The organism is Shewanella sp. Iso12 (assembly GCF_012030025.1).
Classification (GTDB): Bacteria; Pseudomonadota; Gammaproteobacteria; order Enterobacterales; family Shewanellaceae; genus Shewanella; species Shewanella algae.
Window position 1 is genome coordinate 57380 of the sequence record NZ_JAAUHW010000008.1, and the last position, 57671, is coordinate 115050.

At 53.6% G+C, this 57671-nt stretch carries 43 protein-coding genes and 1 riboswitch (2 of these 44 running past the window's edge); of the genes, 20 read left to right on the plus strand and 23 right to left on the minus strand.

Annotation, left to right across the window (positions count from 1 at the left end; translation table 11 throughout):
- A protein-coding gene (locus HCX89_RS14170) for a pitrilysin family protein (RefSeq protein WP_167716483.1) crosses the window boundary here: on the plus strand, nucleotides 1–2701 show its 3' portion. Its footprint begins 89 nt before the window's first position; the window shows 2701 of its 2790 coding nt (coding positions 90–2790); the start codon falls outside the window, past its left edge; it ends in the stop codon at nucleotides 2699–2701.
- 92 nt (nucleotides 2702–2793) lie between these two features.
- Here the strand turns inward: HCX89_RS14170 and HCX89_RS14175 are convergent, their stop codons facing one another.
- The 12 genes from HCX89_RS14175 to HCX89_RS14230 form a co-directional block, all read right to left on the minus strand.
- A complete protein-coding gene (locus HCX89_RS14175) occupies nucleotides 2794–5868 on the minus strand; it encodes an efflux RND transporter permease subunit (protein ID WP_167716485.1) in 3075 nt (1024 codons plus the stop codon).
- Nucleotides 5868–6929 carry an efflux RND transporter periplasmic adaptor subunit gene (locus HCX89_RS14180; RefSeq protein ID WP_167716487.1) on the minus strand — a complete coding sequence of 354 codons (1062 nt, stop codon included), beginning with the start codon at nucleotides 6927–6929 and terminating at the stop codon, nucleotides 5868–5870. The genes HCX89_RS14175 and HCX89_RS14180 overlap by 1 nt, the downstream gene beginning before the upstream one ends.
- Nucleotides 6930–7125: 196 nt before the next feature.
- Nucleotides 7126–8253 (minus strand): site-2 protease family protein, encoded by a 1128-nt coding sequence (locus HCX89_RS14185; RefSeq protein ID WP_174539790.1) that lies wholly within the window; start codon nucleotides 8251–8253, stop codon nucleotides 7126–7128.
- A 119-nt stretch (nucleotides 8254–8372) separates the two neighbouring features.
- Nucleotides 8373–8735, minus strand: a complete 363-nt coding sequence (locus HCX89_RS14190; protein ID WP_054743541.1) for a DUF4144 family protein — start codon at nucleotides 8733–8735, stop codon at nucleotides 8373–8375.
- 94 nt (nucleotides 8736–8829) lie between these two features.
- Entirely contained in the window at nucleotides 8830–10500 is a 1671-nt protein-coding gene (locus HCX89_RS14195) for a DUF342 domain-containing protein (protein ID WP_167716489.1), read from the minus strand.
- A 301-nt stretch (nucleotides 10501–10801) separates the two neighbouring features.
- Nucleotides 10802–11836 (minus strand): class I SAM-dependent methyltransferase, encoded by a 1035-nt coding sequence (locus HCX89_RS14200; protein ID WP_167716552.1) that lies wholly within the window; start codon nucleotides 11834–11836, stop codon nucleotides 10802–10804.
- A 124-nt stretch (nucleotides 11837–11960) separates the two neighbouring features.
- On the minus strand, nucleotides 11961–13277 hold the full coding sequence (locus HCX89_RS14205) for an alkaline phosphatase (protein ID WP_167716491.1): 1317 nt from the start codon (nucleotides 13275–13277) through the stop codon (nucleotides 11961–11963).
- 7 nt (nucleotides 13278–13284) lie between these two features.
- The gene (gene gshB / locus HCX89_RS14210) at nucleotides 13285–14244 is read right to left on the minus strand and encodes a glutathione synthase (RefSeq protein ID WP_025889743.1); all 960 of its coding nucleotides are present in this window, start codon (nucleotides 14242–14244) and stop codon (nucleotides 13285–13287) included.
- 43 nt (nucleotides 14245–14287) lie between these two features.
- Nucleotides 14288–15019 carry a 16S rRNA (uracil(1498)-N(3))-methyltransferase gene (gene rsmE, locus HCX89_RS14215; protein WP_167716493.1) on the minus strand — a complete coding sequence of 244 codons (732 nt, stop codon included), beginning with the start codon at nucleotides 15017–15019 and terminating at the stop codon, nucleotides 14288–14290.
- An 18-nt stretch (nucleotides 15020–15037) separates the two neighbouring features.
- Nucleotides 15038–15796: an endonuclease gene (locus tag HCX89_RS14220; protein ID WP_044735160.1), complete on the minus strand. Its 759-nt coding sequence runs from the start codon at nucleotides 15794–15796 to the stop codon at nucleotides 15038–15040.
- Between the two features lie 92 nt (nucleotides 15797–15888).
- A complete protein-coding gene (locus HCX89_RS14225) occupies nucleotides 15889–16458 on the minus strand; it encodes a SprT family zinc-dependent metalloprotease (RefSeq protein WP_044735159.1) in 570 nt (189 codons plus the stop codon).
- A 72-nt stretch (nucleotides 16459–16530) separates the two neighbouring features.
- The gene (locus tag HCX89_RS14230) at nucleotides 16531–17679 is read right to left on the minus strand and encodes a hypothetical protein (protein ID WP_167716495.1); all 1149 of its coding nucleotides are present in this window, start codon (nucleotides 17677–17679) and stop codon (nucleotides 16531–16533) included.
- A gap of 268 nt (nucleotides 17680–17947) precedes the next feature.
- On the opposite strand from HCX89_RS14230, the gene blaOXA reads away from it, so the two are divergent.
- Nucleotides 17948–18817: an OXA-55 family carbapenem-hydrolyzing class D beta-lactamase gene (gene blaOXA, locus HCX89_RS14235; RefSeq protein WP_167716497.1), complete on the plus strand. Its 870-nt coding sequence runs from the start codon at nucleotides 17948–17950 to the stop codon at nucleotides 18815–18817.
- Between the two features lie 131 nt (nucleotides 18818–18948).
- Here blaOXA and HCX89_RS14240 read toward each other — a convergent pair whose 3' ends face one another.
- Nucleotides 18949–19860, minus strand: a complete 912-nt coding sequence (locus HCX89_RS14240; protein WP_025008920.1) for a LysR family transcriptional regulator — start codon at nucleotides 19858–19860, stop codon at nucleotides 18949–18951.
- Nucleotides 19861–19981: 121 nt separating this feature from the next.
- Here HCX89_RS14240 and HCX89_RS14245 point away from each other — a divergent pair, with 121 nt between their 5' ends.
- The 3 genes from HCX89_RS14245 (at nucleotide 19982) to fusA (ending at nucleotide 28475) form a co-directional block, all read left to right on the plus strand.
- The gene (locus HCX89_RS14245) at nucleotides 19982–24535 is read left to right on the plus strand and encodes a biotin carboxylase N-terminal domain-containing protein (RefSeq protein ID WP_096140983.1); all 4554 of its coding nucleotides are present in this window, start codon (nucleotides 19982–19984) and stop codon (nucleotides 24533–24535) included.
- Between the two features lie 154 nt (nucleotides 24536–24689).
- Nucleotides 24690–26123 carry a diguanylate cyclase gene (locus HCX89_RS14250; RefSeq protein WP_167716499.1) on the plus strand — a complete coding sequence of 478 codons (1434 nt, stop codon included), beginning with the start codon at nucleotides 24690–24692 and terminating at the stop codon, nucleotides 26121–26123.
- A gap of 261 nt (nucleotides 26124–26384) precedes the next feature.
- A complete protein-coding gene (gene fusA, locus HCX89_RS14255; RefSeq protein ID WP_096140981.1) occupies nucleotides 26385–28475 on the plus strand; it encodes an elongation factor G in 2091 nt (696 codons plus the stop codon).
- Between the two features lie 333 nt (nucleotides 28476–28808).
- Here fusA and arcA read toward each other — a convergent pair whose 3' ends face one another.
- Entirely contained in the window at nucleotides 28809–29525 is a 717-nt protein-coding gene (arcA, locus tag HCX89_RS14260; protein WP_025008928.1) for a two-component system response regulator ArcA, read from the minus strand.
- 560 nt (nucleotides 29526–30085) lie between these two features.
- Here arcA and HCX89_RS14265 point away from each other — a divergent pair.
- The 4 genes from HCX89_RS14265 (at nucleotide 30086) to HCX89_RS23015 (ending at nucleotide 37441) form a co-directional block, all read left to right on the plus strand.
- Nucleotides 30086–30520 (plus strand): DUF3293 domain-containing protein, encoded by a 435-nt coding sequence (locus HCX89_RS14265; protein ID WP_025008929.1) that lies wholly within the window; start codon nucleotides 30086–30088, stop codon nucleotides 30518–30520.
- 82 nt (nucleotides 30521–30602) lie between these two features.
- Nucleotides 30603–30779, plus strand: a riboswitch (Lysine riboswitch).
- A 136-nt stretch (nucleotides 30780–30915) separates the two neighbouring features.
- Nucleotides 30916–32283, plus strand: a complete 1368-nt coding sequence (gene lysC, locus HCX89_RS14270) for a lysine-sensitive aspartokinase 3 (RefSeq protein WP_025008930.1) — start codon at nucleotides 30916–30918, stop codon at nucleotides 32281–32283.
- Nucleotides 32273–33379, plus strand: coding sequence for a succinylglutamate desuccinylase/aspartoacylase family protein (locus HCX89_RS14275; RefSeq protein ID WP_167716501.1), 1107 nt, complete (start codon nucleotides 32273–32275; stop codon nucleotides 33377–33379). The genes lysC and HCX89_RS14275 overlap by 11 nt, the downstream gene beginning before the upstream one ends.
- 192 nt (nucleotides 33380–33571) lie before the next feature.
- Nucleotides 33572–37441: a S8 family serine peptidase gene (locus HCX89_RS23015; protein ID WP_368039299.1), complete on the plus strand. Its 3870-nt coding sequence runs from the start codon at nucleotides 33572–33574 to the stop codon at nucleotides 37439–37441.
- 154 nt (nucleotides 37442–37595) lie between these two features.
- Here the strand turns inward: HCX89_RS23015 and asnC are convergent, their stop codons facing one another.
- Nucleotides 37596–38057, minus strand: a complete 462-nt coding sequence (gene asnC, locus HCX89_RS14285) for a transcriptional regulator AsnC (RefSeq protein ID WP_025888669.1) — start codon at nucleotides 38055–38057, stop codon at nucleotides 37596–37598.
- A 108-nt stretch (nucleotides 38058–38165) separates the two neighbouring features.
- A complete protein-coding gene (gene rluA / locus HCX89_RS14290; protein WP_025008931.1) occupies nucleotides 38166–38843 on the minus strand; it encodes a bifunctional tRNA pseudouridine(32) synthase/23S rRNA pseudouridine(746) synthase RluA in 678 nt (225 codons plus the stop codon).
- 197 nt (nucleotides 38844–39040) lie between these two features.
- Here rluA and HCX89_RS14295 point away from each other — a divergent pair, with 197 nt between their 5' ends.
- Both HCX89_RS14295 and HCX89_RS14300 read left to right on the plus strand, forming a co-directional pair.
- Nucleotides 39041–41149, plus strand: a complete 2109-nt coding sequence (locus HCX89_RS14295) for a winged helix-turn-helix domain-containing protein (protein WP_167716503.1) — start codon at nucleotides 39041–39043, stop codon at nucleotides 41147–41149.
- A 188-nt stretch (nucleotides 41150–41337) separates the two neighbouring features.
- Entirely contained in the window at nucleotides 41338–41526 is a 189-nt protein-coding gene (locus HCX89_RS14300) for a hypothetical protein (protein ID WP_025008933.1), read from the plus strand.
- Between the two features lie 204 nt (nucleotides 41527–41730).
- Here HCX89_RS14300 and HCX89_RS14305 read toward each other — a convergent pair whose 3' ends face one another.
- Genes HCX89_RS14305 through HCX89_RS14315 form a run of 3 tightly spaced genes read right to left on the minus strand, consistent with a single transcriptional unit; the run spans nucleotide 41731 to nucleotide 42980 of the window.
- A complete protein-coding gene (locus tag HCX89_RS14305; protein WP_028779462.1) occupies nucleotides 41731–42021 on the minus strand; it encodes a hypothetical protein in 291 nt (96 codons plus the stop codon).
- Nucleotides 42022–42054: 33 nt separating this feature from the next.
- Nucleotides 42055–42573, minus strand: a complete 519-nt coding sequence (locus HCX89_RS14310) for a bifunctional 2-polyprenyl-6-hydroxyphenol methylase/3-demethylubiquinol 3-O-methyltransferase UbiG (protein ID WP_144134139.1) — start codon at nucleotides 42571–42573, stop codon at nucleotides 42055–42057.
- Entirely contained in the window at nucleotides 42570–42980 is a 411-nt protein-coding gene (locus HCX89_RS14315) for a hypothetical protein (RefSeq protein WP_025008935.1), read from the minus strand. Before HCX89_RS14315 ends, HCX89_RS14310 begins: the two co-directional genes overlap by 4 nt.
- A gap of 390 nt (nucleotides 42981–43370) precedes the next feature.
- Here HCX89_RS14315 and fccA point away from each other — a divergent pair, with 390 nt between their 5' ends.
- From fccA to HCX89_RS14330, 3 genes are all read left to right on the plus strand, one after another.
- On the plus strand, nucleotides 43371–45155 hold the full coding sequence (gene fccA / locus HCX89_RS14320) for a fumarate reductase flavoprotein subunit FccA (RefSeq protein WP_096140978.1): 1785 nt from the start codon (nucleotides 43371–43373) through the stop codon (nucleotides 45153–45155).
- 198 nt (nucleotides 45156–45353) lie between these two features.
- Nucleotides 45354–46343, plus strand: coding sequence for a 2-hydroxyacid dehydrogenase (locus HCX89_RS14325; RefSeq protein ID WP_167716505.1), 990 nt, complete (start codon nucleotides 45354–45356; stop codon nucleotides 46341–46343).
- Between the two features lie 345 nt (nucleotides 46344–46688).
- Nucleotides 46689–47426 (plus strand): dienelactone hydrolase family protein, encoded by a 738-nt coding sequence (locus HCX89_RS14330; protein WP_167716507.1) that lies wholly within the window; start codon nucleotides 46689–46691, stop codon nucleotides 47424–47426.
- Here the strand turns inward: HCX89_RS14330 and HCX89_RS14335 are convergent.
- Complete coding sequence (locus HCX89_RS14335) at nucleotides 47423–47968, minus strand: mechanosensitive ion channel family protein (protein WP_025008938.1); 546 nt, start codon at nucleotides 47966–47968, stop codon at nucleotides 47423–47425. The two genes, HCX89_RS14330 and HCX89_RS14335, sit on opposite strands and share 4 nt — an antisense overlap.
- 93 nt (nucleotides 47969–48061) lie before the next feature.
- On the opposite strand from HCX89_RS14335, the gene HCX89_RS14340 reads away from it, so the two are divergent.
- From HCX89_RS14340 to HCX89_RS14360, 5 genes are all read left to right on the plus strand, one after another.
- Nucleotides 48062–48805, plus strand: a complete 744-nt coding sequence (locus tag HCX89_RS14340) for a spermidine synthase (RefSeq protein WP_107005075.1) — start codon at nucleotides 48062–48064, stop codon at nucleotides 48803–48805.
- Between the two features lie 89 nt (nucleotides 48806–48894).
- Nucleotides 48895–50433, plus strand: a complete 1539-nt coding sequence (locus tag HCX89_RS14345) for a leucyl aminopeptidase (protein ID WP_167716509.1) — start codon at nucleotides 48895–48897, stop codon at nucleotides 50431–50433.
- Between the two features lie 189 nt (nucleotides 50434–50622).
- A complete protein-coding gene (gene ahpC / locus HCX89_RS14350; RefSeq protein ID WP_028779456.1) occupies nucleotides 50623–51192 on the plus strand; it encodes an alkyl hydroperoxide reductase subunit C in 570 nt (189 codons plus the stop codon).
- A 104-nt stretch (nucleotides 51193–51296) separates the two neighbouring features.
- Nucleotides 51297–52856: an alkyl hydroperoxide reductase subunit F gene (gene ahpF / locus HCX89_RS14355; protein WP_167716511.1), complete on the plus strand. Its 1560-nt coding sequence runs from the start codon at nucleotides 51297–51299 to the stop codon at nucleotides 52854–52856.
- A 197-nt stretch (nucleotides 52857–53053) separates the two neighbouring features.
- A complete protein-coding gene (locus tag HCX89_RS14360; protein WP_167716512.1) occupies nucleotides 53054–53302 on the plus strand; it encodes a hypothetical protein in 249 nt (82 codons plus the stop codon).
- A gap of 78 nt (nucleotides 53303–53380) precedes the next feature.
- On the opposite strand, the gene HCX89_RS14365 is transcribed toward HCX89_RS14360, so the two are convergent.
- Nucleotides 53381–53581, minus strand: coding sequence for a hypothetical protein (locus tag HCX89_RS14365; protein ID WP_025008941.1), 201 nt, complete (start codon nucleotides 53579–53581; stop codon nucleotides 53381–53383).
- Nucleotides 53582–53746: 165 nt separating this feature from the next.
- Complete coding sequence (locus HCX89_RS14370) at nucleotides 53747–55147, minus strand: cytochrome c biosynthesis protein (protein ID WP_025008942.1); 1401 nt, start codon at nucleotides 55145–55147, stop codon at nucleotides 53747–53749.
- Between the two features lie 288 nt (nucleotides 55148–55435).
- Between HCX89_RS14370 and HCX89_RS14375 the strand changes: the two genes are divergently transcribed.
- Entirely contained in the window at nucleotides 55436–57328 is a 1893-nt protein-coding gene (locus tag HCX89_RS14375; RefSeq protein WP_167716514.1) for a methyl-accepting chemotaxis protein, read from the plus strand.
- 119 nt (nucleotides 57329–57447) lie between these two features.
- On the opposite strand, the gene HCX89_RS14380 is transcribed toward HCX89_RS14375, so the two are convergent.
- Nucleotides 57448–57671, minus strand: the 3' portion of a protein-coding gene (locus HCX89_RS14380; RefSeq protein WP_044735148.1) for a hypothetical protein. The gene runs 196 nt beyond the window's last position; only the last 224 of its 420 coding nucleotides appear in the window; the start codon falls outside the window, past its right edge; its stop codon occupies nucleotides 57448–57450.

Below are 57671 nucleotides of genomic sequence, written 5' to 3' on the forward strand. Positions count from 1 at the left end.
GAACAGCGATCCTGACTTGGTTCAGGGCCGGCTGGACAATGGCTTTCGCTATTATCTGGCCCCCAACGATGCCCCGGCCAAACGCGTGTATCTGCGTTTGGTAGTCAACGCCGGTTCCATGCATGAAGATGACGACCAAAGGGGCGTGGCCCATATGGTCGAGCATATGGCCTTTAACGGCAGCAAGCACTTTCAGGGCAACAGCGTCATCAGCGCGCTGGAGGATGCCGGGCTGAAGTTTGGCATAGATGTCAATGCCTTCACTGACTTTGAAAATACCGTCTATCTGCTCAATCTGCCGGATAACCGGCCGCAGACTCTGGAGCTGGCGCTTAGAATTATTGCCGACTGGGCGGCAGAGGTGAGCATTGCCCGCGACGATCTCGATGCCGAGCGTGGCATAGTGCTGGAGGAGTGGCGGGCAAGGCTTGGGCCTATGCTGCGTTTGGGGGACAAAAAGTCCGCCATCGAAATGGCCGGTTCCCGTTATGCGACGCGCGATCCTATAGGCGATCCCGAAACCATACGCCAGGTATCCGGCAAGCGGGTGGCCGACTTTTATCGCCGCTGGTATCGGCCGGATAATATGGCGCTGGTGGCGAGCGGTGATATAGATGTCGCCAAGTTCAAGTCCATGGTCGAGCAATATCTGGGAGCCATGCCAGCGGCCACAACACCGCTGGAAACCGTGGACTTTGGCATACCGCTGCAAGAGGGTCTGAGGGCCGCCAAGGTGCATGAAGTTGGCGCCGAAGAGCCGACGCTGGAACTGAGCTTTTTCTCGCCGCTTGAGCCGGATTACTCGCGGGCCGGTTATCGCCGCGAGTTGGCCGAGCAGATAGCCGGGCGTATGCTGAATCTGCGTCTGCAACAGTGGGAGAAGCAACATCAAGACTGGCTGTTGTCGGGAGCTTTCTTCTCCTCGGCCATCGGCCGTGAGACCAGGCAAAGCATTTTCACCTTGCAGCTCAAGAAGGGTGAGTACCATAGCGCCGCCAGTGCACTGTTTGATCTTCTGGCCACCCTCAAGCAGCATGGTTTCAGCGATAAGGCCGTGGCCTCCCAGCTGAAACGCCAACTGAAATTGGAACAGCGCCGCGCCGACAAGGCGGTTTTCAGCATAGATATTGCCGGTGACCTGGTCACTACCGCCGCCAATCTCGACCCATGGCTGAGCTATAAAGACAGAGCCAGGCTCAACCTGGAGCTGATTGGCTCGCTGACGACCGAGGATATCAATCAGGCGCTGGCGCGTTTAACGGCGCCAAGTTCCCGCTTATTGCTGCAGACTCTTGGGGCCGGGGAGATATCGGCACTGACGAGTGCTGAAGCCAATGCATTATGGCAGCAGAGTATGAGCAGGCAGCACAGCGACTTTGACGCCGGGCAACAGACCTCTGAGATGCCTGAGTTCAAGGCCGAGGCCGGCAGCAGTCGCTTTATCGGTGAAGCCGCCGATGGACGCCTGAAGGAGTATCGACTCAGCAACGGGTTGCGTCTGGTATTCAGCCAATCTGATCTCAATCCGGGTGAAGTGCACTTCAAGGCCTTGACTGTCGGGGGGATGGGCAGCCTGGCGCCTTCGGAGGCGCAAAAGCTGCGTCTTGCGGTGAACCTGGCGGATGAGTTCGGTGCCGGCGAGGTGCCGCAGCAGGCGATCGACCACTATGACAGCGACTATCCTCTGGTGCTTTCCAGTTTGCTGGACGGCCAGACGCAAGGCTTTTCCGGCTGGGCCCATAGGGATGATCTGGCGGCGCTGCTGCAGCTGTTTCGCTTCAAGTTGCAGCAGGTACAGTTTGCATCGAATGCCTTGAAGCACTGGCGCGAAGAATATCAGGCGACCCGGGCACAATATGCCAATGATCCAGGGGAACAGTTTGCCCGCACCATAGATGCCAGGCGCTATCCCGGAGTGCCGACGGTTTACAACCCGGATCCCGAGTTGCTGACGACCCTGACCGAGGATGAGCTGCTGGCCGATTATCGCCGTCACATGCTGGGTAATACCGACTTTATTCTGTTCTTTGTCGGCGATATCGACGAGGCGCGCCTTATTCACTTGGCCGAGCAGTATCTGGCCGGGATTGAGGTAAAAAGCGAGGCGCGCAAGCAATACCAAATTCGGCCGGCGACCCCAAAGGAGCGTCTGCAGATGCCTGTCTCCGGTGAGCCCAGAGCCGAAACAGAGGTCTATCTAACCTCCTATCCGCAGCCTTGGTCAGCAAAGCAAGCTTATCAGTTGTCGCTCATGGGGGAGCTTATTCAGGAGCAGCTCAGGCTCAAACTCAGGGAGGAGGCCAGCGGCGTTTATGGGGTAACCGCTTGGTTCTGGCAGGAGCCGGGGGAAGATTTCAGCTCGGGCCGTATCAGCTTCAGCAGCGATCCGGAGCGGGTCGATGAACTGATCCAGCAACTGCATCTGGTGCTCAAGCGGATGACTGATGAGGGCGTATCGCCCCATTCGCTGGAAAATAAGCGCCGTCAGCGTCAGGACAGGCTGCAGCGGGAGCTTAAATCCAATCTCGGTTGGTTGGAGGCGGTCAGCCAAAGCTATATGACAGTGGGCGGGCCGCAGCAGATAGGACAAAACATTCGCTTCAATGAGGAGGTCACTGCCGCTGAGCTGAATAGCCTGCTTAAGCAGTTTATCCTGCAAAGCCGGGTCTTTGAGGCCGTGATGCTGCCGGCAAGCGAGTAAAATACAGGCAAAAAAGCGCCACCCCCGGGGTGGCGCTTTTTTTGAGAGTTGGAAAGTGGGTGAGTAAGAAGTGATAGAGCGTTGGCGAAAACTTAGATCTTGCCTCTGAGCTTGGCCAGCACATCTTTTTGTTTTAACTGGCTCATAGCCAAGTAGGCCACAGGCACCACAAACAGCGAGAAGAAGGTGCCCATCAACAAGCCACCCACCAAGACCAGGCCTATGTTTATCCGTCCAAGAGAGCCGGGGCCAGAGGCTATGGCCAATGGGATGGCGCTGAGGATCATTGCCAGCGAGGTCATCAAAATAGGACGCAGCCTTGAGCGGGCGCTGGCCATGGCGGCATCGAGGGCACTTTTGCCGGCCTGACGCTGCTTATTGGCGAACTCGACCAGCAAGATCCCGTGTTTGGTTACCAGGCCTACCAGAGTCAACAAACCTATCTGGGAATAGATATTCATACTCTGGCCAAAGAGGTTGAGAGTCAGCAAGGCTCCCACCAGACACAGGGGCACAGTGAGGAGAATGATCAAGGGATCGACAAAGCTCTCAAACTGCGCCGCCAGGATCAGATAGATAAACACCAAAGCCAGCAAAAACAGTGACTGAGTGCCTGCCTGGGAGTCCATCAGTTCTTTGATTATGCCGTTGTAGGCATAGCCCTGTGATGGAGCCAGCAGCGACGGCAGTTGCTCATCCAGCCAGAGTTTGATCTCTCCCGGGGAGTAACCCGGCATAAGATCGGCGCTGATCAGGGCGGCGTCGCGACCCATAAAGGTCTTGATATTCGACTCAGCGGTTGCCTGCTTTATGGTGACAAATTGCGACAGCGGCAGCGCCTCACCCGATTCAGAGGTGACATACAGCTTACTGAGCACATTGAAGTCGCCCAGCATCTCCAGGTTAACCTGAACCTGGATAGGGTAGGTGAAGCCGTCGTCCGAGTGCAGATCGGCGGCTTTGACCGAGCCTAAAAAGGTCGACAGCGCATTGGTCACATCGCTGTAGCTGGCGCCGGAAAGGATCACCGCATTGCGATCTATGCTGAGATCGAAGCGTGGCAAGTCCCTGAGGGTCGAGTTGTTGATATTGGTCAGCCCGGGATAGTCCTCCAGCAGCTTAACCACCTTCTCGGCGGTGTGGGCCAAGGCATCTTTGTCTCTGTCCAGCGTCATCAACTGCAGTTGCAGATTGGTGGGGATATTCAAACCGTCGGCGGAGCGAACACTGAACGACATGTTGTAGGCCGACACCTGCTGTTTGGCTTTGGCTATCAGTTGATCTATCACTTCGGCGGCGGTGTCGCTGCGTTCTCCCCAAGGTTTCAGCAGCACATGGTTGACCGGGCCGCCTTCGATATAAGCCAGATTGGCGGCTACATTGGGGTTGTCATCCATAACGCTGTTGAGCTCGGCGTTGTGATTCAGGTGATATTGGCGGCCAACACCTGTGGGGCCCTTGGCGCTGGCGTCAATAAAGCCGCTGTCTTCTGTGGGCAGCAGTACCTTGGGCATGTACCAATAGAGTACGCCACCCGAAACGACCAGCAGCAAGGCGATTGCGGCCAACAGACGCTTACGGTTGAACCAGAGCTCCAGTTCCTGGCTGTAGCGCTCAATCAAACGCTCCAGCCCCAACTCGACCCGCTGAAACCAGGCCGGGTGTTTGTGGCTTTGCTGAATCAAATAGGCACTCATCATGGGCGAGAGGGTCAAGGCCACCACCCCTGAGATGATCACCGCCGCCGCCAGAGTGAAGGAAAACTGGCGGAACAGATCGGCCGTCAGTCCGGACATCAAACCTATCGGCAGATAAACGGCAGCCAGTGTCAATGTCATGGCTATGATGGGAAAGATGATCTCCTGGCTGCCCTTGATTGCAGCATTAAAAGGCGTTTCACCTTTTTCTATATGGCGGTAGCAGTTTTCCACCACCACTATGGCGTCGTCCACCACCAGACCTATGGCGAGGATGATTGCCAATATGGTCAGTACATTGATACTGAACCCCAGCCAGGCCATAACGGCAAATACCCCTATGACACAGACGGGAATGGTGATAATCGGAATTGAAGCGGCTCTGAGTGAGCCGAGAAACAGCACCACAATCAGGGACACCAGCACTATGGCTTCCAGTAAGGTAGAGAAGCCCTCTTCGATAGAGGCTTGAATGAAGTCGGCTTGGTTATAGACCAACTGCATCTTGAGACCGGCCGGCAACTGGTGTTGCATCCTGTCGATTTCGGCACGTATGGTTTGTGCCACTGTCACAGGGTTGGCGTTGGCCAGCGGCAGTATTTGCAGCGACATCGCCTGATGTCCGCCAATGCTCAAAAGGCTGGGCCGCAGGTTCTCTTCGCCCATCACGACATTGGCGATATCCTTCACCCGGATTATTTTGCCGTTATCGACCCGGATCACCAGATCGCGAATATCTTCTATGTTTTCAACCTGGCTGAGTGGGTTGATGGAGAAGTCGCGGGACTTGCCCACTATGGTGCCCGAGGTAAAAGTGGCGTTGTAGGTGCTCAGGGTGGCCACCACATCGGCGGTCTTGATATTGAGCGCCTTCATCTGATCCGGGTTAAGCCAAACCCTGGCGGCGCGCTGTGAGCCTCCATAGGGGCCCCATACGGCGCCTACACCGGACAGATGTTTGAATTGAGGTACAAGTTGCTGGCTGATGTAATCATACATCTGCTGCTTGGTCATACCGCCCTCGTTGACAAAGCTGATGATATTGCTGGCGGAATGGGTCGCCGACACGTCATCTGTCACTCTGGGCTTGTCTATCATGCTTTGGGGAAAGTCGTTGATGGCTTCAACGCTGGAGCGCAGCTTGTTCATCAAATTGGTGTATTCGATGTCATCTATCTCTTTGCTGAAGTTGATGGACAGAGTGCAGCTGCCTTCCTGACAGTCGGTGGTCATGGTATCGACCTTATCCAGCCCGGAGGCGGCGTCGATAAGCTTATCGGCGACATTCTCGGACATGAATTCGGCGCTGGCGCCATTGATGGATGCGCTGACCGAAGCCGAGTGAGTGTTGTAGTCAGGGAAGTATTGAATCGGCAGTTTGCCGAAAGACACCAGGCCGATCAGCACTATCATTATGCTGATCACCGAGGCGAAAATTGGGTGGCGAATACAGATTTCCGGCAGGCGCATCAGAGTTGGTCCTCTTCGGTGGCCAATAAGGCGTTGGTCAGGACTCTGACTTCACCTCCCTCTTGCAGGTTCTGCATGCCTGTTCGCACCACAGTATCTGAGTTTTGCAGCCCCGACTTGATGATGACATAACCGTCATTGGTGTTGCGCCCAAGTGACACAGGGCGCTTGCTGACTTTGTCGCCTTGCAGTACCCAGACAAAGCGTTCTTCATTATTGGCAATGACGGAATTTTGTGGCACCAACAAGTGCTTGATCCCCTTGCTGAATATCTGCTTTACGTTGGCAAACATTCCGGGAGCCAAGGCATGATCCGGGTTGCTCAGTTGCGCATGAACCTCCACCCGGCCCGAACTCTCATCGACTGCCGGCGCCACATAGCTGACCAGCCCTTTGAACTCGCGTCCCTTGTAGGCCTCCACTGTGAGATGCACCTCCTGACCGCGCTGCGCCTTGCCGAACTCGATTTGGCTGATGGCAAAATGCACTTCAACCGGATCCAAGCGGTACAGGGTTACCAGAGGTGTCTCTGCGGTTATTTGGGCACCGATAGAGGGAGTAAAGGAAGTTAATTGGCCATCGAAGGGGGCGATGAGGCTGTAATCGGCGAGGGTGGCCTGTTTCTGTTTGAAATCGGCGGCGGCCAGTTGCACATTTTCTTCCAGCTCATCCACATCTTGTTTTGACAGTGAATCCGGCTCTTTGGCCAGCAGGCCTCTGACTCGCTCCAGTTTGGTTTTCGCCAGAGCCAGCGTGCTGCGGGCCTTGTCGACATCGGCTTGCGCCTTGACACTGTCGAGCTCGGCAATCAAGTCACCCTGCTTGACCATGTCTCCGTTTTTGAAGTGGATCGCCGTGAGTTTGGCGCTGGCGTTGAAACTGAGGGCCACAGAGTCGATAGCCCGAATTTTACCGACTTCGTTGGCGACATCTCTAAAGGATGCCTGTTTCACCGCTTCTACGGTTACCGGAGGGGGTTGAACCTCCTGCGCCGAGAGTGATAGGGAAATTGGCAGACAAAAGATCAGTAACCAAAGACTGGAGCCTGAAAGTGTTTTCATAAACGCCCTGTATCATGGATTAAGCGGTAAGCAATTCAGTTTACCTTAATCAGGATCCAGGGCATTCCGACAATTTAAGGCATTGGTGATCTATCTTTGTGATTTTTGATCCCAATAGAGATTTTCAGGCACTAATTTGCCTGAATGTAGCACCCAGGACGCGCATCTGTGGCAGCCTTGCAACCTGAGTGTTAAATCAGCTTTGCAATATCTTGAGTGGCAGTCCCAGCATGTCATCACCGCTGCCGGCCAGATGCCAGATAACGGCCACCAGGGCCGCCACTGTCAGTAGATACCAGACAATGGAAAACACTTGCCCATACCTGTCCAGCGGTAACAGATGACTGTGATGACGCTGTTTCCACTCAAACAGAATCTCGGCGCTGCCTATCAACAACAGGAACCCCAGCAGTGCCAGCCCCAGACTGTAGCTGATAAATACCCCTATGGCAGCACCCAGAATACAGGCGATAAGGCCGATGGCGCTGTTCATCGAAAAGCTGATGCTCTTGAGAATATGCCCGCCATCGAGCGGCAAAATAGGCAGCAGGTTGAACAGGTTGAGCAAGGCGTTGAAGGCCGCCAGACCGGCAAAGAAGGGATTGCCTGTGATCCAGTAGGCCACGAGTGCCGCCAGGGACATCAACAGGCCAAAGGTTGGCCCCATGATGGAGATCACCACGTCTTGCCAGCGGGTGTTGATCTTCTCATCGGACAAGGCCAGGCCGCCCATGAAGGGGATGAGGTAGATACCCTTGGTCTTCATGCCAAAATATTTCATCGCTCGGATATGGCCGTACTCGTGAAACACCAGGCAGGCTATCAGAGCCAGGGCAAACTGCAGGGAAAACAGCCAGGAGTAGGCGGCAATACTGGCTCCTGCCAGGACTACCTTGATCACCTTGGCGCTCTTGAGCAGTTTGAAGCCCAGAGACACCAGCCCCACTAGACTCAGTTTCTGCTGTTTTACCGGCGCTATGTCCGGTGTTTGCCGCTCAATATCTTTGCTATTGCGGCTGCCTTCAATCGTGACTTGCTCATCGATGAGCAAGCGATAGCTCAGCTCAAAGGGTTGCCAGTTGAGCTGGGTTTCCAGGCATACCTTGATGCTGCTGCCATCGGCGCGACTGAGGCTGAACTCATGGCTGCCAATGCCTTGGTCATCGGCGCTGGCGGCTTGTTGTGAGACTAATTGGTTATCCCAAAAAAGTTGCTGCCAACCCGCCATGGAACCTTCCAGCCTCAGGGGCTTCCCTAAGCAATCTATTTTCAGAAGTTGCAAATCTATGACTCCGGTGAGAGAAAACGCGCCGATTATACCCATGGGCACCGGGCTTTGTCAGGGAAGGTGCGAACATGTCCGTGGGGGCTCTGCATCGGCTTACAGGTTTGGATACAAGGCGCAGTTCGCAGTAAATGGCCCAAGCCCTTTGCCAGAACGCCTTAGAGACTGTCCAGATAACGCACCATCTCCAGTCCTTGGGGAAAAGTGATAAAGGCTAACTTGGCGACGCAGCAACTGCCGAGCGCGGCGGCGTGCTTTTGCACCAACAGCTTGAGATCTGTGAGTTCGAGCTGTGCATGGCTCGGGCCTATTTGTGGCAATGAGGCCAGTACAGGTTCGTCACAGCGAATGGCCGGAAGTATGGGATAACATAAGCCGCCGGAATCTATCAGTTGATCGCCCTGGCAACTCAGGTGTTGATTCAGGCAGATATATTCCAGCCAGTCTCTTTCATTCTCGAGATACACCAGTTCGTCCGAATCTGCCGGTTTCAGAATGGCTGGCCAGGCTGGCTGTGTCATAGGGGCTCCAGGAATAAGCTGTCCCCAACACCATATCACAACGGCCTGGCGTTGCGATTAATTATCCCGCGTAGAACCGAGGCCCGGTTTAATATCAGCCGCGACTGCTGTAGTCGAAATGGACTTCTCCGTTTTGGTTTTGAACCACACAGGGGCCATGTTCCCTCTGGGTGCGCTGTTGCGCCGGGCCTATGTGAATTTCCACATTGGAGTAGATATGCTTCAGGGCTTCGACAAAGTAATGGCGATAGTAGCCTTCGGTTTCCGCCTTCAGCAGCTCGAGTTCGGTTTCTTCCCGCACTCGCTCATCATCGACACGGTGTTTCTCTTCCAGCATCATTTTGACCTGCTCGACCATGGCCGGATCTGCCTGCCATTCGCTCTTGGGTGGCAGTTTTCTCAGTCTGGCTTCCATATCCAAACCGGCTACCACCAAAACCCGGACACTTTCTTCCAGATCTTTGAGGTTTTGGCGGTACTCCCCCAAACGCATGGCGCAGAAGAGATCTGTCTTGGTATCGGCTGTGGCACCTATGGCGACGGCCTTGATGCCTTTTTCCGCCTTGGCAATTCCTCCCACCAGATCTCCGCGGCGGCCGTTGGCGTCGCTGACTGTGAGTTTACTGTCGGTACGACTATTGCTGTGCAGCAGCTGCTTGGTCACCAGGATATCGCCCTGGCATTGGAGATCGGAATATTGCACAAACTGGGCCGATATCTGCCCCTTGGCTCTGATTTGGGTCGACAACTCATTGGCGCGGATCTGCCTGCCTATGATGCCCTTGCTGACGGTTACATCCCCTTCGGCCATCAAGGATGCCGAGTCGACAAAACCCATTACAGTGATATCGCCACTGCTCTTGACCTGCATCCCCTCGTGGACGTCACCACTGATAAGAATACTGCCCTTGAAGTCGACATTGCCGTAGCCCACGTCCACATCTTTTATCTGCAATACATCATCTACTTGCATGCCGTTGCGGACTTCCACCGGCTGACCGGCAACCGTGGCGATAAGCTTATTGCTGTCTTTGGCGTTGAACTCTGTACCTTTGCCGGCCACCATCTCCAGATCTTTCCCCGGCTTGGCCGGCAATACTTCGCCGAAGACATTGTATCCTGGGGTGCCCTGAGTGGCGGGGATCCTTTCCATCAAGAGATCACCGGCATTGACCATGATGACTGCGCCCAGGTTACGCATGTCCACTGTGCCATCCTCCCGCTCCTGTGGGTGCAGCAGGCGCTCACGGGCCAGGGGCACTTTGCGATCCAATCTGGCATGGTTGCCGTTCACCGCCGCCTTGCCACAGGCAATAGTGCCTTCTATGGTTTCGCCCGGTTTACTCTGCTTCAGGCGTTTGAGCATGGTTTCTATCTTGATTTTCGACAGTCCCATGCAGATCTTCTCTTCTTTCAGGCGGCGAAGAATGTCCGGCAAGGTGATCTCTTTACCGCCCCAGGCGGCAGCGAGAGTCATACCGGCTTGCATCTTATCTTTACTGGGCTGGAGTGATATCTGGCCGTCACGGCGCTCGGCTATCTGAAAGAACTGCTCGAACTGACCATCTTCTTCGGCGTAAAGCTTATTGACGTCCTTGACGGCTTTGGCGATTTGACTGTCCAGCGGACAGAGATTGGCGAAGTCTGGTAGGGCCAATAGATGACGAATGGCTTCCTCGGTTACGGGGCCATGGGTTTTGGGGATGAGCCTCAGCTCGGCAAATTGCTTATTGCTGCTGAGTTCAACGAGATCCGGCGCCAGCATATTAAAGTTATCCAGGTTAGTTATACCCTTCCTTTTCGAAGTTTAAACATCGAGTACCAAGCTGTTTGTTGACGCCATAACTATGCTATGGCGAGACAACAGGCGCGTATCGACTGAATCAACTCCTGTACGGAATGGTACTATTATTATTTTCCCGACTGCTGTTGAGTATAGCAACATAAGCTCGCCAAAACGAAGCCTGTTGTTAACATATTATTAGCAGTTGCTCAAAAGATAATAGCCTTGAATACTTATAAAAATCTTTGATCTCTTAGCGAAAAGTTACCAAAATTGCCCGACGTTACTTTTTGTTACTGATATTCCGGTAAAGCTTGTATTTGTTGTTTTCGGCAACCACGTTCACGTTCCCGAAATGGGCCGCGATTGTGTCGCTGTAGGGCAGGTGACGATTGGCCACTATCTGCCATACTCCTCTGTCCTTTAACCTGTTGGCGCTGTCGGCGATAAAGCTTTCGGCAATCTGGGTGGTGGCTGCCAAGCCATCGTGAAACGGCGGGTTGGAGATGATGGCGTCGAACTCGCCCTGAGTGGCGCTCAAGCCATCGGATGGATAGACTTTGGCGCTCAGGCCGTTGGCCTTCAGTGTCAGCTCACAGGACAGCAGTGCCATGGCGTTGATGTCGACACAATCCAGATTAAGCTCAGGTTGGACCTTGAGCAGGGCGGCGGCAATCACTCCGGCGCCGCAGCCAAAGTCCAGTACCCGGCCCTCGAGCTTGGGCAGATGAGACAGCAACAGCTCAGTGCCCAGATCCAGGCGTTTTTCACTGAATACCCCGGCCATATTGCAGATTTGTATGTCCCCTTGGGGAGTGGGCAAGCTGTAATGGCTGACAAAGGCGTCAATATCCAGCGCCGTTGGGCTGGCGATGGCCTCGGCGGCAAACAGCAGGCAGTGACGGGCGTTGTCCAGTTTGGCCGCATTGCTGAACCAGCGGCTTTGCTGTTTGGCAAACGACTTTATCCCGCCTTTGTTTTCCCCTATGACCAGTAGTTGACCTCCCGGTTGCAGGTGCAGCGCCGCCAGTTCCAGCAGATAAGCGAGCAGCGGCTTGGCCTTGGGGTAGTAGACCACAACCGTCTCGAACCTGTCAGTATGGGGCAACTGGTGGCCAAAGTAACAATGAAGCTCGGCCTTGGCTTGCGACTTAAGCTGTTGGAAGTGATTGAAATCCAGCGCCAGGGCATCGACTCTCGGGCACAGGTTCAAAAGCTCTCTGGCGCAGCTGTCGCTCTCATGGTTGAGCAGCAGCAGGCTTTGGCCTTCAAATAGCGCACTGTTGCGCAGCAGTAATTGCGATGGCGGTGTCAGCAACATTGGGGACTTCCAAGGATAAAATCTGCCGCGCATTATAGCCAATCAGTGGCGGCAGCGGGCAAGAGTTATGGCCGGCAAACATAAAAAAAGCGGCCAAGGCCGCTTTTTGCAAGGTTAAGCATTACTGAGCAGCCCTTTGCCCTTTGGGCAGTAAGCTTATCAGTTTGGAGGCGATATCCGTGTTGTCCTGGTTGCCGATAAACAGCTCGGCGCCCGGGCCTGTGGCAAACACCTGCACATCTGTACCCGTATGGCCGCCGGTGGTCCAGCCGGTGTTGGAGCGGCGATCCACTTCCTGTTTGATAGCGCTGGCCAGCGTCTCTTTGCCTTGCATTCTGGCCTTGGTCAATTGTTCAAGCAACGCGGGTTCCAGCTCAAAACCCAGGCCTTGAGCCAGCGGCGCTTGCCAGTCTTCTGCGGTCAACGCAGCGGCGGCCAGGGTATCAATACTGGCAGACAGCCCCTTGAGCACCTCTGGGTTCCAGGCATATTTGCCCTTGCTGCCGATGGAGAGACCACCGGTATTGTGATCTGCGGTGGCCACCATCAGGGTATTGGGGTTTTGGCGCACGAACTGTTCGACCACTTCCATGGTATGGGCAAATTCATCCATCTCCGCCATGGCGGCGGCGATGTCGTTGTTGTGACCGGCCCAGTCGATCAGGCTGCCTTCAACCAGCAACACAAAGCCGTTGGGGTTTTGTGACAAGAGCTCCAGTGCCTTGCCTGTCATGGTGCTGAGGCGATGGCCGTTCTTGTCGTCCAGCACCCAGGGCAGTTGCACTTCGGCAAACAGGCCCATTACCTTGGGCTGTTTGATGCTTTCAAGCGCGCTGAACTCATGCAAAATTTGATAGCCCTTGGCATCAAACTTGGCCAGCAGCTCCTGATCGAAGTATTTCTGGCCGCCCCCCAGCATCACATCGGCATCCGTCTCCAGATACTTGTTGGCCAGCTCAGCATAGTTTTTGCGACTTTCGCTGTGAGACAGAAAGGCCGCCGGTGTGGCGTGATTTATCTGGGAAGTGACCGCCACTCCCGTGCTCATGCCCCGCTGCTTGGCCTTTTCCATTATGGTTGGGATCGGCTGCTTCTGGGTGTCGACCGAGATGGCGCCGTTATAGCTTTTTACTCCGGTTGCCAGCGCAGTTGCCGCGGCGGCGGAGTCGGTGACATAGCCACTGACTCTGGCGGGGTAGGTACTGGCCATACCGACCAACAGGCGATCAAATACCGTCTGTTCTATCTCTTCGGTATCCGGGTTGTCATTGAAATACCGGTAGGCGCTGGTATAAGCCGGCCCCATGCCATCACCGACCATGATCACGATATTTTGGGGTCTGGAAGGGGCGGGATTGGGCAACTGATTGGCATCGGCTGTCAGTGGCAGCAGCAATGACAGCCCCAGCAATGCGCCCGTGAGTTGGCTCAGTTTCATCAGAGTCTCATCCTTGTTGTTTTTGTTGCAGTCTTTGCTCAATGGCATTCATCAGCATGCCGGTGATATTGACATCGAAAGCCGCTTCAATCTCTTTGATGCAAGTTGGGCTGGTGACATTGATTTCGGTGAGCTTATCCCCAATCACATCCAGACCGACGAAGATCAGGCCGCGCTTTTTAAGCTCAGGGCCCAGGGCTCTGGCAATGGCCCAGTCACTTTCTGACAGAGGCTGGGCAACACCGCTGCCACCGGCCGCCAGGTTACCGCGGGTTTCGCCCTTCTTGGGGATACGCGCCAAACAGTAGGGTACAGGCTCGCCGTCGATGACCAGAATACGCTTGTCACCCTTGGTGATCTCGGGAATAAACACCTGCGCCATGGCATAGTTTTGGCCGTAATCTGTCAGGGTTTCTATGATAACCCCCAGGTTGGGGTCGTCCTGCTTGACCCTGAATATGGATGTGCCGCCCATGCCGTCCAATGGCTTGAGGATCACATCGCCATGCTGGGCATGGAAAGCGCGTAACCGCTGCGGATCGCGGCTGACGAGTGTCGTGGGGGTAAACTGGCTGAACCAGGCGGTAAACAGCTTTTCATTGGCATCACGCAGGCTCTGTGGCTTGTTGACTATTAATACCCCGGCCTCTTCGGCGCGCTCCAGCATGTAAGTGGCGTAGATATATTCGGTATCGAACGGTGGGTCCTTACGCATCAGAATCACATCCAGCTCCTTGAGCGGCGTGTCGGTCGCTTCACCCAACTGGTACCAATCAGTGGGATCTTCCTGAACCTTGAGCGGCCGCATCTTGGCCCAGGCTTCACCCTGCAGCAGTGCCAGATCCTGCATCTCCATATAGAAGAGCTCATAGCCGCGGGACTGCGCCGCCAACAACATGGCGAAGCTGGAGTCTTTCTTGATGTTGATATCCTTGATGGGGTCCATCACTATGCCGAGCTTGATCATGATGCCTTTCCTTTATTCGTTGCGCCCTCAGGGCGGAAAATGGTTAGCCCAGATCGCCGAATCTGAGCTGCAATGCGGTAATGGCGGTTAGCGCCGCGGTTTCGGTGCGCAGTACTCTGGGGCCGAGCAGGACTTCGGTAAATGCCTGGGTTTCTGTCATGGCAATTTCCTGCTCCGACAGGCCGCCTTCCGGACCTATCAAGAGCCGCACCTTGTTGTTTGGCAGTTCAAGGCCATTGATGCCGTGAGCGGCTCTGGGATGCAGATTGAGTTTCAGTGCCGTTGTCGGCTCGGCGCACCATGCTGCCAGCTCCATTACCGGTCTCACTTCAGGGACCCGGCTACGGCCGGATTGCTCACAGGCGCTGATAACAATTTTTTGCCACTGCTGCAGTTTCTTTTCCAACCTGTCGCCGCTGAGTTTAACGCCGCAACGCTCTGAAAACAGTGGCGTGATGGTGTTAACCCCCAACTCTACCGATTTTTGTAAGGTGAAGTCCATGCGATCGCCGCGGGAGATCACTTGCCCAAGGTGCAGATCCAGGGGGGACTCAGAGGGATTGTCCATGGCAGACAGCACGTGTACATCCACGGCTTTCTTTCCGGCGCTGACGATAGTGGCCAGATAGTCTTTGCCGTCACCATTGAACAGGCTTATCTGCTCGCCGCTGCTCATGCGCAGCACTCGGCCGACATGGGCGCTGGCATCATCATCCAATGACAGAACTTGGCCTGGGGTTATCGGGCCTGTGTGATAAATTCTCGGCACTCTCATGCTCTGTATTCCTTAGGCTTATTCTGCGCTGCCGCTGAGGCCGCTTTGGTTGCAGGCTTTCTGCACCAATGGGTTGTGATTGCCCTGAGAGGCGGCTATTACCTGATCTCGCCGGCACTCAATAGTATCAACTGGATAGCTTTTGTCCCACGCCTTGAACAACTTTAATTGGCTGGAGGCTATCTTGAGCCCATAGGTCTGCTGCATATAAAGGTAGGTACGGGCGATGCGTCCTCTTGCCTGCGCTGGCGGTTCTGCCTTACGGCCCTTGAAGTCGACTGTCATCTGACACTGGCCATATTGGCTTGGCTTGGCGTTCCACTGACTGAACCTGAAGTTGGATCTGTCGCCATTGACCTCACCCACTGCAGGCACCAGATTGTGCAGGTCGGCCTCCATGCGCTTAAAGGTCTTATCTTTGCTGCTGCAGTTCTTACGGCCGCCGTTTTGCCAGCACTGCAACTGATGGCCAAACTCCCAGGCAGGTACTATGTGCTCCCATTCGATGCGGTTGGCACGGGTCTCTTGTTTGCGAATCTGATAACCGCAACTTGCCAAATCCGGCTGCCATTTCTTGCCTTCCATTTTGATGGCACAGCCACAGTAGAAACTGACTGCCGGCAGCGTTTGACTGTAAATCACCTTGGCGCGTTTCTTGGCTTCGGAAAAACTGCTTGGATGGCTGGGCGATGCCAGCACAGAAGAGGCCGCCAAAAGCAGCGGCAGGGCCACGAGTGGCCGCAGGTGCAATGAAATCACGCTATTCCCTAAAATCATAACTTCGGGTGCCGACAGCCGATACCTCAGGTGCCAGACTTGGAATTGTTGCAGCAGATAGTAAAAGAAGCCGCCAGGCTTGGCAACTTGGCTCAGGATGGCTGAGGGCTAAGCAGTTGGCCGCAGCGGCGGCATTGATATTTAGCCTGGCCCCGCACGACCTTGTTATGACGGCGAATGCTCAGCTCTACTACACCGCAGCCACATTGATAGGGCAGGGTTCTGGGTTTGACCGAGCTGATATCCATCGAGTGAGTGGTACGCGGCGCCAGGCCATAAATCCGCCGCATCAGGCTTTGCCACTCCTTGCCATGAGGTCGGGTCTTGCCATGCAGTTGGAAACAGAGCAGGTGGCAAATCTCGTGTGGAACCACCTCATGGGTGAAGGTGTGCAGGTTTTGCTCCAGTAGCACCGGATTGAAGCGCAAGCGGTTCTCGGTTGGATGAGCGGTACCGGCGCTGCGGCCTCGCAGGGCAAAGCTGACCGAAGGGCGCTTTAGCGCTCGGCCCAGGGCGGCCTCAGCCTTGAGATAGCAAAGTTCTATTGCATCGAGCACTGCCTGCTGCGCCTCACTAGCGGCAGCTTGAGGCTGTGGCTCAGGTGCTTGGTTGTATTCAGAAGTGCCGGCGTTTTTAAGGGATCTGAACAACTGACTCAGCATGGGAAAACTCGAATTAGCATTAATTGACGGCGAATAAACAGAGGCGCAACTGCGCCTCTGTTGAGTCAGGGATTATAAACTTTTGGCCGCCGCTGTCAGCATGGCTTTGACCTGCTCGACTATCGCTTCTTCGGTAGCGGGTTCGAAACCGGCAATTCTCGGGGTATGAATATGCCCGGTGGGAATGCGGCTGCCGAGTTGGTTTTGCAGCAGGATAGCCCGGTAGGAGATCTCATTGGACAGGTAACCGCCGCCAGACCCCTCCACCGAAGTGCTGTTTTGCAATTCGCTCAGGCTGCTTGCCTGAAACTCGCCACGGGAAAGGGTGCTGACAGTATGGTTGTCGTTGGTTTTCCAGCGGCCGTCTACGCTCTGCATGGCTGCTACCGGCAGGGAGAACTCGACAAACTCAGGGCCATTGAGGGTGTCGTTTTCCAGTTTGGGTGGCAGAGGTCGCTGTTTACTGGCGCCGGTAAAAACATTGCGGTTGTCCGGGGCTTCGGCGCTGCGGTTGCGGCCCGGAAAGCGTTCCAGATCGAAGTCGCTGCGCCCCATACTGACAGTGACCACCATGTCGACACTCTTGTCGCGATAAACCGGGGTTAACAGCGACTCTATGATGCCCTCATCAAAGTCAGCGAAACGTACCGGGATCATCACTGTCTCTATCTGTGCCTGGCGGCCGTTAACCGAGAAGCGGTAACCATCCAATGCCAGGGCAACCAGACCTGAAGGGTTGCTCTGCTCTATATTGCGATCGAGAAAGAAGGGGTCGAATCCGGTCAGCAGTATCTTGATGCTGGCATCATCCTTAAAGTCAATATCGCTGAAGCCTCGGGATGACTTTTCCACCGCCTTGGTCAGTATTTCTCTTTGCCAGGAGGCGATATTGAACTTGGGCGACTGTTTGCCCAGCTCTGCTCGCATCTGCAACCGGCTCCAGTAAAGGGAGCGGTCGTCGCTGTGACCTGACTGCACATCTCTGACCGCCTGTTGCCACAGGCGTTGCCCCTGGTGCGCCACCATCTGGGTAACCTTGAGCTCATCGGTATGTTGGCGGTATTTCGTTACCAGATCATCTGTCAATGCCTGATAGCGCTGGACGACTTGAGGCATTTTTTCGTTGGCGGCAGGCAGGCGATCCTCTTCGACACCGGCCTGAGCCGACAGAGAAACCAGAGTACCCGACAGCAGGGCTATGGCCAGGCTGGGCTTAAACATGGCAGTTCCTTTCGCTTATAGAGTTTAAAGTTAGGGAAGGTGCGAATAAGTCCTCGTGGCATTCTCTTTTGTAGAGAGTGGCTTGCACAGTCATTGGCTCTCTGCGTTATCCGACCTTCCTCAAGTATGCAACACTCGTCAGCAACTGGAAAGCTATCTGTTACCTTGCCAGATTGTTGCCACAATTGAGCAGGGCTTTGCCAGACCATTATTCACTCCAGGGCTGTATGCTTGTTGCTTTGGCCGCCGGGAATAAAAGGGGAATGAGATGAATAAAGGTTTGCACAGAAAGCGCCTGAGTAAGCGTTTGCTGCTGCCCATGTTGCTGTGTTTATTGGCTCAACAAACGCAGGCTGTGGCAGCTGAGCAGACCAAGGTCAGTGACGTCGGCTCTGAGGTCACGGCCGAGGGGTGGCAAGAGGTACGCCGCTGGGACAAACGGTTCGAATCCGCAGGTGTTAAAGGCAGTTTACTGCTTTGGGATCAAAAGCGTTCTTTGGGGCTCTCCAACAATCTAAGTCGCGCCGCCGAAGGCTTTATTCCGGCTTCCACCTTCAAGATCCCTTCCAGCCTTATTGCGTTGGAAACCGGGGCGGTGCGCGATGAAACCAGTCGTTTTAGCTGGGACGGAAAGGTTCGTGAAATTGCCGCCTGGAACAGGGACCAGAGTTTTCGCACCGCAATGAAGTACTCTGTGGTGCCTGTGTATCAGCAGTTGGCCAGGGAGATAGGCCCCAAAGTGATGGCGGCTATGGTGCGGCAGCTGGAATATGGCAATCAGGATATCGGTGGCCAAGCGGACAGCTTCTGGCTCGACGGCCAACTGAGAATTACAGCATTTCAACAAGTGGATTTTCTAAGGCAACTGCATGACAACAAGTTACCTGTGTCCGAGCGCAGCCAGCGAATTGTCAAACAGATGATGCTGACCGAAGCGAGTACTGACTATATTATTCGCGCCAAGACAGGCTATGGTGTGCGGCGTACGCCGGCCATAGGTTGGTGGGTCGGTTGGTTGGAGTTGGACGACAACACTGTCTATTTCGCCGTTAACCTGGATCTGGCCTCGGCCAGCCAGTTACCGTTGCGCCAACAACTGGTGAAACAGGTGCTCAAGCAGGAACTGCTGCTGCCTTGAGTCTGGCTGGCACGGAATAGAGAGCCAAGACATAAGTCAGAGAAGGCCAACTTGTGTGCTGTGTTATTGATTCATATATAAGACCCCGGCCAAGGCTGGGGTCTTTAGCCTTCTTCATCTGCAAAGATTGGCTACATCATCAAAGATTGCAGCGACTCCTGACTGTTGAAGCGCTTGGTAAAGAAGTCCAGAAACACACTGATATTGGTCGCCAGTTGTCGACGGGAGGAATAGACGCCATAGACCTTGAAGGGTTCTATGGGCCACTCCTGCAGCAGCGGCACCAGGGCGCCGCTGGCCAGCTCGTTCTTGCATACCGAATGGGACAACATGGCGATGCCAAAGTCATCCAGTGCCAGTTGCTTGACCATGATGGCACTGTTCACTCGAGTGCGGCGCCTGAAGCTGGCCATGGTTTTGCGGCTCCCCTTGCCCAGCGGCCAGATGGGGGCCGAGCGTGAGGTACCCAGCAAGATACCATCGTGACGGGCCAGATCTCTCGGGGTTGCCGGCGTTCCTTTGGACTTGAGATAGCCTGGGCCAGCCACCAGAATCGGCTGACGTTCAAACAGGAGCCGGGCGACGAGATCCGAAGGCTGCAGCGGGCCATACTTGATGGCGATATCATAGCCTTCGCCCACCAAGCCCACATCGGCATCGGTAAACTGAACATCCAGTTCGACCCCGGGATAAAGCCGCATAAAGCCGCTGCAGAGATTGGCGATTAACTCTTGGCTGAATGAAACCGGGATTGCAATCCGCAATGAACCGGAAACATCGTTATGGGTATTCTCGATTGTGGCCTTTGCCGCTTCCACTTCGTTGCAGATGCTGTCACAGTGTTGATAAAAGAGCGCGCCCACCTGAGTGAGGCTTATTGAGCGGGTATTTCGTTGCAGCAGACGGACCCCAAGCTGTTGTTCCAGTTGGGCGATTTTTCGGCTAATGGTAGACTTTGGCAGGCCGGTTTCACGAGCCGCCTGAGAGAAGCCTTCTGCTCTGACCACTGCTGCAAATAGGAGCATCCCATTCAAATCTGGCATGTTTTTATTACTGTCTCAAAAATGGAACATAGCGTCTAAGGCAGTTTAATGGCATTTGACGGGATAACAAAGGTATATTTATTGGCTAAAAAATTTCAGAGGCTTAGCAGAGGATCGATAGATGACCAGCAAGAAGCAGCCCGCAAACACGACTCAAGCCCAGACTCCGGATCCCCTGTTTCTGCAGGCGGAGCATTTGGCTAAGGATTTTTCGCTGTTCCCAGAGCACAGCAAACAGAGCCTTTCTGAAGAGATAAAGGGTCTGTTGGATGACGATGCCATCCAGAGTAACTTAAAGTCATTGGCGCAGTTGGATGTGGATGGCTATGTTGCCAAAGTTATCCAGCCTACCCAGGACAAGAACCGCCCAGGTGCCAAGCGAATCATTGCCGATCTGAAAGGCAAGATGATCGCCGAGAGCCACAACGGCCCATTCTACAGCGCCGAAATAGAGCTTAACTTTGGTGGTCGTAACCGCCGCATCGGCTTTATTGCCCAGGAGCGCACCACGGCCAACGGTGCCTGGATGCCGGAACATCACCTGCAGGCCTGTGAGGCGATTCGTCATTTCGCCGAATTGTCCATGCCCATAGTTTACCTGATTGATACCCCCGGAGCCGATGCCGGTGAGGTGGCCAACAGCCATAACCAGGCACATTCTATTTCCAAGGCGATTGCCGAGAGTGCCAACGTCGATGTGCCGACTCTGGGTATAGTGATTGGCGCCGGCTACTCGGGTGGTGCTATCCCACTGGCGGCGGCCAATATACTGTTGTCGCTGCGTGATGGTATTTTCAACACCATTCAGCCTCAGGGCCTGCAGAGCATCGCCCGCAAGTACAACCTTTCATGGCAGGAGTGTGCCAAGTCTGTGGGTGTGTCCCCGGAAGAGCTCTATACCTCAGGTTGTATCGACGGCATTGTGGATTTCTCTCCTTATGATCGCGACGAGCGTCAGCACAACCTGCGCCGCGCCATCATCAGCGCCATCGAAGCCATTGAACGCGCCGCAGTGCAGTTTGTAAAAGAATCCGATGACCTGCGCGAACACTATGATCGCAGCCTCAAGCGTTTCCTCGAACCTTCCAAGAGCCTCAAGGCATTGGAGTCCAACGCGGAAATGTCGGTTGCCATCAGCCCGACCATGCACCTTAACCTGTTCGGCAGCGCCTACCGTTATCTGCGTTATTTGACTCTGCGCAGCCGTATTCACTCCATCTCCATGGATCAGTATGGTCGCCTGTCCAAGGTGAGTGTGCCCGAAGGGGATCTGTTGGCCCGGATCCAGAAGGAGCAGGAGAAGGTGTTCCAGGCTTGGCTGTCCAGCCCGGATAAGCTGGTTTACGACGAAGAACTCAACAAGCTGTGGAGTAACTTCATCTCCAAGCGTGATGATGTTTCCACCGAGCGTAACATGCTGACCCGTCTGATCCTGGGTGAGCCGAAAGAGAACTACAAGAAGGCCCGTAAGGCGCTGCTGTTCAACATTGGTTGGTCTTTGTATCACCGTTGGAAGAGTAATGCCGCCAACAACTTCAAGGGGCTTATCCACTATCTGGAAACTCTGCCGGCAGAAGTGACTCAGGCGCCTTGGCCTGAACTGAACCAGCTGACAGTACTGGATGTAGTGGTCAATGAAGAGCTGCGTGAAGACTTCATTTGGCAGTGTTACAACATCCTGATCTTTAACGCGCTGTACGACAATGTCGTGGGTAACCTGGCCTCTATCGCCAAGGAAGCCATGATGGCCAAGAGCCTGTCGCGTCAGTCTGTTGATGGCCTGCTGCACAAGTCTATCGACCGGGCGATTTCCACTCAGGATACCGCCAACGACAAGAGCAAGTTCTACAAGTGGCTGAAGTACTTCATGTCACAGTCCAACCGCGCCGAACTGCTGACCAAGACAGAGCAGTGGAAGAGTGTAGGTTTCCCACAACTGAACGATTCGCTGTTCGTTATCCTGACTTACTTCTTTGAGCGTCTGCTGCCGGAATACTTCGACAGCGAAGAGGACAAGGGCAAGTACACAGGTGCCATCAACCCGGTGCGTATCGGTCGTCGTAAGGACTTCTGGAACCGTTTGACCATGGGTTACCAGGATCTGCTGATCCAGAAGGTGCTGCGTGACGAGAAGAAAGCCGGCAATATGACCTGGGAAAATATCATCGCCAAGTTCTTCAAGAACTTCGATGAGATCAATGGCGACAAGATGTCGGCCAACCTGCTCAACTTCCCGGGCTTCCGTCTCTCTATTGAAGATGCACTCGACAAGGGCATTCGCCCCTGTGGTTTGATCACGGGTCTGGCGGACTTTGAACATGGCGGCAAGGCGCTGCGTGTCGGGGTTGCTGTATCCAACACCGCCTTCCAGGCCGGTGCCTTCGATATGGCCAGTGCCGAGAAGTTCTCTGCGCTGCTTATTGAGTGTGCCAAGCGCAGGCTGCCGGTGATCTGCTTTATCAGCTCCGGCGGTATGCAGACCAAAGAGGGGGCTGCTGCGCTGTTCTCCATGGCCGTGGTGAACGACCGTATTACCCGTTTCGTGCGTGACAACGAATTGCCTGTGCTGATGTTCGGTTTCGGTGACTGTACCGGTGGAGCCCAGGCATCCTTCGTGACTCACCCTCTGGTGCAGACTTATTATCTGTCCGGTACCAATATGCCGTTTGCCGGTCAGATGGTGGTACCTGCTTACCTGCCATCCACTTCGACTCTGTCCAACTACCTGTCCAAGGTGCCCGGAGCGATGAATGGCCTGGTCAACAACCCATTCAGCACTCAGCTCGATGAACAGCTCAAGAGCATAGATCCTCTGATGCCTATGCCTAACGCCGAGATAAGTGATGTGTTGACCAATGCTCTGTCGACCCTGGTGGTTGAAGTTGAAGAGGTCAGCGAAGAGATAGTACAGGACGATCCTCGTGCCCTGATGAAGCCTATCGACAAGGTGCTGGTACATGCCCGAGGCTGTACTGCGGTGAAACTGATCCGTAAGGCCCACGACAATGGCATTAATGTGGTACTGGTGGCGTCCGATCCTGATATGACTTCGGTTCCTGCCGACATGCTCAAGGAAAACGACAAACTGGTTTGTCTCGGCGGTAACACTTCCGACGAGTCCTACCTGAACGCTTATTCAGTGTTGAAAGTGGCCGAGTATGAGCAGGTAGACGCACTGCACCCAGGTATCGGCTTCCTGTCGGAAAGCCCACAGTTCGCCGCCCTGTGTGTGAACAACGGCGTGAACTTTGTTGGCCCAAGTGTGCACTCGATGACAACCATGGGTAACAAGTCCAACGCCATCAAGACCTCTCAGGCGCAGAATGTGCCCGTGGTACCAGGCTCTCACGGTATTCTGACCAACGCCGAGCAAGCGGTTAACGTGGCCAACGAAATCGGCTACCCAGTGCTGCTCAAAGCGGTACAAGGTGGTGGCGGTAAGGGTATCCAAGTGGTTAAGCGCCCCGAGGATATGATTGGCCTGTTCCAGAAAACCTCCACCGAAGCGGCTGCCGCCTTTGGTAATGGTGACCTGTACCTGGAAAAATATGTGACTTCACTGCGTCACATCGAAGTCCAGTTGCTGCGTGACAAGTTCGGCAACACCAAGGTACTGGGTCTGCGTGACTGCTCGGTACAGCGTAACAACCAGAAGGTGATTGAAGAGTCCGGTTCCACCATGCTGCCTGAAGAACTCAAGCAGAGAGTGATGGAATACACCCGTGCTTTGGGTGATGCCACCGACTATATGGGCGCAGGTACCGTTGAGTTCATCTATAACCTGGATGCCAACGAAGTCTACTTCATGGAGATGAATACCCGTCTGCAGGTAGAGCACCCGGTAACCGAAGCGACTTCCGGTATTGATATCGTCAGCGCGCAATTCGATGTGGCAGCCGGTCGCTCCATTGAAGATCTGCAGCCGCAGGAAATTGGCTATGCGATGGAAGTGCGGGTGACAGCCGAGAAGGCTGCTCTGGATAGCCAGGGCATACTGCAGCTGGTGCCAAACCCGGGGCTTATCACTGAGTGCGTGATGCCCGAGCGCGATGATGTGGAAATCATCTCTATCGCGGCCGATGGCAAAGAAGTGTCGCCATACTACGACAGCCTGATTGCCCAGATCATCATCCGCGGTGAAAGCCGGGACGATGTGATTGCCAAGATGTATGACTATCTGGATCAGGTGGTCATCAAGGGAATCGCCACCAACATCCCGCTGCTGAAGCGGATCCTGGCCGACGAGACCTTCCGTGAAGGCGTGTATGACACCAACTATCTGCCGCGCCTGATGGCCGAGCTGGATATCCCAGCCCTGATCGCCGAAATGGAAGCCGCCGCCGAAACTCAAGGTGTGGATACCGAATCGCTGCGTGTGGGTGAGTCCAACGAGCTCAAGGTGTTGGCTCAGGGCGCGGGTATCTTCTATACCTCTCCGGCGCCGGGCGAAGCCGACTTCGTCAAGGAAGGCGACATAGTGACTGTCGATCAAACGCTGGCACTGACCGAAGCGATGAAGATGTTCTCTCAGGTGACACTGGCAGGCTTCAACCGCAAGGGCGCCGAGCTGTATCCAGAGGATAAGAAATACCGCATTGAGCGGATCCTCAACAGCAATGGCCAACAGGTCTCTCAAGGCGATCTGCTGTTTGTGGTCTCCCCTGTGGAAGACTGAGGCTGCTGATTGTCAGTAACCCGAAAAGGCCCGCCATGTGCGGGTCTTTTGTTTCTTAACGGTTGGATTCAATTTCAGATGGCGCAGCATATGACCAGAAGCTGATGTTTTTGAACTAATATTGAATGTATCCTGAATCGCCGGAGCTTACAGATTGCTGAGATATTTGCGGCCCATATTGTTTGGCAGCCTTTTACTGGCAACGGCCGCAGTCAATGCAGTCACAATTCCCTATTGTGTCGACCCCGACTGGATGCCCTATGAAGGCATAGACCAAGGCAAGCACGTGGGGATCTCTTCCGGCTTTCTTGAGCTTATCGATCAGCAGACAGATTGGCAGTTTCAGCTGGTGCCCACCGAGAGCTGGCAACAGACATTAGCCTACTTGAAGCAGCAACGCTGTGTATTCACCCCCATGCTCAACTACACTCCCAGGCGCGCTGAGTTCTTATATTTCAGCGATATCTATAGCCGTTCTCCCAATGTGTTGGTTTCCCGCCGCGAGCAACCCTTTCTGCAAAGTATGGAACAGGTCGGTGATAGAAGCTTGGCAATCCCCAAAGGTTACCGCTTGCTGGATTATGTGCGCCAGAACTATCCCAAGATCCGCATTATTCTGGCCGAGACAGAGCAGCAGGGATTGGAGATGGTCTCCAGCGGTGAGGCGGATCTATTTATCGGCTCTATGTATTCCATCAATGCCCGCATTCAGCAGAGCGGGTTGTTCAATCTCAAAATCGCTGGTTGGGCCGGGCCAGAGGATCAGTTCCGGATGGCGGTAACAGAGAATGCCAAATGGATGTTACCCGAGCTCAATCATTTACTGGCGCAGATTTCCGATGAACACAGGGCCAGGCTGTACCGGCAGTGGAGCAATATGGCGGTGCTGGAACAGACAGATTACCGAATGTTCTGGCAGTTGTTGGCGGTGGCAACATTGATCTTCGGTGCCTTGCTGGCACGTAACCGCTGGATCAGTAAATACAACCGCGAGTTGACAGCCAAGAATCAACAACTGGAACAATTGCGCAATCAGTTGCTGGAAACCAACAGAGAACTTGAGTTTATTTCGACCCACGACCCTTTGACCAAGTTATATAACCGTCACTATTTCCACCGACACTTCGCCGCCGAACACCGCAGTAACTCGGCACAAGGGCACACGTCACTGATAGTAATAGACATAGATTTTTTTAAAGAGATCAATGATCGTCATGGCCACAGTGTGGGAGATTCGATTCTCCGCGAACTGGCGGCTCTGCTCAAAGATGGTGCCCGTGAACAGGATCTGGTGGCACGCTGGGGGGGGGAGGAGTTTATGATCATCTGCCCGGATACCGACTGTGTGCAGGCGGGGTGTTTATGTGAGCGTCTGGCACTGGCGATGAAGGTTTATCCCTTTTCAGCCGGTGTTAGCCTGAGTTGCAGTTTTGGACTGACAGAACTTAAAGCCGGTGAATCGATCTGGAGTGCATTTGATCGGGCAGATTTGGCCTTGTACCGGGCCAAGTCGGAAGGTCGCAATAGGATCTGCTGCGATCCCGAATCCGATCGAGCCGATAAAATCAGCTCAAATTCGTCAGCTTAGCGCTGTAGCGGCGCTTTTATACAATCAATTTCTGCATTAATCGCTCGAATATAGAAAATATTGAATTTCAAGATGTTGAATTTAATGAATTTTATTTTTGTTGCCCGTCTGTGATGACAAACTGGTGAAAATTGAAACTGCTGATTGCAGCCTATAGGGGTTTCGGTGTTATAATACGCGCCTTATTTATGGGGTTCCGTCTGTCGCAGCTTTGAAGTGGCATACTCCGTCTCCTATTAACTAATCATTTGAAGTTGAATCATGACTGACTTATCAAAATACAGAAACATTGGTATTTTTGCTCACGTTGACGCGGGTAAAACCACTACCACAGAACGTATCCTGAAACTGACCGGCAAAATCCACAAGATGGGTGACAGCCATGACGGTACCACCACTACTGACTTCATGGAGCAGGAAGCTGAGCGCGGTATTACCATTCAGTCTGCTGCGGTAAGTTGCTTCTGGAAAGATCACCGCTTCAACATCATCGATACCCCCGGACACGTTGACTTCACCGTTGAAGTATATCGTTCTCTGAAAGTTCTGGACGGCGGTGTTGGTGTATTCTGTGGTTCCGGCGGTGTTGAGCCTCAGTCCGAAACCAACTGGCGCTATGCTAACGAATCTGAAGTTGCCCGTATCATCTTCGTAAACAAGCTGGACCGTATGGGTGCCGACTTCCTGCGTGTTGTTGGTCAAATCAAGCGCGTTCTGGCTGCGACACCACTGGTTATGACTCTGCCTATCGGTATCGAAGACGAGTTCAAGGGTGTTGTTGACGTACTGAACCGCAAAGCCTATGTATGGGATGAGTCTGGTCTGCCAGAAAACTACTCTGTAGAAGAAGTTCCAGAAGACATGGTTGATCTGGTTGAAGAATACCGTGAGCAACTGATCGAGACTGCCGTTGAGCAGGACGACGACCTGATGGAAGCCTACATGGAAGGTGAAGAGCCTTCTATCGAAGACCTGAAGCGTTGTATCCGTAAAGGTACCATCAACCTGTCATTCTTCCCCACATACTGTGGTTCTGCTTACCGTAACAAGGGTATGCAGCTGGTTCTGGATGCAGTTGTTGACTACCTGCCATCTCCAACAGAAGTTGAGCCTCAGCCTCTGACTGACCCAGAAACTGGTGAAGAAACCGGTGAAGTCGCTACTGTATCTGCCGATGAGCCACTGCGCGCACTGGCGTTCAAGATCATGGATGACCGTTTCGGCGCCCTGACCTTTATCCGTATCTACTCTGGTAAGCTGAAGAAAGGTGACACTATCCTGAACTCTGCTACCGGTAAGACCGAGCGTATTGGCCGTATGGTTGAGATGCACGCTAACGATCGTAAAGAGATCGATTCTGCTCAAGCCGGTGACATCATCGCTGTTGTAGGTATGAAGAACGTTCAGACTGGTCACACTCTGTGTGATCCTAAGCACGAATGTACTCTGGAGCCTATGATCTTCCCTGAGCCAGTGATCTCTATCGCTGTAACTCCTAAGGACAAAGGCGCTTCTGAGAAGCTGGGTGTTGCTCTGGGTAAGATGGTTGCAGAAGATCCATCATTCCAGGTTGAAACCGACCAAGAAACTGGTGAAACCATCCTTAAGGGTATGGGTGAATTGCACCTGGACATCAAAGTAGACATCCTGAAGCGTACTCACGGTGTTGAACTGACTGTTGGTGCTCCACAGGTAGCTTACCGTGAAACCATCACTCAAGCCGTTGAAGACAGCTACACTCACAAGAAGCAGTCTGGTGGTTCTGGCCAGTTCGGTAAGATCGACTACCGCATCCGTCCAGGCGAAGCTGGTAGTGGCTTCAAGTTCACCTCCAGCGTTGTTGGTGGTAACGTACCTCGTGAATTCTGGCCAGCAGTTGAAAGCGGCTTCGAAGACATGATGAACGAAGGTCCTCTGGCTGGCTTCCCAGTACTGGACGTTGAAGTTGAACTGTTCGACGGTGGTTACCACGCAGTTGACTCCTCAGCAATCGCGTTTGAAATCGCTGCCAAGGGTGCATTCCGTCAGTCTATGCCTAAGGCCAAGCCTCAGTTGCTGGAGCCTGTGATGAAGGTTGACGTGTTCACTCCAGACGATCACGTTGGTGACGTTATCGGTGACCTGAACCGTCGTCGCGGTATGATCAAGGATCAGGAAGCTGGTCTGACTGGCGTACGTGTTAAGGCTGACGTGCCACTGGCAGAAATGTTCGGTTACATCGGTCACCTGCGTACAATGACTTCTGGTCGTGGTCAGTTCTCTATGGAGTTCTCTCACTATGCTCCATGTCCTGCCAACGTGGCTGAGACTGTTATCGCAGAAACCAAGGCTCGTAACGCAGCCAAGAAATAAGGATTAATTATCCTGATAAAAACCCGCCTTGATGGCGGGTTTTTTTATGGGCGAATATCTAGTGCCGCGAAGCCAGCAGAATCAAACTTGCATTCAGCTCGGCGGATGCCGATGAATATCAATGGGCAATCGTATGGCAACTGTTTCCGAAAGTGGCATATGTGGCAAAGGAGCTACCTAAGATAAAGGAGATAAAGGAGCTGGGATTGGCAGAGAATTGCCGTGAGGAAGCCACTGCGAATATCAGTAGCTGGGGGAACCGAAATAGGTGAGCAGATAAACAAAAGCCAGCTCGATAAGCTGGCTTTGTGCAGGGCCGATAACGCGTGTTTATCAGTCTTCCAGGTTACCGCAGAAACGGTAGCCCTCGCCGTGGATGGTGGCGATGATTTCCGGTGTATCAGGCACACTTTCGAAGTGCTTACGAATACGACGGATAGTCACGTCAACAGTACGGTCGTGTGGCTTGAGCTCACGGCCGGTCATTTTCATCAGCAGCTCAGCGCGGCTGAGAATCTTGCCTGGGTTTTCCACAAAGTGCAGCATAGCGCGGAATTCGCTACGTGGCAGCTTGTAAGATTCACCCTGTGGGCTCACCAGAGAACGGCTGTTGATTTCCAGGCTCCAACCATTGAAACGATAGTATTCAACGGCAGCCTTTTCTTCAATTTCAGCGCCAGAGCTGTTGACACGAGTCAGCAGGTTACGGGCACGAATGGTCAGTTCACGAGGGTTGAACGGCTTGGTGATGTAATCATCGGCACCGATCTCCAATCCAAGGATCTTGTCCACTTCGTTGTCACGGCCAGTAAGGAAGATGAGACCGATATTGTTGATTTCGCGCAATTCCCGCGCCAACAGCAAACCATTCTTACCTGGCAGGTTGATATCCATAACCACCAGGTTCACCTTGTTTTCCTGCAAGGCTTTGTGCATCTCTGCGCCATCATTGGCTTCGGTTACCACATAACCTTCTGCCTCGAAAATACTTCTCAGCGTGTTACGGGTAACGGCTTCATCTTCAACGATCAGAATGTGCGGGTTTTGCATGTTATTTACCTAATTAAATCAGTTTATCTAACCATGAGCGCGGGTGACGCTCCGCTATACTCTCTAAAACGCCAACATTCACAGGGTTCACGTAAGTGCTGTTCAAAACTGAAATGAAACGGCAACACACTTCATGATTAGCAAAAAGTATGCTCTCCACCCGGAGAGGCGCGAACTGTACTGTCTAGGATTCCCAGTGGCGGGATTTAGTTCCTGAAAGACATGGAAAATCCAGAAAATGTCATCTTAAAACCAGATTACATTTGGTACAGAGTCGTTATCGATAGAGACTTATGCTGTAGCGTAATGGCGCTAGCCGGGTCACACACTTAACTCTAAGCCTCTGTCGATACAATCCATTGTACTAGGATTGGGCATTTGTTAACAAATGAAATGTTAACAAATTAATGTTTAACTATGATCTATATCACAAGTTTTTGCGTTACCTATTGAAAGATAAGCATTTTGTATTTTGTCTTACTGTGAGCTTGCTCACGGGGCTAGGGGAATGCAAAAGCCTTTGCTAGAATAAATCCGGTTCATTAGAGACAGATACTACAATGGATGCTGCATTTGAAAGTCTCTGGCAGTACTACCAGAGCGCATGCTTTTTATTGACTCAGTCGTTTTCTTCCGCTGTTCCTTTCGCTATTGTCACCGCCCATAATCCCCTTGGGCAAAAACTCACTTCTTGCCAAAACCGCCTTCTCGATCGGCAGCTACAACACGATATTGATAAGCTGGGCATTCCTTACCGGGCGATCATAGGCGCTGCCGATGATCTCAGTCATATGGAAAAAAGCTGGGCTCTGTTTCTGGATAAGGCCGCGGCAATAGAACTGGCATCAAAGTATCGCCAAAATGCCCTTTACTACGTTGATAGTGGGCTCTTGACCTTGGTGCCTTGCCTGAAAGGGGAGCGAGAGGTGGCGCTTGGACAGTTTGCTGCCAGGGCGCGCCTGGTCAGCGAGTTACCCGAGCTCAGTGACGGATGAGTTGAGGAAATTTCATCCTGCGCAAATTAGCATTGACTTCATAAGGACTTTATTGCTAATTTTTTCATCCCTTTCGCGAGAAAGGAACAGAAGAGGTGCGTTAACTAGGTAGTGAGTCAGAGGAGGCCAATTCTCCAATGACGGCTCATGAGGGAGATTAACGCCGAGGTCGGGATGCGTATTGGCTACGCTTCCGGCCGGTTGGTCAGGCTGAATCCTGGCGACTGTCACCTGGTTTTGGTGGAGAGCTTCTGGTGACGATCGCTGTTTCCCTGCTATGGGGTGCGTTATCTCTGCACCAGGCTCTTCGAACGTTATCTGTTCGGAGCTTAACTCATGAAATCTATTCTCGTTATCGACCTTTCCCTGTTACCTGCCTGTGGGGGAATGCGCTGATGTCTCTTGTTGTTGCCAAGTTTGGTGGTACCTCAGTTGCCGATTATCAGGCGATGAATCGCTGTGCCGATATAGTGCTTGGAAACCCGGCCACCCGTCTGGTTGTGGTCAGTGCATCCAGTGGCGTAACCAATCTGTTGGTGGAGCTGTCCCAGGCAGACATGGGGGATGAGCGCCGTCTCAAGCTATTGAAAGAGATAGCCACCATTCAATACGCAATTCTGGATAAACTTGGCAGACCGGCAGATGTTGCCGCGGCGCTGGATGCTTTGCTCAGCCGCATGGCAACGCTCAGTGCCAGGTTATTGCAGGCGCCGAGTCATGCTATGGTCGATGAGATCCTATCTTTGGGCGAACAGTGTTCTTCAGCGCTGTTTGCCGCGGTATTGAGAGAACGTGGTGCCAAGGCCAGCGCCTTTGATGTGCGCCAGGTGATGCGTACCGATAGCCATTTCGGTAAGGCCGAGCCACAAATCGCCGAGTTGAAGCGACTGGCGACAGAGAAATTGCAACCTTTGCTTGAGCAGCAACTGCTGGTGACCCAGGGCTTTATCGGCGCCGATGCCGATGGCCGAACCACTACGCTTGGGCGTGGTGGCAGCGATTATTCTGCGGCCCTTTTGGCTGAGGCGCTGGAAGCCGATGCGGTCGAGATCTGGACCGATGTAGAAGGGATTTACACCACGGATCCCCGACTGGCTCCCAACGCCAGGCCTATCGCAGAAATCAGTTTTAATGAGGCGGCAGAGATGGCCACTTTCGGTGCCAAGGTGTTGCACCCTGCCACTATCTTGCCGGCGGTGCGTCAACAGATCCAGGTATTTGTCGGCTCCAGTCGGGCACCGGAAAAAGGTGGCACCTGGATCCGTCACCAAGTGGAAGATGAGCCGGTATTCAGGGCCGTTGCGGTGAGACGAGATCAGACCCTACTTAACTTGCACAGTTTGCAGATGTTGCATGCCCAGGGCTTTTTGGCAGAGACCTTTGCCGTGTTGGCGCGGCACAAGATCAGTGTCGATCTCATTACCACCTCAGAGGTGAACGTGTCGCTGACGCTGGACAAAACGGGCTCAGATTCGGCCGGCAAGGGGCTTCTGACCGAAGCCCTGCTGCAGGAATTGTCGCAAAACTGCCGTGTGCGGGTGGAAGATAAGCTGGCTCTGGTGGCCATCATAGGCAACAAGATAGCCACTACTGCCGGGATCTGTCGCCGGGTATTTGAAGTGCTCGAACCCCACAACGTCAGGATGATCTGTCAGGGCGCCAGTCCGCACAATCTTTGTGTCTTGGTGTCGGAAGCCGAAGCCGGTGATGTTGTTGCCGCTTTGCATCGTAACCTGTTTGAAGGGGCTCAGGATGCAGCTTGAACATCTGCCGGTTGGGGAGTTGGCTGCCGGCCAGCCCTTGACCATACCTGTTTATCGCTTCAAAGGTACCAGCGATGCGGCGCCCAGCGTCTATATTCAGGCCAATGTGCATGGCGCCGAGGTGCAGGGCAATGCGGTGATTTTGCAGTTGCTGCAGTACTTCAAGGCTCATCCGCCTCTGGGAGATATCACCCTGGTGCCTCTGGCCAACCCCTTGGGGATTAACCAGAAAAGCGGTGAGTTTACCTTGGGCCGTTTCGATCCCATCACAGGTATCAACTGGAACCGAGCCTATCTGGATCAGGCCGTCCACCTGGATGACTGGTATCTGCAGCATAGTGAGCTGCCGGAGCAAGCACTGTTTGACGCTTTTCGTCGTCTTCTTATTGCCAACTGTGAACAGGCATTGGCCAATCCCTGGGGAGTGACGACCGGGCAGAGATTGGCGCTCAATCTGCAAAAACTGGCGCACGGCGCTAACATAGTGCTGGATCTGCACACCGGCCCCAAGTCCTGTAAACATCTCTATTGCCCCGAATATGAGCTGTCCGCTGCCGGCTACTTTCATATTCCCTATACCCTGGTGATGCCTAAAGGTTTTGGCGGCGCCATGGATGAAGCGGCCTTCAATCCCTGGTGGCAGCTCAGCGACTATGCCAATAGCCGGGGCAGAGAGCTGAAAGTCGCAGTGTCGGCCTTTACTTTGGAGCTTGGCAGCCAGGAGCGTATCGATCTTGCCGATGCCAGCCGGGATGCGGAAGGCATATTAAGTTATCTGAGCTATAGAGAGGTGATAGCCCAGAGCATACAGCCCGAGGTGATGTCGCGTTTTGCTTGTATGCTGAAAGACTATCGGAAGTTTCACGCACCTATGGCAGGTATGGTGGAGTATCTGGCCGAGCCGGGAGTACCTTTGGCTGCGGGCGCGCCTCTGGTCAATATGCTCAGGCTCGACCGAGTCGATGCCGGCACTGAAGTCACCAGGCTCTCGCTCAATGAGGATGTGATCCCTGTGCTGCATTTTGCCTCGGCGTCTGTGCACCAGGGTACTGAGCTCTACAAGGTGATGACCAACTACTTCACTCTTTCTGGTTAAGTCAAAACCGGATATGAAATCCTTTTTAGCGTCTACTATTCTGTAACTGGCTGATAATTTGTAATATTTTGTGTCTTTTGTTTCTTGTTTGTATCAATTGATGTTACAAGAATTAATCCCTTTGTATTAAGGGAGTGTTTTTGAGCATGGAAACATAAAACAACAATAAGCAGTCTTATAGGGAGTAGACAAGTGAAGAGTCAAGTTGCAATAGCCGTTTCAGCAGCGCTGTTATCTATGGCATTCCATTCAGAAGCCGCGCCAGTGAGCGTATCAGATCCATTTATTTCGTCGGATCTGCTTAGTGCGTCCAGCGGCCTCAAAGGACAACAGCAAGGGGTGGGGCAACATAAGTTTGTCAAAGAGCCTGGACTTGCAGAGGGTAAATACACTTATATAGTGCGCCTTAAAGATCCCTCTGTGGCGAATTATGCCGGTGGTATTGCCGGGCTTGAAGCCACCAGTCCACAACGAAGCCAAGGGCTGGCGCCCCAAAAGGCTCCCAAGCTGAATACCGCCAGTGTGGCGGTGAAGTCCTACGTGAAGTATTTGAATGCCAAACAACAGAACTTTTTAATGAGTGCCGCGGCCCAAGGGGTTCAGTTGCAGGCCAAGGCCAGATATCACTATGCCTTTAATGGCCTGGCGGTCACCATGGATCAGCAGCAGGCTGAAGCCCTGTCCAAGTTACCCGAAGTGGCGTTCATTGAGCGGGAAAGCCTCTATTCAATGGATACCGACAGCAGCCAGAGCATGATAGGTTCTCCCAAAGTGTGGGACGGCAGTGCAACAGGGACCCGGGCTATGGGTGAAGGGGTCATAGTCGGGGTGATCGATTCGGGGATCAACAGTGATCATCCATCCTTTGCCGACATTGGGGGAGATGGTTACGACCATACTAACCCCTGGGGGCAGGGGGTCTACGTCGGTGATTGTGCGGCAGAGTTTTCTGACATGTGCAACGACAAGTTAATCGGGGTCAGAAGTTATCCCGAGATTACCGACAGTTATGATGATGAAGAGGTCTTTGGCCCAACACCTCCTGCCAAGAATGGTGAGGATTATGGGGGCCATGGTTCTCATACTGCCAGTACTGCTGCGGGCAATATCCTTAAGAATGTTCCCTATGTTGCCGGTGAAGTCGGTGAGGCTCAGGGGGATGGCATTGAGACCGGGCTCGAATTTACACAGATCTCCGGGGTCGCCCCCCATGCCAACATTGTTGCCTATCAGATCTGCCGTCCGGGCAACAATGGCGATAGATATTCAGGTTGCCCCACATCGGCGATTCTCAAAGCGTTGGATGATGCCATTGCCGACGGTGTGGATGTGATCAACTATTCCATCAGCGGCGGTGGTTTCCCTTGGTCAAGCGCGACAGAGATGAGCTTCCTGGCTGCCCGTAATGCCGGCATCTTCTCAGCCGTATCAGCCGGAAATACCTCTGCCTCGGTTAGCCAAGTTCCCTTTTCTTCACCCAAAAATGCGCCTTGGTATACCTCAGTCGCGGCATCTACCCACAACCGGGAAGTGCGTTCCATTCTGGAGTTCAACGGTGACCAACTGGACTACACTCAGGGAACCGGGCCGGTAATGACTACAGATATCAGTGCACCTTTGGTGTATGCCGGTGACTTGGCAGCTGATAATTTCGAAGGTTGTAACGCCTTTGCCGCCGATGCGTTCAAGGAACAGTTGGCGCTGATTAAGCGCGGCGGTTGTAACTTTGCCGATAAGGTCAATAATGCCAAAGATGCGGGGGCAGTAGGGGTTATCGTCTTTAACAAAGACGGTGAAGGCAACGTCAGAACCAAGATGTCCGGACTGGGCAACACCAGTATCCCTTCTGTTTTCATCGGTAATATTGATGGCTTGGCTGTTGTGGATGCGCTGGCGGCCACGCCAGGGCTGGTGGCCAAAATCAATGCCACTCCATCGGCCGTTGAGCGTCAGGCAGATGTGTTGGGCGACTTCTCTCTACTCGGGCCAAATCGTTACTTCGATGTGATTGCGCCTTCGATTTCAGCACCGGGTGTGGACATCTATGCCGCTTATGCCGATGAGCAGTATGGCCATGAAGTAACAGGGACAGATCCTGCCGATTATACCCTGATGTCCGGTACTTCCATGTCCAGCCCTCATGTGGCGGGCGCCGGGGCGCTGCTGAAGTCGGCTCATCCTGAGTGGACACCGGATAATATCCGTTCAGCCTTGATGCTGACGGCAACTACGGCCAGTGCTATGACCAAGGCCGATGGCAAGACTACCGCGGATCCGTTTGATGTGGGTGCCGGCCGGATCCGGGTCGATTTGGCCGCCAAGACAGGGCTCATCATGGATGAGTTGGCGGACAATTATGAGTTTGCCAATCCAGAACTCGGTGGTGATCCCAGACGTTTGAATCTTCCCAGCATGTCCACTAGCCAATGTGTTAACAGTTGCAGTTGGACTCGAAAAGTCACGGCGACCAAAGACGGCGTATGGAGCGCTGCCGGGGTGGCGACGACTGAAGGGCTGAAAATAACGGTTTCGCCTGAAAACTTCACTCTGACCAAGGGGCAGTCACAGGTGGTGACTGTCACTGCCGATATCACAGGGGTGAGCTCCAGTGATTGGGCGTTTGGTAACCTGCTGTTGACCTCGAGCAACCACCCTGATGCGGCTATGCCGGTGGCGGTCAAGGCTTCCCGTGACAACCTGCCGGACAGCTTTACCATCCGGGCGGGACGAGATGCCGATGAGCTGACTTTCAGCCAGCTCAAATCGCTGGATATGACGGGACTGGATGCCGAGGTATCTGCCTTGGCACTGGCCGACAGCTTTGAAGGCGTGCTGAAGCAAGATTCGGATGTTGGCAGCTTCCTGGACGACATTACCGACGGCGTTGCCTACGTTGTTTACAGTGTTGAAGATGGTGCCAAGCTGTTCAATACGGCCATTACTGCCACCAACTCTCCGGATTTGGATCTCTATGTGGCAATAGACAGGGACGGTGACGGGGCGCTGGATGCCCTTGTTGGCCAATCGGCCAGAGCCGGTTCTGATGAATCTGTCAGCATCAGTAATCCAGAAGCCGGTGATTACTATATCTTTGTGCAAAACTATGAGGCCTCAGCCGCCAATGCCGAAGATCCCTTCACCCTGAAAACTTCAGTGGTAGAGGCAGGTCCGGCTCAGGACAACTTTACTCTGACCAAGACGGGTGATAACGAGGACTTCTCACTGAAGTTTGCCTGGAAGGATAATTTTGCCGCCAGCGACCTGGGTTATGCCGTAGTAACTCTGACGTCCAGCGATACCAGCATCGCGGCCAAGAACTTGCCGGTTGCTTTCAGCCGAGTCGTTGATGATGTGCAAATGCCTGCGGCCAGTGTACTCAGTGGTGAGATGGCCCCCGGACAGCCAGTAACCATGGCTGTAACTATTGCCGCCAATGCTTCCCCGGAGGCTCGGGAATATCAAATCAAGGCCATGGTGCCGGAAGGACATGAAGTCACGGCTATCAGCGACCAAGGAGAACTGGCTCAAGGAGTATTGAGTTGGACTCATGTGATGCAAACCGGCGATCCGGCCAAAACGCTGAGCTTCAAGTTTATCCCGCGTAAACAGGGGCAGGGCAATAAGCTGATATTGAGCAATACCGTAGTCAATGATACCGCCGAGGTGCTGACTCAGGAGTATCTGTTCGATGTTAAAGAAGGGGCTCCTGTTATCAAGGTTGATGCACCGGACCGAGTGGCAGAGCGCAAGAGCTTTGTTATCGATGCGTCTGCCTCGGCTGATCCCAATGGCGATGCTGTCAGTTATCAATGGACCCAGATTGCCGGTGCACCACTGAAGTTTGACAGCTCGGCGGCCAAGCTGGAGCTGACGGCGCCTGAAGTGGGAGGCCCTGGCGATTTGCTGACTTTCAATCTGAAGGTGAGTGACTCCAAGGGTAACAGCACCACAGAAACTGTCAGCATAGTGGTCTTTGACTTCGAGCGTGACAGTGGTGGTTCGCTGGGTTGGTTGTCGCTGCTATTGCTGCCTTTGGGGTGGCTGCGCAGGAAATCGAGCTAAGGAAGGTGTGAACAAGTCCTATGTGTGCTCTGCGTTGGCTTACAAGCCTGGATGTAAGGCGTGGTTTGCAGCAAATGGCCATAGTCCTTTGCACCTTCTCTAAGCCTTAAACTGAAAAAGGCTGCCAATTTGGCAGCCTTTTCTTTATCTGTTGTTAAGGTTTTACCGCCCTGACAATTGGATTCTGCAGACTTATCAGGGTCTCGGTAGATTGAATTTCGTCTATCGACTGGATACGGTTAATCAGCACGTGCTGCAGGGCATCTATAGATTGACACATCACTTTGACAAATACGCTGTAGTTGCCTGTGGTGTAGTAGGCTTCTACCACTTCTTCCAACTCATTGAGCTTGGAGATAGCGGCGGGATAGTCACCGGCACTCTTGAGATTGATGCCGATAAAGCAGCAGACATCATAGCCCAGAGCTTTGGGGTTAACCGTTATTTGGGCCCCGGTGATAATACCTGCCTGTTTCATCTTTTCGACCCTGACATGAATCGTGCCTGCGCTGACGCTGAAGCGTTTGGCCAGCTCGGCAAAAGGAGTTCGTGCATCCTGCATCAGGGCTTCCAGGATCTGATTGTCCAGTTGATCTCTTTGAAATGATGTATCCACAGCATCACGCCTAAATTGCTTGTAATCAGGCATGAATCTACGTGTTTTATTGTAAAATTGCCAGTCTTAAGGCGACTTTTGGCTCAACATCTATGGTGACGTTAGCCGTTATTGCTCACCTTCGGGCGCGAGAAAAGGCACAGGTGCACTGAAGCTCATGGGTTCGCCCGAGTAGGGATGCTTGATGCTGAGGCTGGCGGCATGCAGCAGCAATCTGGGAGCCAATCTTTTTGCCCAGGAGTCGGCGTAGAAACCATCGCCCAGAATGGGATGACCCAATGCCATCATATGCACCCTGAGTTGGTGTGAGCGCCCTGTGATGGGGATCAGCTTGACCAGAGTTGAATAGCGCCCCTTGCTGATCACTTCATAGTGGGTCAATGACGGCTTACCCACTTGATGATCGACTTTCTGTCTGGGTCTGTTGGGCCAGTCGCAGATGAGTGGCAGTTCTATACTGCCTTGAGTGGCCTTGATATGGCCGGCGACTCTGGCGTAGTAACTCTTTTGGGTTTCCCTGTCTCGAAACTGACGTTTCAGCTCCCGTTCGGCACTGCGCCTCAGTGCCAGCAAGAGCACGCCCGAGGTGGCCATATCCAGGCGGTGAACCACTTGTGCCTGTGGATGTTCGGCCAGGACTCTGGCATAGGCGCTGTCGTGATGGGCCGGATCCCGTCCGGGAACCGAGAGGAGTCCTGAAGGTTTATTGATGACTATGATGTCCTTGTCTTGGTAGAGAATATCCAGCCAAGGTTCGGTTGGCGGATTGTAGACAAAATCTGACATGTCATGGCCTCAATGAAAATGGACGGCAAAGATAACCGCGGCTGCAGGTAGATGCAAGCTCTTGGGCGTTGTTGCATCCAGGCTTCAGAGCAGGCTGGGAATTATTCGCACCTGCCTTTGGTTAATTTGAGCGCTTTACTTCTCTTTTACAACATGGGCAATTAGTATCTTAGTGTTTGAATTGAAAATGGATTGATATGGGAAGGCGCTCAGGTTACCTGTTGGAAGATTGGTTGGTTGACCCTCAGATGAGTACGCTGAGCCGCGAAGAGGCTCAAGTGCGGCTCGAGCTCAGGGTGATGCAGGTATTGCTGTGTCTTATCCATCATGCCAACACCCTGGTGAGCCGTGAAATGTTGATCCAGGAGGTTTGGCACGGCGGCATCATCACGGATAACGCCATTAACCGCATTATCGGCTTGCTGCGTCAGCATCTGCAGGATAATCCCAGAGAGCCACGTTTTATCAAGACAGTGCCCAAGCAGGGCTATGTGTTGATAGCGAAAGTACGCGAGACGACACTCGATGACGATTCGCAGGATGAACCTTTACCGGCAAAACTGGCAGACGCCGAGACTGAGCAAAAGATAGCAGCAGGCGGCAGCAAGTGGGGCTATTTGGGCGGCGCCTTCGGAGTGCTGGCGGCGGGTATTGCCAGTTGGCTCTATCTGGCTCCTGCCCAGGAAAACACCCAGCTTGAGTTGACAGATGTGGCCATCCGGCGTCTGACTCCACTGACTTCGCTCAATGGTCAGGAAGTCGATCCCAGCCTGTCCCCCGATGGCAGCATGCTGGCATTTTCCTATCGGGAACTGAACGCCGATAAGTGGCATATTGAGCTGATGGCGCTCGGCGACAGAGTCATCAAAACCATTCCTGTTGTGGATGATTACAGTCTGCGCTACCCGGCATGGCGCCATGATGGCAAGGCCTTGGCTTATTTGGCATTCAGTGAGACTCAGGGCTGTCGCATTATGGTGACAGAGCTGACCGAAGAGGGGATGCGAAGCCGCATAGTCAGCCAGTGCCATCAGACGACACAGTCGACCAGCATCGCCTGGAGTCCCTCTAACCGCTCGCTGTTTTATGTCGATGCCGAAGGGGTTGAAGGCTTCAAGCGCGTTTTTCTGCTCAGCCTCAGCGATGGTCGGCGTCAGCAGTTGAGTCAACCACATGTGGTGGGACGCGGTGACTATGCCTTGGCCTTGTCTCCCGACGGTCACAGTCTGGCCGTGCTGCGCAGTATCAACTGGTTTGACACCCAGATCTTACTGTTCGATATCGAATCCGGTGATTGGCAAAACCTGCAGCGGGTGGGGTATCCACTGCGCAGTATCGCCTGGGATAAAGGCGGTAACGCCTTGGTATACCGAGGTGAGGAGGGCCAACTTCACCGCTTGCAACTCAAACCCCGTAAGTTAACCCGGCTGACGAGCGTGTTGCAGGAAATCAATTCTCCCTCGGCCAATAGTGCCGGACGCATGGCGGCGGTTGTCGGTGAACTGTTTGAAGAGGAGATCTGGTTTTGGTCATCGCCCTTCGATGAGACTTCCAAACCGCAGCGCTTTGTGGCGTCCAGTCGCCGTGATACCGCCGGTACCTTGCGCCACGATGGCAAGGAGCTGATCTTTGTTTCCAATCGCAGCGGCTTGCCACAACTATGGCGTCGGGACGAACAGGGAACGGAGAAACAACTGAGTCGCCTGAGCACTTTTTCCCATATAGATGAACTCAGTTATTCAGCTGATGACAAGCTGGTGGCCGGCAGCCTCAACCAACAGGTGTTTGTCCTCAACCCTGAAAACGGTGAACTCAAGTTTTTCCCTCAGCTGGGCAATGTTCGTAATGTCAGTTGGGGGCGCAGCAGCAATGAGCTGCTGGCAGCGGTCAGTGTCGATGGTCGCTGGCAGATAAACAGTCTGCTATTGGACAGTGGCGAGCAGCAGCCTTTGCTGACGGATGGCTTTTCCGCCAAGTACGCCGCCGACGGTACTCTTTATTTTACCCGCCTATACAAGAAAGGGATTTGGCGCCTGAAACAGGGCGTCGAAGAACTCTTTTATGACCAATACACCCCCCACTTCGGCAGCAGTTGGCAACTGGCTTCCGAGGCACTCTGGTTGCTGCGGCCCAACGACAATGCCATGGGCATTCTCAAGATAGATCTCCACACGGGCAAGAGAGAGGGGCGCGACATTCCGATGGAGAAAGTTTCCCCAAGATTGCTGTCAGTGACAGATGACGGCCAGATTTCGCTGGCATTATTGGGGCCTGCCAATACAGATATAGTTGAAGTAATTAACTGATTTATAAGACATCACCTTTCCGTCACCTTTTCATTATGGTGCTTTTCCCTGCCTGAGATAGCTTTAGGGACAAGGTTGATTGCCTGACCACCAAAGCGCTTGGTTTTTACCCTGAGTACCGGGCCAAAAGGTCAAAGCAATCTCGGGCGCAGTTTGCGCCCACCCATTTCCCAGCAGGAGAAAAGACGATGAAAAGTTTGAATCAGTTTGTGAAAAATGCGATTGGATTTGCGTTACTTTCTACTCTGTTTGCTTTACCGCTACTGCTGGCGTCGACACCCACCAAGGGCAAGGATGAAGTCAATACGCCATCTCTGTGTGAGCCGTATCCAGAGTGTGTGATTTACAAGATCCCCGATGAGTCCATCAATCTATAACCGTCAGTGGAGGCCATCATGTTGCAGGTTACTCTATATTTGGTTGGTTCACTGAGCGCTTTTGTATTGGTGTACTACCTGTTTTTAAACTTGGTTCTTGCGTCCGAAGAATCAAGGTTGCTCGACCCTAAGGACAAATAACTCTCCCTTTCCAAGCCAAAGGGGCACGGTGTAAACCGCGCCCCTTTTTATTTATCCGGAAGCTTAGGAGAAGCTGTGACCGCCCACATGCATGATGCAAAAGGTCCAGACCACGAAAGCCAGAATACCGTGTACCAGAGCATAGAAGGCCTGATCCAGGCGACGTAGGCCGGCTGCTTGCCAGATAAGGTGCAGGTGCAGTCCAAGCACCAGAGGGAACAGCAACAACAAGGGATAGAGGGCGAATGGACTGGCATCTCCCAGCAGAGGTCGGGTCAACAACGACCAGAGCACCATAAAGGCGGTGATCAGCGGGGGCAGGGCAAGCCGATACTGCTCGGGATAGGGAAACATTACAGGTCCTTGATACAGCTGAATAAAGGCGGATCAGCGAACGGCTCTGGCTATCAATTGAGCCTTGGCTTGCAGCATTCCCGTTTCTCCGCCGGGCATATGGCCTTCAAAGTAATGTAAAGTCTCGAATTTGGCAAATCTGTGTTGTAGCTCACTCTGATTCAGCAAGAAGTCCGGGTTACTGGGGCGGCCAAACTTGGCCTGTTCCTGAGTAAAGGTCTCGTAAAACAACAAACCACCGGGTTTGAGCTGTTTGGCTATCCAGGGCAGCGAGGGGCGGTGCAGGTAGTTGAACACCAATACCACGTCGAAAGGTTGAAGCTCGGGCTTGTCGCCCTGCTCAAGGTCCCATTCAATGAATTGGCAGTGAGGAAACTGGCGCCATAGGTCATCAAAGCTCTCGGGATTGCGATCGATGAAGGTAACCTCGGCGCCCTGTTTGGCAAACCAATGGCCATTGCGCCCGGTGCCGCAGGCCAGGTCCAGTACTCTGAGCTCAGGTGTTATCTCAGTGTGCCGCTCAAAGGCTGTGATCAGTTCTGCTGTGTTCATCCCTTGATCTCCTTGCGGCTGTCTATTCTGCGTCTGTGAACTATAGAATAATGCCGCAAGCCCGCGGGCCCGTGTGACACTATGACCGACAGTAAAACCACAGTCACAAGCAACTCGCTCTTGTAGCTTGCCAGAGGAATAAACAGCAGGATCAGCAGCAGCTTCACCAGAGTCAATACTCCTTTCAGTTGGATAAGCCAGCGCCAATCCCTGACTATCTCCCACAGCATCAGGCAACTGCCGCTGGCCATGGCCATTATCCAATAGAGCTGCCAGCTTTCTCTGGGTACCGACAGCAAAATACCGCCACCGGCCCCGACTATCCCCAAAATGTGCAGGGCTCTGAGGCTGGTCTTACAAAGGCGCTGCAGCCAAAACTGCTTTTCAGACATCTGTGCTTTAGCCATGGCGATTATATCTGTGATCCAGAATACAAATTTTCCGTTAGCTTAGCAGCATTCGCCAATTGGCGACTATGCTTGATCCTGTATTTGTCGAGTCTTCTCACATGGAAATGCAGATCCCCAAAACGTTAACTTCGTCAGCTATACAGTACGTTAGCTGTGATTTGTATCAATATGTGACCGACTAATCTGCAAGAGTGCACAGAAATGCGGATAGGTGGCGTCGAGAGAAATCTTTTTGTGACTCAGTTAAATATATGCCTAAAGGGGTAGTGATATCTTCTGCCATGGGAGATATGTCGTGCTACAGCCTTGGTATAAATAACTAAAAAGCAATGTGGTACGAAATAGCTATATATGAGTATGTGAAATAATATGGTGGAGGAACACTCTATGTTCACGGGAGCACTTAAGAAAACAGCACTGGCTGCTCTGATTTCCGGCATGATGGCCGGTACAGCTTATGCCGGCGCAGATGTATTGGCGGATTTTCATGGTGAAATGGGCGGTTGCGATACTTGCCACGTTTCCAAGAAAGGCCCGACCGATGACAACCTGACCCATGAGAACGCCCAGTGCGTTAGCTGCCACGGTGATCTGAACGAGATTGCTGCCGGTGAAAAAGATCTGAAGATTTCTCCACACAAGTCTCACCTGATCGGTGAAATCGCTTGTACTTCTTGCCACAAAGGCCATGAAAAATCAGTTGCTTACTGTGACGCTTGCCACAGCTTCGGCTTCGATATGCCATTCGGCGGCAAGTGGGAGCGTAAGTTCGTTCCTATCGATGTGCAGAAAGATGCTCAAGACAAAGCTATCGCAGCCGGTCCTCGTGAAACCACTGACGTGGTTATCATAGGTTCTGGCGGTGCCGGTCTGGCCGCCGCAGTATCTGCTCGCGACAACGGTGCCAAAGTCATTCTGCTGGAAAAAGAGCCTATCCCAGGTGGTAACACCAAGCTGGCTGCCGGCGGTATGAACGCTGCTGAAACCAAGCCTCAAGCGGCTCTGGGTATTAAAGACAAGAAAGAGATCATGATTGAGGACACCATGAAAGGTGGCCGTAACATCAACGATCCTGAGCTGGTTAAAGTTCTGGCCAACAACTCCTCCGATTCTATCGACTGGTTGACTTCTATGGGCGCCGATATGACTGACGTAGGTCGTATGGGTGGTGCCAGTGTTAACCGTAGTCACCGTCCAACCGGTGGTGCCGGTGTAGGTGCTCACGTTGCCCAAGTATTGTGGGACAACGCTGTTAAGCGCGGTACCGATATCCGTCTGAACAGCCGCGTTGTACGCGTACTGAAAGATGATTCAGGCAAAGTGACCGGCGTTCTGGTTGAAGGTAAGTACACTGGTTACTACGTGATCAAGGCTGATGCCGTGGTTATGGCTACCGGTGGTTTCGCCAAGAACAACGACCGCGTTGCCAAGTACGATCCTAAGCTGAAAGGTTTTGCTGCTACCAACCACCCAGGTGCAACCGGTGACGGTCTGGATGTTGCCATGCAAGCCGGTGCCGATACCCGCGATCTGGAATGGGTACAGGCTCACCCAACTCTGTCTCCACGTGGTGGTGTGATGGTAACTGAAGCCGTACGCGGTAACGGTGCTATCCTGGTTAACCGTGAAGGTGACCGTTTCGTCAACGAAATCACTACTCGTGACAAGGCTTCTGCGGCCATCCTGAAACAGAAAGGTGCCAGCGCCTTCCTGGTGTTCGATGACTCAGTTCGCAAGAGCTTGAAGAAGATTGAAAACTATGTCCACCTGGGCATTGTTGATGAAGGTAAGACCCCTGAAGAACTGGCCAAGAAGATTGGTGTTCCTGGTGCCGAACTGGCCAAGACTATCGCCAGCTACAACGGTTTCGTGAAGTCTGGTAAAGACACTCAATTCGAGCGTCCTAACCTGCCTCGTGAACTGGGTACTGCCCCTTACTACGCTATCGAAGTTAAGCCAGCTGTACACCACAGCATGGGTGGCGTGAAGATCGATACCAAGGCTGAAGTGAAAGCCAAAGATGGTCATCTGATCCAGGGTATGTATGCTGCCGGTGAAGCAACCGGTGGTGTTCACGGTGCCAACCGTCTGGGCGGTAACGCTATCTCTGATATCGTAACCTTCGGTCGTATCGCCGGTGCTGAAGCTGCCAAGTACGCTAAAGAGCACTAGGCCAAACTAATTCTCCGATAGCACGGAGTCGGGGCGCTTGAGCCCCTCATCAAAAAAGCGGACTGTCAGGAGTCCGCTTTTTTCTTTTTGTTGCGCTGCATCATGTTTCCGGTGAGATTGTCTGTGCCAGGCAAAGACAAGTTTAGGTAATTCACTTACAATTTTAGCTATCATTCCAATTACCGGGTCATAAACAGCATGAAGATAGGTTTTTTCAGCGCCAAGCGTTACGACATGCAGCATTTCAACCGTACCAACCAGGCCTTTGGGGCTCAAATAGAGTACTTCGACGTGCGCCTTTGCATGCAAACAGTGAAACTGGCTTACGGATTCGAAGTGATCTGCGCCTTCGTCAACGACGAACTCAATGACGAGGTGCTGACAGAACTGGCCGTCAACGGCACCCGGATCATCGCCATGCGCTGTGCAGGCTTTAATAATGTCGACCTGGATGCGGCCAAGCGTCTGGGAATGAATGTTGTCAATGTCCCTGCTTACTCTCCAGAATCTGTGGCCGAACATACGGTCGCCCTGATGTTGACCCTGAACCGCAAGATCCATAAGGCGTATCAACGCACCCGGGATGCCAACTTCTCTCTCGAAGGGTTGGTGGGCTTCAACATGTTCGGTAAGACTGTGGGCGTGGTCGGCACAGGGAAAATCGGTATCGCCACCATCAAGGTCTTGCTGGGCTTTGGCTGTAAAGTACTGGCGTTTGACCCTTATCCCAACCCGCAAGTAGAGGCGCTGGGGGCTCGCTATGTCACTCTGGATGAAATGTACCAACAGAGCGATATCATCAGTCTTCATTGCCCGCTGACGGCGGAAAACCGCCATCTGCTCAACGCAGACAGCTTTGCCAAGATGAAGCCGGGCATGATGGTGATTAACACCAGTCGTGGCGGCTTGCTCAACGCCATAGATGCCATGGAAGCGCTCAAGCTCGGACAGATAGGTTCGTTGGGGTTGGACGTGTATGAGAACGAGAAAGAGCTGTTCTTTGAAGATAAGTCCAACGAAGTGATCCAGGACGATGTATTCCGGCGTTTATCGGCTTGCCACAATGTGATCTTTACCGGTCACCAGGCGTTTTTGACCGAAGAGGCCTTGGGCGCCATCGCCCACACCACACTGTCCAATGTACAGAAACTCCTCAGCGGTGAGCGTTCGGGTAACGAGCTTTTCTAAGGAAGGTGCGAACAAGTCCCATGTGTGCTCTGCGTCGGCTTACAGGCCTGGATGCAAGGCGTGGTTCGTAGCAAATGGCCTTAGTCCTTTGCAAGAAGCACAACACAGCAGACAGGTTTGTAAGCCACGCCCTTTGGGGCTTTCACAGCAACCGGCTTTCTGCGTTATCCGACTTCGACAGGCCCCGGCATGCCTTCAGTCAGATGCCTTGAACGCCAATTGCTGTGCAAGCCAGAGTGCCACGAGGACTTATTCGCACCTTCCCTAAAGATAAATACTGACACCCGACTCCCCGATTGCTAGATTGAGGTTACCGCATCGGGGAGATGCTCATAGGGAGGTGTCATGCTGGTTACACAGAGTCTTCATCAACTGCCGACGGCAAGCGGCAGCATGCAAACCCGGGTCTATCGTCCCGATAGCGAGGGTTGTTTTCCCGCCATCATTTTTTACTCGGAAATCTTTCAGGAAACCGCCCCCATAAGCCGCATGGCTTGCATGCTGGCCGGTCATGGCTTTGTGGTATTGGTGCCGGAGATTTTTCACGAGCTCAATCCGCCGGGCACTGTGCTTGGTTATGATGACAGTGGCAAGGACAAAGGCAACAGCGACAAGCTGAGCAAGCCATTGGAAGCCCACGATGATGATACTCAGGCGTTGGTGGATTTTATCCGCGCTCAGCCCTGGAGCCGCGGCCGGATTGGTGCCATGGGGGTCTGCGTTGGCGGTCACCTGGCATTTCGCGCCGCCCTTAACCCCGACATCGCAGCGGCATTTTGTCTCTATGCCACAGATATTCACAGCGGCGCTATCCCGAGTGCGCCGGGGAATGACTCTCTGAGCCGCTGCCGGGATATTCGCGCCGAGTTGGTGATGATCTGGGGCAAGCAGGACCCCCATGTGCCGAGTGAAGGGCGCCGTCTCATCCAGCAAAGGCTGGAACAATACCAGACCTTATACAGCTGGCAGGAACTCAATGCCCAGCACGCCTTTATGAGGGATGGCGATCCCCGTTATGACCCGGCATTGGCGCTGCAGATGTACCAGCAGGCGCTGGCGCTGTTCCAGCGCAGGCTCAATTAATCCTGCTTGGTCAGTTGCTCCGGCTCTGTCTCTTGTGCCTGCGGCGCCGAGGCATTGCTGGGTGCCAGCTTCAGCACGGCTTTTTGCAGTATCAGGTTGTTGGGGTAGGTAACAGTATCGCCGTTGTCGCGGCGGATAAGCACGTGGAACAGCCCCACTTCCAACAATACCCCGGTAATATCTTCATCCTTGTCGACGACTTTGATCCGCTCACCGACTTTGTAGGGAAACACGAAAAAGATCAGCACCCCGGCGGTGAGGTTACTCAGTATCGACCACTGGGCCACCAAAGCCACCCCCAGCACGGCAAATGCCGAAGACACGAACAGTGAAACCTCCTGATAGCCGAGTCCCAGAGAAACGGCCATCAACGACAGAGTGACAAAGAACAACAGATAGCTGATAAAGCGGGTCACCAGGCTGGTACGGGCGGCGCTGACCTGTTTCTTGTCCGCCAGGGTTTGCACCGCATTTTTCAGCGCCCGCTGCAGAAAGAAAAACACCCCGAGATAGAGGCAGGCAATCAGAATATTGTGAGTCATATGGCGTATGCTTCTGTGAGAAATAAGGCATTTGCTGGCATACTAGCGACTTTGTCACAGGGGATAAACTCCCCAACCGAGAATTATTCAAGCATGGCAGATTATCGCACCTTAGTGCAGCAACAGGATGAATGGGGCAGCGTCGCTGTCCTCGATGATGGCGACTGTCGGATCTTGGCCTTCGGCGAACACGACGAGCAGAGCAAACTGTTGAAAAAGGCCCCTCATGTACCGCAGCACACCTATGTGCAAGCCATGCTGTTGGCGCTTTTGTACCTCAAACCCAAGAGCGCCATCATTTTGGGGCTGGGCGGCGGCGCCTTGGTGCATGCGCTGAGGCATTTTGATGCCGCTATCAAGCTGACAGCGGTCGAGTTGCGCCCCCTGGTGCTTGAGTTGGCCAAGAGCCATTTTCAACTGCCACTGTCGAAAAAGCTGAACCTTATCAATCAGGATGCCAATCAGTTTCTGGCCAGTGCCGATCACAAGAAGGTAGATATTATCTTCGCCGATCTCTACGGCTCTGAAGGGGTGGATGCCGGTCAGCTGAGCCAAGCCTTTATCGAGCAGAGCCTGGCACTGCTCAAGAGTGAAGGTTTGCTGGTGCTCAACTGCTGGAAAGAGCACAGTCAGGACAGAGGCCTGCTGGCTCGCCTACAGCAACATTTCCCCGATGTGCGGGCCTGCCTCACGGGGGGCGGCAACTGGGTAGTGTTTGCCTCAAGGACACCGAAAAACTTTACCAGTGCCGGGCTCAAACAGGGCGCCGCCGGCTTGTCTGCTGTGCTGGACTGCGATCTCGGCCGCTCTCTCAGTCGCTTCGAACTCTGGCAGTAGGCTAATTTGTAAGGGATTGTTAAGGGCACTAGTCCGTAAAAGCCCTGATGTTATATTTGTCTGCCCCTCAATAATGATAAGCAGTACAAATGAATAAAAACAAAAGATTAGCAGTAAAACTTCTGACCCTATCCTGCCTTGTGGGCGCTGGGACGACACAGGCCGAACAGTATGAGTTTGCCACTCAAGTCGCCCCGGCCAACACCTTGGTGATGTTCCAGCATCAGGATGGCACCCTATACTCGGCCGCCGGATTGCAGGCGGATACCCGCAAACAACTGCAGCGCGCCATTGCGGCCGCCAACTTCAAAGGCCAGGAGGGCGAGCTGCTCGAATTGCTGGCCCCCATTGGTACCCAAGCAGAGCGCCTGCTGCTGCTCGGGCTTGGGGATGCTGAACTGACGCCGGGGGAGACAGCCTTGCTGGGGGGCAAGCTGTCAAATCACCTGGAAGCCGTCAAACAACCCAAGGTGGCGGTATGGGCCGCTGATATCCCAAATAGCCAAGGGTTTATCGCCGAATTGACCCAGGGGATTTCCCTGGCCAGCTACCGCTATCGGGACTTCACGGCCAAGCCGCGCACCGAAAAACAGTACCATTTTGCGGTCGCCGAGCCCAAGGTAGCCGAGACCAATCACCTCAAGTCGGCAGCGATTGCCGATGGGGTGGCGCTGGCGCGGGATCTGACCAACAAACCGGCCGCCGAACTCTATCCCGAGTCCTTTGCCGATGCGGCCAAGGAACTCAAGCGTCTTGGCGTCAAGATCAAGGTGTTGGAACCCAAAGAACTGGCCAAACTCAATATGGGTGCGTTGCTGGCCGTGGGCAAAGGCAGCGAGCGAGGCCCAAGACTGGTAGTCGCGCACTGGCAGGGCAGTGATGATGCTCCGGTGGCGCTGGTGGGGAAGGGGATTACCTTTGACTCAGGCGGCTATAACATCAAGGCGACCGGCACTTCGATTGCGCGGATGAAGTCAGATATGGCCGGCGCCGCCACAGTGTTGGGAACGGTCAAGGCGATGGCCGCCTCCAAGGCGCCGGTTAATCTGGTGGGTATCATGCCGCTGGCGGAAAACATGGTCTCGGGTCGTGCAATGATCCCGGGGGATGTGATCAAGACTGCCCAGGGGCTGACGGTTGAAGTCCTCAATACCGACGCTGAAGGACGCCTGGTGCTGGCCGACGGTCTTTGGTATGCCCGCGAGAAATACCAACCACAAGTGATAGTGGATGTGGCGACCCTCACAGGGTCCAAGGTGCGTGCCCTAGGGGTGGAATATGCCGGCCTGTTCAGTGACTCAGAACCTTTGGTGCAGCAACTGACATACGCGGGACAGCAGGTGGGGGAAAAGCTGTGGCGTCTGCCGCTGGATCCGGCCTACGGCGAAGAGCTGCATTCCAGCATCGCGGATTTAACCAACACAGGCCGTGAAGGCAGCGCCGGGGCTTCTTCGGCGGCGATGTTTCTCAAGCGTTTTGCCGGTGATCAACCCTGGGCTCATCTGGACATTGCCGGTAATGCCCTGGTCAGGAGCGACACTCAACTGGCTCCGGCCGGTGCTACCGGTTATGGTGTACGCCTGCTGAGCCATTGGTTGGAACAGCATAAGTTCAGCGAGAACCAATAGATCAATAACTTGCCCGGGAGCGAAGGGTAATCGCTTTTTTCGCTCCCGACACAAGTTCCTCTGAAAAACCGATTAAGGCAACAGCTTTTATCCGTTATCTTATTTTAAACCCTTTGGTTAATATGACTTCCATCGACGGGCAGCAATGAAGTTGACCCGGACAATTCAAACTGAAAATGGGAGCATACAATGACTCAGTCAATCATCAACTCTGTAATCAAACCCTTTAAAGCTACCGCCTTCCACAAAGGTGAATTCGTTGAGCTGACCGAACAGGATCTGCTGGGCAAGTGGTCTGTAGTTTTCTTCTATCCAGCCGACTTTACCTTCGTTTGCCCAACTGAACTGGGTGATATGGCTGACCACTACGAAAAACTGCAAGCCATGGGCGTTGAAGTTTACTCTGTGTCTACCGACAAGCACTTCACTCACAAGGCATGGCACGATACTTCCGACACCATCAACAAGATTCAATTCCCAATGATAGGTGACCCAACCGGTGAAATCAGCCGTAACTTCGGCGTGCTGGTTGAGGAAGACGGTGTTGCCCTGCGCGGTACTTTCGTCAGCAACCCTGAAGGTGAAATCAAAGTCGCGGAAATCCATGACCTGGGTATCGGACGTAGCGCCAGCGAGCTGGTTCGTAAGATCCAAGCTGCTCAATATGTTGCCACTCACGACGGCGAAGTTTGCCCTGCCAAGTGGCAGCCAGGCGACGAAACTCTGGCTCCTTCACTGGACCTGGTTGGCAAAATCTAAACAGCCAGCCTGACCCAGAAGGCTCCGAACCTCCCCCTGCAAGGGTTCGGAGCCTTTTTCCCCGCACTATTTCTGTTTTCCTTTAGTCTGATTCTGGAGTCATCATGTTGGATGCGAATCTGAAAAATCAACTGCAAACCTATCTGCAGAACCTCAAGCAACCAGTTGAACTTGTCGTATCTGCAGATGAAAGCCCAAAGTCCAAAGAGCTGTTGGCTCTGGCACAGGATATTGCCTCGCTCTCTTCCCTGGTCAGTGTGACCGAGCAGTCACTGTCCCGTACCCCGGCGATGCAGGTTACCTCAATCAAGGGTTCTGACATACGTTTTGCCGGTTTGCCCATGGGGCACGAATTTACCTCACTTGTGTTGGCTCTGCTGCACACAGGAGGGCATCCCATCAAGCTGGAGGCCGAGCTGATCGAGCAGATCCGCAGCCTGCCAGGGGAATATCATTTTGAAACTTTTGTTTCTCTGAGCTGCCAGAACTGCCCGGATGTGGTGCAGGCGCTCAATATGATGGCGGCGATCAACCCGCGGATCAGCAATACCATGATAGATGGTGCCCTGTTCCAGGATGAGGTTGAGCAGCGCAACATCATGGCCGTGCCTTCGGTTTATCTGAACGGCGAGCCTTTCTCTGCCGGCCGCATCAGCCTGAAAGAGATACTCAATAAACTGGATACCAATGCCTTTGCCCGCCAAGCCGAGAGCCTCAACCAGCGTAAGCCCTACGAAGTACTGGTGGTTGGCGCCGGGCCTGCCGGTGCATCAGCCGCCATCTATGCCGCCCGTAAGGGACTGCGCACTGGGTTGTTGGCCGACAAGTTCGGTGGCCAAGTCAGCGAAACCGTAGGCATTGAAAACTTTATTTCGGTCAAGGCGACTGAAGGCCCCAAGTTGGTGGCAAATCTGGAAGAGCATGTTCGCGACTATGAAGTGGATGTGATGGATAACCAGAAGGCGGTTCGTCTTGGCAGCAATGGCCTCTATGAAGTGGAACTGGAAAATGGTGCCGTACTCAAGAGCCGTACTGTCCTGTTAGCCACCGGGGCTCGTTGGCGGGAAATGAATGTCCCCGGTGAGCAGGAATATCGTGGCCGCGGTGTGGCTTATTGCCCTCACTGTGATGGCCCGCTGTTCAAGGGTAAACGGGTTGCGGTGATCGGCGGTGGTAACTCGGGTATTGAGGCGGCTATCGATCTGGCCAACATAGTCGAGCATGTGACTGTACTCGAGTTTGACAGCAAATTGCGCGCCGATGACGTGCTGCAGCGCAAGGCCAAATCTATGGGTAACATCACCATCATCACCCAGGCGCAAACGACAGAAGTCCTTGGTGATGGTAGTCGGGTTATCGGGCTCAACTACACAGACAGAGCCAGTGGCGAGCAGCATAATATTGCGCTGGCAGGTATCTTTGTGCAGATAGGTCTGGTGCCCAACACTGAATGGCTGCGCGGTACTGTGGAATTGACTCCACGCGGTGAAATCATTGTCGATGAACGCGGTCAGACTTCACTGCCAGGGGTGTTTGCCGCCGGTGACGTGACCAACTCGGCCTACAAGCAGATCATCATCGCCATGGGTAGCGGTGCAACCGCCTCTCTGGGAGCCTTTGACTACCTGATCCGCCATTCAGAGGATGAATCGGCAGCGGCTTGATGGGTTAACCACTCAACAGCTTTTAGCAACACAGCAGCCGGCCAAGTGCCGGCTTCTTTTGTTCTAAGGCAAACCTTTGGTTCAGCTGAGCGTCAGTCTCTTTGGGTTAATTTGAACCGTTTAGGGTCGATGCCGGTTGGTGGAAAATGACCTTGCCACTCGATTGCCTTGGCATTCCAGGTTTGGAGTAAATAACAATGTCTGCATCTTATTTGGCAAAGAGCGCCCTGTTGCTTTTGCTGTTGGGTTTGGGGAGTCTCGGTGGCTGCGCCGATATTCTATGCTCTGCCCGTACCGATGAAGCGGTTGCCGATGGTTGGCAGGATCACAATCAGTGTGTGCGTCAGGCGGAAGATAACTTACGTCGTCATCAGCAAGAACAGCAAAGGCAGCAGGATACTGCGACGCGTCAGGCATTGCAGGAGGCATTGGCGCAGCATAAGTGAGTCTTAGGTTCGCCCATGTATCCACAATAAAAAAACCGGCTTTGCCGGTTTTTTGCTATCGCCAGAGCCTTGGGAATATCAGGCTGTGGTATTGATATTGTGGCCTATGTTACCAACCGGGCCGGCAGGTTCTTGTGTCGGCGTAGCGGCCTGGATAAGTTGCAGTGCGATTTCGCCTTCGGCTTCTTGTTGCTGCTTGGCCAGCTGCGCGACTTTAACACCGACAGCGCCGGTATCCATATTGACCGACAGCGGCTGGGAGTTGAGAGAAACTGTCATGGCTTTCCTCTGGGTTGGAGAGTCGCTTCGGGACTCGGGCATGATACTGTTATCGGCATCAATAGCTATAACTTTAGCCTAAATCCCGCTTGTCCGGCAAAAAGCCAAGCCACCAATGGGCAACTTGGCTTCTTGCTGCTGCTCTGAACTTCAAGTCGTGATCCATCAAGCGGCCTTACGGCGGCGCTCTAACAGTTTTCTACCGCTGACTATCAGGATAGTGACGACTATGGCGCCGATAATCAGCCCCAATGCCAGGGTGACGCTCTGTAGCGCCGCCGGGTTGACCGCCAGGGTGCCGCCCAAGCCAAGCATCATGATGCCGGACATCAGCTTCAGGGTCTGGCCCTCTTTCTCGGTCAACTTACGTTTACCAAGCGTCATGCTGAAAGCAATCACTATGATGGCCAGTGGGATCACATAGACAATGTTGTACAGCACCAGGTACATATAGCGCTCAAAGCTCGGCAGGTTATGCATGGAGAGCACGCTGGTGTAGATCATAGGGAAACCCGCAGTACACAAGAGCTCATAGGCGTTGGCCAGAATCGCCAGCACTGTGGTACCGGCTATCATGGTCGCCAGGCTGGAGGCGCTGGACAGCTTACCCATACGCTTGATAAGCCCGGTGCGGTTTTCCGCCGACATGGATAGGGTTACTTCTCCTTTGGTAACGAAGTAGTCCTTCACGTTGATACTGCCGGCGATCAACGCCAGTATTCCCGCTGCCAGAATAATCATCCCGCCATCACTGCCGGCCCCCAACAGCTGGAAGATGTTGAGCCAGGCGGTCATAAACAGGAAGTAAATAAAGCCCGAGAAAAACACGAAGATACCACCAACCAACAGCATACGGCTGCGGCTCTTGGCGTTGACCATGATGGACAGCAGGAACAAGAGCACGAAGAAGGCACAGGGGTTAAAGGCATCGACACCGGCCAGTACCAGCGTCAGAATTGGCAGCGACATGGTTTCAGGTGTCACCACCCCAACCAGAGGCAATTCCACCGGCTGCACTTCGGGCTCTGCCGCCAGAGCCGTGGCATCACAGGTGCCATCGCCACCATCATTGGCGCAGGTGCCAAACAGCGGCGCCTGAGTTGAACCTGTGTTTGCCTGAGTGCTTGTTTGTCCCGGCATATCTTCCGGGCTCAACTGGCCGCCCGCCTGCAGGTAGCAGTTCTTGAGGCGGTTGAGCAGGAACTGACCTGTCACCTCTTCACTGGAATAACCGACTATCGCCTTGCCACAGGTAGCCATATAGGGCACTGAGCGGGCTTCTGTTCCTGTCTCTGTGGCCAACTGCTGCCACAGCTCCTGAGTACCCGTGGCGCCCACCATCACAGAGTGCAGCTCTATCCAGGGGTAGCGCTCCGGCAGAGAGTCGATGAATGGATGCGCTTCAGCGCAGTGGGGACAGGTCTTGGACCAGACAAAATATAAAGGAATTTTGATCTGCCCTTGCTGATCCACCTGTTGCCACTGGATCTGCGACGCCGAATTTTCGGTTGCGGCAAGGCCTGCGCTGAAACTCAGTAACAGGCAGAGAAAGAGGGTTCTTAACATAAGCTTACCTGTGTAAGAGGGATTAAACTGTATCTGAATGACCCATAGCCCGGTTCAGGCTACAAGTACCCTACAAATACTTTACTCCAAGCCCTTGGTATCCATGATAAAGCAGCATCAAAACTGTTAGCAGACTCGAAAAAGTCCCTAAAGTGAGACACATGGACATTTGTTAAGCTTTGAGTAATAAAACCGCATTCGAACAGTGCCATTGTGGTAAGCGACTTCAGTAATTTACTTTTTTGCCGCTAAACTTTTACTCCACCCTAAAAATTTATAGGACTTCTTATGCAGTTCACGCTTAAAACCCGCTTACTGCTGGTCAGTCTGGGCGCCGTTTTGCTTACGGTTGCCGCCCTGGTTGGCCTTTCCTCCTCTTCCATTCGTGATAATGCCATGCAGCGAACCCAGCGCGAGGTCGATCAATTGGCGAACACCTTTGCCGGCGGCATAGGGCAGTGGATGTATGACAGACAAAAGGCGATCAGCAGCATCAAGGGCACGCTGCAGCGGAACCCTGAGGTCAATATCCCCCCTTTTCTGATGCAGGCCCATGAGGCCAGCGGTTTTGCGCTGACCTACTACGGCGATGAGCAGGGCAACATGTACCGTCAGGACCCCAGCCTGAATACGGCTGGCTATGATCCCCGGGTTCGCCCTTGGTATCAGGATGCCAAGCGGGAAGGAGCCATGATAATGACGGCGCCTTATGTCAGTGCCACATTGCAAAAGCTGGTGGTCACCATAGCTGAGCCGGTAATGAACAGCGGTCGCCTGCAGGGCGTGGCAGCGGCTAATCTCACCATAGATCAACTGACAGATGCGGTGCGAACCCTCAAGGTGCCGGGTGACGGCTATGCCGTGATGCTTGAACGCTCAGGCTTGATTATCAGTCATCCGGACAAGGACCTGAACGGCCAGCAGTTCAGCCGTCTTGGCAGTGCCTTCAATCCTCAGTGGCTCAGCGCCAGGATCAGCGCCAATACCCTGGATGAGATGGCATTCGACGGTAGCAGCAAGCTGTTTTACGTGGCGGCGGTGCCTCACACAGATTGGGCACTGATGTTTGTGATGGACAAGGCAAGCATCATGGCCGAGGCTACCGAGCTGGCATGGTGGATGTCTGCGGTGGGCGTGTTGTTTTTGGTGGGCTTTGGTCTGTTGCTGGTATTGGTGTTCAAGAGCCAGTTCCGCGATCTGGAACGTCTGGCCAAGGCGCTCAACGATATTGCCGAAGGGGAGGGGGACCTCACAGTTCGCATCGAGACCCGTAATCAGCACGATGAGATAGGCATGCTCGCCGCCGGCTTTAATCGTTTTGTTGAACGCCTGCACGGCATGATTTCCCGTATGAGTGACATAGCCCAGCAGTTGGGAGGCCAGGCACAGGAGACCCGCCATTCGGCCGAGAGTAACAGCCAGAGCATCGAAGTGCAGCAGGACGAAGTCACTATGGTGGCAACCGCTGTGACCGAAATGGCCAGTGCCACCGAGGAGATCGCCAGCAATGCCGAACTGACGGCACAGACGGCGCAGTCGGCGGTCGGCCTGGCAGGCAGTGGACAACAGCAGGTGCTGCAGAGCCAGGAGTCGATTCGTAGCCTGGCGCAGGAAGTGGATACCGCCAGTCAGATCATCGGCGAGCTCAACGAGCACTCACAGAAGATCAACAGCATTTTGCTGACCATCAGCGGTATTGCCGAGCAGACCAATTTGTTGGCTTTGAACGCCGCCATCGAAGCCGCCAGAGCCGGTGAGCAGGGGCGCGGATTTGCCGTGGTAGCTGATGAAGTCAGGGTGCTGTCGCAGCGCACTCATGCGTCGACACAAGAGATCCAGACCATGATTGAGACCTTGCAAAAAACCGCTTCCAAGGCAGTGAATTCCATGGCTCAGAGTCATCAGATGGCCGAAACCAGTGTGATGGATGCCGAATCGGCCAGTGCCAGCCTGGAGCAGATAAGCCAAGCGATCACCCAGATATCCGATATGGCCAGCCAGATAGCTACAGCGGCCGAAGAGCAAACCTCTGTCACCAGCGAAATCAACCGTAATACCGAGTCGATTCGTGAGGTTTCTCAAACCCTATCTCTGGAGGCCAACAGCGCCACTGTCAAAGCGCAGGAGTTGGCGGAGTTGTCAGATTCGCTGCGCCGTGAAGTCGGCCGTTTTAAACTCTAGCGCAATGTCTAAGGAAGGTGCGAACAAGTCCCATGTGTGCCTGCATCGGCTTACGGGCCTGTAAGCCACTTCGCTCCTTCCCTAAGGGGCATTCATTTGTGGATCTTGAAAGTACTTAGTTATTCGGCGGCGCTTGGCTTTTCAATCGTCGCCATCATCTGTTGGTTATTACACCAATGCAGACTCACTTCGCGATTATCTTTATGGGTTGCCGTGCGGATACGAGTGACTATGGGGTGAGAGAAGTGTGCTGCGGTTAAATATTCTTTAACCCTTTCAATTCGTCTATTGGCAAGCCACATATTATATTTTTGTAAATCTTCATCGCCGATAGACTTATCCA

What these genes read in the sequence shown, in the direction of transcription:
- fusA (WP_096140981.1), top strand. Translation starts at nt 26,385, where the DNA reads ATGACTGACTTATCAAAATACAGAAACATTGGTATTTTTGCTCACGTT.
- arcA (WP_025008928.1), bottom strand. Translation starts at nt 29,525, where the DNA reads ATGCAAAACCCGCACATTCTGATCGTTGAAGATGAAGCCGTTACCCGT.
- HCX89_RS14180 (WP_167716487.1), bottom strand. Translation starts at nt 6,929, where the DNA reads ATGAAAACACTTTCAGGCTCCAGTCTTTGGTTACTGATCTTTTGTCTG.
- HCX89_RS14345 (WP_167716509.1), top strand. Translation starts at nt 48,895, where the DNA reads ATGAATAAAAACAAAAGATTAGCAGTAAAACTTCTGACCCTATCCTGC.
- HCX89_RS14340 (WP_107005075.1), top strand. Translation starts at nt 48,062, where the DNA reads ATGGCAGATTATCGCACCTTAGTGCAGCAACAGGATGAATGGGGCAGC.
- HCX89_RS14330 (WP_167716507.1), top strand. Translation starts at nt 46,689, where the DNA reads ATGCTGGTTACACAGAGTCTTCATCAACTGCCGACGGCAAGCGGCAGC.
- HCX89_RS14300 (WP_025008933.1), top strand. Translation starts at nt 41,338, where the DNA reads ATGAAAAGTTTGAATCAGTTTGTGAAAAATGCGATTGGATTTGCGTTA.
- HCX89_RS14305 (WP_028779462.1), bottom strand. Translation starts at nt 42,021, where the DNA reads ATGTTTCCCTATCCCGAGCAGTATCGGCTTGCCCTGCCCCCGCTGATC.
- blaOXA (WP_167716497.1), top strand. Translation starts at nt 17,948, where the DNA reads ATGAATAAAGGTTTGCACAGAAAGCGCCTGAGTAAGCGTTTGCTGCTG.
- HCX89_RS14185 (WP_174539790.1), bottom strand. Translation starts at nt 8,253, where the DNA reads ATGGGTATAATCGGCGCGTTTTCTCTCACCGGAGTCATAGATTTGCAA.
- gshB (WP_025889743.1), bottom strand. Translation starts at nt 14,244, where the DNA reads ATGATCAAGCTCGGCATAGTGATGGACCCCATCAAGGATATCAACATC.
- HCX89_RS14325 (WP_167716505.1), top strand. Translation starts at nt 45,354, where the DNA reads ATGAAGATAGGTTTTTTCAGCGCCAAGCGTTACGACATGCAGCATTTC.
- HCX89_RS14365 (WP_025008941.1), bottom strand. Translation starts at nt 53,581, where the DNA reads ATGACAGTTTCTCTCAACTCCCAGCCGCTGTCGGTCAATATGGATACC.
- HCX89_RS14360 (WP_167716512.1), top strand. Translation starts at nt 53,054, where the DNA reads ATGTCTGCATCTTATTTGGCAAAGAGCGCCCTGTTGCTTTTGCTGTTG.
- HCX89_RS14220 (WP_044735160.1), bottom strand. Translation starts at nt 15,796, where the DNA reads ATGATTTTAGGGAATAGCGTGATTTCATTGCACCTGCGGCCACTCGTG.
- HCX89_RS14190 (WP_054743541.1), bottom strand. Translation starts at nt 8,735, where the DNA reads ATGACACAGCCAGCCTGGCCAGCCATTCTGAAACCGGCAGATTCGGAC.
- HCX89_RS14230 (WP_167716495.1), bottom strand. Translation starts at nt 17,679, where the DNA reads ATGTTTAAGCCCAGCCTGGCCATAGCCCTGCTGTCGGGTACTCTGGTT.
- ahpF (WP_167716511.1), top strand. Translation starts at nt 51,297, where the DNA reads ATGTTGGATGCGAATCTGAAAAATCAACTGCAAACCTATCTGCAGAAC.
- HCX89_RS14335 (WP_025008938.1), bottom strand. Translation starts at nt 47,968, where the DNA reads ATGACTCACAATATTCTGATTGCCTGCCTCTATCTCGGGGTGTTTTTC.
- HCX89_RS14205 (WP_167716491.1), bottom strand. Translation starts at nt 13,277, where the DNA reads ATGAAACTGAGCCAACTCACGGGCGCATTGCTGGGGCTGTCATTGCTG.
- HCX89_RS14225 (WP_044735159.1), bottom strand. Translation starts at nt 16,458, where the DNA reads ATGCTGAGTCAGTTGTTCAGATCCCTTAAAAACGCCGGCACTTCTGAA.
- ahpC (WP_028779456.1), top strand. Translation starts at nt 50,623, where the DNA reads ATGACTCAGTCAATCATCAACTCTGTAATCAAACCCTTTAAAGCTACC.
- lysC (WP_025008930.1), top strand. Translation starts at nt 30,916, where the DNA reads ATGTCTCTTGTTGTTGCCAAGTTTGGTGGTACCTCAGTTGCCGATTAT.
- HCX89_RS14295 (WP_167716503.1), top strand. Translation starts at nt 39,041, where the DNA reads ATGGGAAGGCGCTCAGGTTACCTGTTGGAAGATTGGTTGGTTGACCCT.
- rluA (WP_025008931.1), bottom strand. Translation starts at nt 38,843, where the DNA reads ATGTCAGATTTTGTCTACAATCCGCCAACCGAACCTTGGCTGGATATT.
- HCX89_RS14240 (WP_025008920.1), bottom strand. Translation starts at nt 19,860, where the DNA reads ATGCCAGATTTGAATGGGATGCTCCTATTTGCAGCAGTGGTCAGAGCA.
- HCX89_RS14195 (WP_167716489.1), bottom strand. Translation starts at nt 10,500, where the DNA reads ATGCTGGCGCCGGATCTCGTTGAACTCAGCAGCAATAAGCAATTTGCC.
- HCX89_RS14375 (WP_167716514.1), top strand. Translation starts at nt 55,436, where the DNA reads ATGCAGTTCACGCTTAAAACCCGCTTACTGCTGGTCAGTCTGGGCGCC.
- HCX89_RS14310 (WP_144134139.1), bottom strand. Translation starts at nt 42,573, where the DNA reads ATGAACACAGCAGAACTGATCACAGCCTTTGAGCGGCACACTGAGATA.
- HCX89_RS14265 (WP_025008929.1), top strand. Translation starts at nt 30,086, where the DNA reads ATGGATGCTGCATTTGAAAGTCTCTGGCAGTACTACCAGAGCGCATGC.
- HCX89_RS14275 (WP_167716501.1), top strand. Translation starts at nt 32,273, where the DNA reads ATGCAGCTTGAACATCTGCCGGTTGGGGAGTTGGCTGCCGGCCAGCCC.
- rsmE (WP_167716493.1), bottom strand. Translation starts at nt 15,019, where the DNA reads ATGAGAGTGCCGAGAATTTATCACACAGGCCCGATAACCCCAGGCCAA.
- HCX89_RS14315 (WP_025008935.1), bottom strand. Translation starts at nt 42,980, where the DNA reads ATGGCTAAAGCACAGATGTCTGAAAAGCAGTTTTGGCTGCAGCGCCTT.
- HCX89_RS14370 (WP_025008942.1), bottom strand. Translation starts at nt 55,147, where the DNA reads ATGTTAAGAACCCTCTTTCTCTGCCTGTTACTGAGTTTCAGCGCAGGC.
- HCX89_RS14175 (WP_167716485.1), bottom strand. Translation starts at nt 5,868, where the DNA reads ATGCGCCTGCCGGAAATCTGTATTCGCCACCCAATTTTCGCCTCGGTG.
- HCX89_RS14245 (WP_096140983.1), top strand. Translation starts at nt 19,982, where the DNA reads ATGACCAGCAAGAAGCAGCCCGCAAACACGACTCAAGCCCAGACTCCG.
- fccA (WP_096140978.1), top strand. Translation starts at nt 43,371, where the DNA reads ATGTTCACGGGAGCACTTAAGAAAACAGCACTGGCTGCTCTGATTTCC.